65 protein-coding genes are annotated in these 57,202 nt (G+C 35.1%); 34 read left to right on the top strand and 31 right to left on the bottom strand.

Annotation, left to right across the window (positions count from 1 at the left end):
- Positions 1 to 192: 192 nt before the first annotated feature.
- Positions 193 to 471, bottom strand: a complete 279-nt coding sequence (locus tag BM308_RS00330; RefSeq protein WP_074942315.1) for an HU family DNA-binding protein — start codon at positions 469 to 471, stop codon at positions 193 to 195.
- 1,000 nt (positions 472 to 1,471) lie between these two features.
- Between BM308_RS00330 and BM308_RS00325 the strand changes: the two genes are divergently transcribed.
- The 7 genes from BM308_RS00325 to BM308_RS00290 all read left to right on the top strand — a co-directional run bounded on the left by BM308_RS00325 (position 1,472) and on the right by BM308_RS00290 (position 6,379).
- The gene (locus BM308_RS00325) at positions 1,472 to 2,470 is read left to right on the top strand and encodes a lambda-exonuclease family protein (protein ID WP_074942314.1); all 999 of its coding nucleotides are present in this window, start codon (positions 1,472 to 1,474) and stop codon (positions 2,468 to 2,470) included.
- 626 nt (positions 2,471 to 3,096) lie between these two features.
- The gene (locus BM308_RS00315) at positions 3,097 to 3,615 is read left to right on the top strand and encodes a hypothetical protein (RefSeq protein ID WP_143098538.1); all 519 of its coding nucleotides are present in this window, start codon (positions 3,097 to 3,099) and stop codon (positions 3,613 to 3,615) included.
- Between the two features lie 281 nt (positions 3,616 to 3,896).
- The gene (locus BM308_RS00310) at positions 3,897 to 4,319 is read left to right on the top strand and encodes a hypothetical protein (RefSeq protein WP_074942311.1); all 423 of its coding nucleotides are present in this window, start codon (positions 3,897 to 3,899) and stop codon (positions 4,317 to 4,319) included.
- A 16-nt stretch (positions 4,320 to 4,335) separates the two neighbouring features.
- Positions 4,336 to 4,713, top strand: a complete 378-nt coding sequence (locus BM308_RS00305; protein ID WP_074942310.1) for a hypothetical protein — start codon at positions 4,336 to 4,338, stop codon at positions 4,711 to 4,713.
- On the top strand, positions 4,706 to 4,906 hold the full coding sequence (locus BM308_RS00300) for a hypothetical protein (RefSeq protein ID WP_074942309.1): 201 nt from the start codon (positions 4,706 to 4,708) through the stop codon (positions 4,904 to 4,906). The genes BM308_RS00305 and BM308_RS00300 overlap by 8 nt, the downstream gene beginning before the upstream one ends.
- Positions 4,903 to 5,613, top strand: coding sequence for a hypothetical protein (locus BM308_RS00295; RefSeq protein WP_074942308.1), 711 nt, complete (start codon positions 4,903 to 4,905; stop codon positions 5,611 to 5,613). Before BM308_RS00300 ends, BM308_RS00295 begins: the two co-directional genes overlap by 4 nt.
- 19 nt (positions 5,614 to 5,632) lie before the next feature.
- Positions 5,633 to 6,379 (top strand): hypothetical protein, encoded by a 747-nt coding sequence (locus BM308_RS00290; RefSeq protein ID WP_074942307.1) that lies wholly within the window; start codon positions 5,633 to 5,635, stop codon positions 6,377 to 6,379.
- Positions 6,380 to 6,446: 67 nt separating this feature from the next.
- Here the strand turns inward: BM308_RS00290 and BM308_RS00285 are convergent, their stop codons facing one another.
- From BM308_RS00285 to BM308_RS00270, 4 genes are all read right to left on the bottom strand, one after another.
- Entirely contained in the window at positions 6,447 to 7,268 is an 822-nt protein-coding gene (locus BM308_RS00285; RefSeq protein ID WP_074942306.1) for a cold-shock protein, read from the bottom strand.
- Positions 7,269 to 7,385: 117 nt separating this feature from the next.
- Complete coding sequence (locus tag BM308_RS00280) at positions 7,386 to 8,399, bottom strand: helix-turn-helix transcriptional regulator (protein ID WP_074942305.1); 1,014 nt, start codon at positions 8,397 to 8,399, stop codon at positions 7,386 to 7,388.
- A gap of 145 nt (positions 8,400 to 8,544) precedes the next feature.
- Positions 8,545 to 8,967 carry a hypothetical protein gene (locus BM308_RS00275; protein WP_074942304.1) on the bottom strand — a complete coding sequence of 141 codons (423 nt, stop codon included), beginning with the start codon at positions 8,965 to 8,967 and terminating at the stop codon, positions 8,545 to 8,547.
- A 92-nt stretch (positions 8,968 to 9,059) separates the two neighbouring features.
- Positions 9,060 to 9,452, bottom strand: a complete 393-nt coding sequence (locus BM308_RS00270; protein ID WP_074942303.1) for a hypothetical protein — start codon at positions 9,450 to 9,452, stop codon at positions 9,060 to 9,062.
- 251 nt (positions 9,453 to 9,703) lie between these two features.
- On the opposite strand from BM308_RS00270, the gene BM308_RS00265 reads away from it, so the two are divergent.
- Genes BM308_RS00265 through BM308_RS00255 form a run of 3 tightly spaced genes read left to right on the top strand, consistent with a single transcriptional unit; the run spans position 9,704 to position 13,196 of the window.
- Entirely contained in the window at positions 9,704 to 10,696 is a 993-nt protein-coding gene (locus tag BM308_RS00265) for a hypothetical protein (protein ID WP_074942302.1), read from the top strand.
- A gap of 40 nt (positions 10,697 to 10,736) precedes the next feature.
- Entirely contained in the window at positions 10,737 to 11,723 is a 987-nt protein-coding gene (locus BM308_RS00260; protein ID WP_074942301.1) for a hypothetical protein, read from the top strand.
- A gap of 27 nt (positions 11,724 to 11,750) precedes the next feature.
- Positions 11,751 to 13,196, top strand: a complete 1,446-nt coding sequence (locus tag BM308_RS00255) for a cyclic-phosphate processing receiver domain-containing protein (RefSeq protein ID WP_074942300.1) — start codon at positions 11,751 to 11,753, stop codon at positions 13,194 to 13,196.
- Positions 13,197 to 13,214: 18 nt separating this feature from the next.
- On the opposite strand, the gene BM308_RS00250 is transcribed toward BM308_RS00255, so the two are convergent.
- The 6 genes from BM308_RS00250 to BM308_RS00225 form a co-directional block, all read right to left on the bottom strand.
- A complete protein-coding gene (locus tag BM308_RS00250) occupies positions 13,215 to 14,219 on the bottom strand; it encodes a helix-turn-helix transcriptional regulator (protein ID WP_074942299.1) in 1,005 nt (334 codons plus the stop codon).
- Positions 14,220 to 14,283: 64 nt separating this feature from the next.
- Positions 14,284 to 14,799, bottom strand: coding sequence for a DNA-processing protein DprA (locus BM308_RS00245; protein ID WP_074942298.1), 516 nt, complete (start codon positions 14,797 to 14,799; stop codon positions 14,284 to 14,286).
- A gap of 12 nt (positions 14,800 to 14,811) precedes the next feature.
- Positions 14,812 to 15,315, bottom strand: a complete 504-nt coding sequence (locus tag BM308_RS00240) for a hypothetical protein (protein ID WP_074942297.1) — start codon at positions 15,313 to 15,315, stop codon at positions 14,812 to 14,814.
- Positions 15,316 to 15,506: 191 nt separating this feature from the next.
- Complete coding sequence (locus BM308_RS00235) at positions 15,507 to 15,965, bottom strand: DIP1984 family protein (protein ID WP_074942296.1); 459 nt, start codon at positions 15,963 to 15,965, stop codon at positions 15,507 to 15,509.
- A gap of 123 nt (positions 15,966 to 16,088) precedes the next feature.
- Positions 16,089 to 17,060, bottom strand: a complete 972-nt coding sequence (locus BM308_RS00230; RefSeq protein WP_074942295.1) for a hypothetical protein — start codon at positions 17,058 to 17,060, stop codon at positions 16,089 to 16,091.
- Positions 17,061 to 17,113: 53 nt separating this feature from the next.
- On the bottom strand, positions 17,114 to 17,530 hold the full coding sequence (locus BM308_RS00225; RefSeq protein ID WP_074942294.1) for a hypothetical protein: 417 nt from the start codon (positions 17,528 to 17,530) through the stop codon (positions 17,114 to 17,116).
- 308 nt (positions 17,531 to 17,838) lie between these two features.
- On the opposite strand from BM308_RS00225, the gene BM308_RS00220 reads away from it, so the two are divergent.
- Positions 17,839 to 20,013, top strand: coding sequence for an RNA ligase (locus BM308_RS00220; protein WP_074942293.1), 2,175 nt, complete (start codon positions 17,839 to 17,841; stop codon positions 20,011 to 20,013).
- Positions 20,014 to 20,105: 92 nt separating this feature from the next.
- Here the strand turns inward: BM308_RS00220 and BM308_RS00215 are convergent, their stop codons facing one another.
- The 4 genes from BM308_RS00215 to BM308_RS00200 all read right to left on the bottom strand — a co-directional run bounded on the left by BM308_RS00215 (position 20,106) and on the right by BM308_RS00200 (position 23,896).
- On the bottom strand, positions 20,106 to 20,711 hold the full coding sequence (locus BM308_RS00215) for a YqiA/YcfP family alpha/beta fold hydrolase (protein WP_074942292.1): 606 nt from the start codon (positions 20,709 to 20,711) through the stop codon (positions 20,106 to 20,108).
- Between the two features lie 131 nt (positions 20,712 to 20,842).
- A complete protein-coding gene (locus BM308_RS00210) occupies positions 20,843 to 21,631 on the bottom strand; it encodes a hypothetical protein (RefSeq protein WP_074942291.1) in 789 nt (262 codons plus the stop codon).
- A 36-nt stretch (positions 21,632 to 21,667) separates the two neighbouring features.
- Entirely contained in the window at positions 21,668 to 23,158 is a 1,491-nt protein-coding gene (locus tag BM308_RS00205; RefSeq protein ID WP_074942290.1) for a hypothetical protein, read from the bottom strand.
- Between the two features lie 330 nt (positions 23,159 to 23,488).
- Positions 23,489 to 23,896 carry a hypothetical protein gene (locus BM308_RS00200; RefSeq protein WP_074942289.1) on the bottom strand — a complete coding sequence of 136 codons (408 nt, stop codon included), beginning with the start codon at positions 23,894 to 23,896 and terminating at the stop codon, positions 23,489 to 23,491.
- Positions 23,897 to 24,157: 261 nt separating this feature from the next.
- On the opposite strand from BM308_RS00200, the gene BM308_RS00195 reads away from it, so the two are divergent.
- The 3 genes from BM308_RS00195 (at position 24,158) to BM308_RS00185 (ending at position 27,338) form a co-directional block, all read left to right on the top strand.
- Entirely contained in the window at positions 24,158 to 25,192 is a 1,035-nt protein-coding gene (locus BM308_RS00195; protein ID WP_074942288.1) for a BspA family leucine-rich repeat surface protein, read from the top strand.
- Positions 25,193 to 25,340: 148 nt separating this feature from the next.
- Complete coding sequence (locus tag BM308_RS00190) at positions 25,341 to 27,068, top strand: BspA family leucine-rich repeat surface protein (protein WP_074942287.1); 1,728 nt, start codon at positions 25,341 to 25,343, stop codon at positions 27,066 to 27,068.
- 48 nt (positions 27,069 to 27,116) lie between these two features.
- Entirely contained in the window at positions 27,117 to 27,338 is a 222-nt protein-coding gene (locus tag BM308_RS00185) for a helix-turn-helix domain-containing protein (RefSeq protein ID WP_074942286.1), read from the top strand.
- Positions 27,339 to 27,464: 126 nt separating this feature from the next.
- Here BM308_RS00185 and BM308_RS13275 read toward each other — a convergent pair whose 3' ends face one another.
- Positions 27,465 to 28,823: a BspA family leucine-rich repeat surface protein gene (locus tag BM308_RS13275; protein WP_074942285.1), complete on the bottom strand. Its 1,359-nt coding sequence runs from the start codon at positions 28,821 to 28,823 to the stop codon at positions 27,465 to 27,467.
- Between the two features lie 189 nt (positions 28,824 to 29,012).
- Here BM308_RS13275 and BM308_RS00175 point away from each other — a divergent pair, with 189 nt between their 5' ends.
- On the top strand, positions 29,013 to 29,333 hold the full coding sequence (locus tag BM308_RS00175; RefSeq protein ID WP_074942284.1) for a hypothetical protein: 321 nt from the start codon (positions 29,013 to 29,015) through the stop codon (positions 29,331 to 29,333).
- Between the two features lie 330 nt (positions 29,334 to 29,663).
- The gene (locus BM308_RS13470; protein WP_074942283.1) at positions 29,664 to 30,035 is read left to right on the top strand and encodes an HNH endonuclease; all 372 of its coding nucleotides are present in this window, start codon (positions 29,664 to 29,666) and stop codon (positions 30,033 to 30,035) included.
- Positions 30,036 to 30,382: 347 nt separating this feature from the next.
- On the opposite strand, the gene BM308_RS00165 is transcribed toward BM308_RS13470, so the two are convergent.
- Positions 30,383 to 32,140: a DUF262 domain-containing protein gene (locus BM308_RS00165; protein ID WP_074942282.1), complete on the bottom strand. Its 1,758-nt coding sequence runs from the start codon at positions 32,138 to 32,140 to the stop codon at positions 30,383 to 30,385.
- Between the two features lie 385 nt (positions 32,141 to 32,525).
- On the opposite strand from BM308_RS00165, the gene BM308_RS00160 reads away from it, so the two are divergent.
- Positions 32,526 to 32,933 carry a hypothetical protein gene (locus BM308_RS00160; protein WP_074942281.1) on the top strand — a complete coding sequence of 136 codons (408 nt, stop codon included), beginning with the start codon at positions 32,526 to 32,528 and terminating at the stop codon, positions 32,931 to 32,933.
- 215 nt (positions 32,934 to 33,148) lie between these two features.
- A complete protein-coding gene (locus BM308_RS00155; protein ID WP_074942280.1) occupies positions 33,149 to 33,805 on the top strand; it encodes a HEPN domain-containing protein in 657 nt (218 codons plus the stop codon).
- A gap of 188 nt (positions 33,806 to 33,993) precedes the next feature.
- Here BM308_RS00155 and BM308_RS00150 read toward each other — a convergent pair whose 3' ends face one another.
- Positions 33,994 to 34,962: a hypothetical protein gene (locus BM308_RS00150; RefSeq protein ID WP_074942279.1), complete on the bottom strand. Its 969-nt coding sequence runs from the start codon at positions 34,960 to 34,962 to the stop codon at positions 33,994 to 33,996.
- 98 nt (positions 34,963 to 35,060) lie between these two features.
- Positions 35,061 to 35,819, bottom strand: a complete 759-nt coding sequence (locus BM308_RS00145; RefSeq protein ID WP_074942278.1) for an exonuclease domain-containing protein — start codon at positions 35,817 to 35,819, stop codon at positions 35,061 to 35,063.
- Positions 35,820 to 36,229: 410 nt separating this feature from the next.
- Between BM308_RS00145 and BM308_RS00140 the strand changes: the two genes are divergently transcribed.
- The 7 genes from BM308_RS00140 (at position 36,230) to BM308_RS00110 (ending at position 40,593) form a co-directional block, all read left to right on the top strand.
- Positions 36,230 to 37,234: a hypothetical protein gene (locus BM308_RS00140; RefSeq protein ID WP_074942277.1), complete on the top strand. Its 1,005-nt coding sequence runs from the start codon at positions 36,230 to 36,232 to the stop codon at positions 37,232 to 37,234.
- 524 nt (positions 37,235 to 37,758) lie between these two features.
- On the top strand, positions 37,759 to 38,370 hold the full coding sequence (locus BM308_RS00135; RefSeq protein WP_074942276.1) for a hypothetical protein: 612 nt from the start codon (positions 37,759 to 37,761) through the stop codon (positions 38,368 to 38,370).
- 30 nt (positions 38,371 to 38,400) lie between these two features.
- Positions 38,401 to 38,922: a hypothetical protein gene (locus tag BM308_RS00130; RefSeq protein ID WP_074942275.1), complete on the top strand. Its 522-nt coding sequence runs from the start codon at positions 38,401 to 38,403 to the stop codon at positions 38,920 to 38,922.
- Between the two features lie 23 nt (positions 38,923 to 38,945).
- Positions 38,946 to 39,218, top strand: a complete 273-nt coding sequence (locus BM308_RS00125; protein WP_074942274.1) for a hypothetical protein — start codon at positions 38,946 to 38,948, stop codon at positions 39,216 to 39,218.
- On the top strand, positions 39,218 to 39,601 hold the full coding sequence (locus BM308_RS00120) for a hypothetical protein (RefSeq protein WP_074942273.1): 384 nt from the start codon (positions 39,218 to 39,220) through the stop codon (positions 39,599 to 39,601). Before BM308_RS00125 ends, BM308_RS00120 begins: the two co-directional genes overlap by 1 nt.
- Before the next feature lie 429 nt (positions 39,602 to 40,030).
- Positions 40,031 to 40,255: a hypothetical protein gene (locus tag BM308_RS00115; RefSeq protein WP_074942272.1), complete on the top strand. Its 225-nt coding sequence runs from the start codon at positions 40,031 to 40,033 to the stop codon at positions 40,253 to 40,255.
- Positions 40,256 to 40,272: 17 nt separating this feature from the next.
- A complete protein-coding gene (locus tag BM308_RS00110) occupies positions 40,273 to 40,593 on the top strand; it encodes a helix-turn-helix domain-containing protein (protein ID WP_074942271.1) in 321 nt (106 codons plus the stop codon).
- Positions 40,594 to 40,773: 180 nt separating this feature from the next.
- Here the strand turns inward: BM308_RS00110 and BM308_RS00105 are convergent, their stop codons facing one another.
- The gene (locus BM308_RS00105) at positions 40,774 to 41,535 is read right to left on the bottom strand and encodes a hypothetical protein (protein ID WP_074942270.1); all 762 of its coding nucleotides are present in this window, start codon (positions 41,533 to 41,535) and stop codon (positions 40,774 to 40,776) included.
- Positions 41,536 to 42,005: 470 nt separating this feature from the next.
- Between BM308_RS00105 and BM308_RS00100 the strand changes: the two genes are divergently transcribed.
- Positions 42,006 to 42,437, top strand: coding sequence for a type II toxin-antitoxin system HicB family antitoxin (locus tag BM308_RS00100; protein ID WP_074942269.1), 432 nt, complete (start codon positions 42,006 to 42,008; stop codon positions 42,435 to 42,437).
- An 84-nt stretch (positions 42,438 to 42,521) separates the two neighbouring features.
- Here BM308_RS00100 and BM308_RS00095 read toward each other — a convergent pair whose 3' ends face one another.
- The 3 genes from BM308_RS00095 to BM308_RS00085 form a co-directional block, all read right to left on the bottom strand.
- Entirely contained in the window at positions 42,522 to 42,734 is a 213-nt protein-coding gene (locus BM308_RS00095) for a hypothetical protein (protein WP_074942268.1), read from the bottom strand.
- A gap of 249 nt (positions 42,735 to 42,983) precedes the next feature.
- A complete protein-coding gene (locus BM308_RS00090; protein WP_074942267.1) occupies positions 42,984 to 44,090 on the bottom strand; it encodes a PD-(D/E)XK nuclease family protein in 1,107 nt (368 codons plus the stop codon).
- A 663-nt stretch (positions 44,091 to 44,753) separates the two neighbouring features.
- Positions 44,754 to 45,350, bottom strand: coding sequence for a hypothetical protein (locus BM308_RS00085; protein WP_143098537.1), 597 nt, complete (start codon positions 45,348 to 45,350; stop codon positions 44,754 to 44,756).
- Between the two features lie 306 nt (positions 45,351 to 45,656).
- Here BM308_RS00085 and BM308_RS00080 point away from each other — a divergent pair, with 306 nt between their 5' ends.
- The gene (locus tag BM308_RS00080; protein ID WP_074942265.1) at positions 45,657 to 46,997 is read left to right on the top strand and encodes an FAD-binding oxidoreductase; all 1,341 of its coding nucleotides are present in this window, start codon (positions 45,657 to 45,659) and stop codon (positions 46,995 to 46,997) included.
- Between the two features lie 48 nt (positions 46,998 to 47,045).
- On the opposite strand, the gene BM308_RS00075 is transcribed toward BM308_RS00080, so the two are convergent.
- Both BM308_RS00075 and BM308_RS00070 read right to left on the bottom strand, forming a co-directional pair.
- The gene (locus BM308_RS00075; RefSeq protein WP_074942264.1) at positions 47,046 to 47,471 is read right to left on the bottom strand and encodes a cold-shock protein; all 426 of its coding nucleotides are present in this window, start codon (positions 47,469 to 47,471) and stop codon (positions 47,046 to 47,048) included.
- A 74-nt stretch (positions 47,472 to 47,545) separates the two neighbouring features.
- The gene (locus BM308_RS00070; protein ID WP_074942263.1) at positions 47,546 to 47,845 is read right to left on the bottom strand and encodes a hypothetical protein; all 300 of its coding nucleotides are present in this window, start codon (positions 47,843 to 47,845) and stop codon (positions 47,546 to 47,548) included.
- A 178-nt stretch (positions 47,846 to 48,023) separates the two neighbouring features.
- Here BM308_RS00070 and BM308_RS00065 point away from each other — a divergent pair, with 178 nt between their 5' ends.
- The 5 genes from BM308_RS00065 (at position 48,024) to BM308_RS00045 (ending at position 50,026) form a co-directional block, all read left to right on the top strand.
- Positions 48,024 to 48,761 carry an SDR family NAD(P)-dependent oxidoreductase gene (locus BM308_RS00065; RefSeq protein WP_074942262.1) on the top strand — a complete coding sequence of 246 codons (738 nt, stop codon included), beginning with the start codon at positions 48,024 to 48,026 and terminating at the stop codon, positions 48,759 to 48,761.
- Between the two features lie 72 nt (positions 48,762 to 48,833).
- The gene (locus BM308_RS00060; protein WP_074942261.1) at positions 48,834 to 49,109 is read left to right on the top strand and encodes a type II toxin-antitoxin system RelB/DinJ family antitoxin; all 276 of its coding nucleotides are present in this window, start codon (positions 48,834 to 48,836) and stop codon (positions 49,107 to 49,109) included.
- A 106-nt stretch (positions 49,110 to 49,215) separates the two neighbouring features.
- Positions 49,216 to 49,386, top strand: a complete 171-nt coding sequence (locus BM308_RS13705; protein WP_306704562.1) for a type II toxin-antitoxin system YafQ family toxin — start codon at positions 49,216 to 49,218, stop codon at positions 49,384 to 49,386.
- 112 nt (positions 49,387 to 49,498) lie between these two features.
- Positions 49,499 to 49,759 (top strand): hypothetical protein, encoded by a 261-nt coding sequence (locus BM308_RS00050; protein WP_143098536.1) that lies wholly within the window; start codon positions 49,499 to 49,501, stop codon positions 49,757 to 49,759.
- A 9-nt stretch (positions 49,760 to 49,768) separates the two neighbouring features.
- Positions 49,769 to 50,026, top strand: coding sequence for a hypothetical protein (locus BM308_RS00045; protein WP_074942259.1), 258 nt, complete (start codon positions 49,769 to 49,771; stop codon positions 50,024 to 50,026).
- 39 nt (positions 50,027 to 50,065) lie between these two features.
- Here BM308_RS00045 and BM308_RS00040 read toward each other — a convergent pair whose 3' ends face one another.
- Positions 50,066 to 51,094, bottom strand: coding sequence for a hypothetical protein (locus BM308_RS00040; RefSeq protein WP_074942258.1), 1,029 nt, complete (start codon positions 51,092 to 51,094; stop codon positions 50,066 to 50,068).
- 200 nt (positions 51,095 to 51,294) lie between these two features.
- Between BM308_RS00040 and BM308_RS00035 the strand changes: the two genes are divergently transcribed.
- The gene (locus tag BM308_RS00035; protein ID WP_074942257.1) at positions 51,295 to 51,696 is read left to right on the top strand and encodes a hypothetical protein; all 402 of its coding nucleotides are present in this window, start codon (positions 51,295 to 51,297) and stop codon (positions 51,694 to 51,696) included.
- A gap of 26 nt (positions 51,697 to 51,722) precedes the next feature.
- Here BM308_RS00035 and BM308_RS00030 read toward each other — a convergent pair whose 3' ends face one another.
- Positions 51,723 to 53,108, bottom strand: coding sequence for a hypothetical protein (locus BM308_RS00030; protein WP_074942256.1), 1,386 nt, complete (start codon positions 53,106 to 53,108; stop codon positions 51,723 to 51,725).
- Positions 53,109 to 53,252: 144 nt separating this feature from the next.
- On the opposite strand from BM308_RS00030, the gene BM308_RS00025 reads away from it, so the two are divergent.
- Positions 53,253 to 54,194 (top strand): competence protein CoiA, encoded by a 942-nt coding sequence (locus BM308_RS00025; RefSeq protein WP_143098535.1) that lies wholly within the window; start codon positions 53,253 to 53,255, stop codon positions 54,192 to 54,194.
- A gap of 31 nt (positions 54,195 to 54,225) precedes the next feature.
- On the opposite strand, the gene BM308_RS00020 is transcribed toward BM308_RS00025, so the two are convergent.
- The 4 genes from BM308_RS00020 to BM308_RS13270 form a co-directional block, all read right to left on the bottom strand.
- Positions 54,226 to 55,320 (bottom strand): HipA domain-containing protein, encoded by a 1,095-nt coding sequence (locus BM308_RS00020; RefSeq protein ID WP_143098534.1) that lies wholly within the window; start codon positions 55,318 to 55,320, stop codon positions 54,226 to 54,228.
- A gap of 251 nt (positions 55,321 to 55,571) precedes the next feature.
- Complete coding sequence (locus tag BM308_RS00015; RefSeq protein WP_074942427.1) at positions 55,572 to 56,444, bottom strand: TatD family hydrolase; 873 nt, start codon at positions 56,442 to 56,444, stop codon at positions 55,572 to 55,574.
- 20 nt (positions 56,445 to 56,464) lie between these two features.
- Positions 56,465 to 56,776 (bottom strand): hypothetical protein, encoded by a 312-nt coding sequence (locus BM308_RS00010; protein WP_074942253.1) that lies wholly within the window; start codon positions 56,774 to 56,776, stop codon positions 56,465 to 56,467.
- Between the two features lie 187 nt (positions 56,777 to 56,963).
- Positions 56,964 to 57,202, bottom strand: a 239-nt coding sequence (locus BM308_RS13270) for a hypothetical protein (RefSeq protein ID WP_177214389.1), incomplete at its 5' end; no start/stop codon positions are given.

Raw genomic sequence — 57,202 nt, 5'->3', positions numbered from 1 at the left:
ACAGATACAAATTTTTTTATCAAAGGAAGAGGGGAAGGCTCTTCTTTGAAACACAATTCCATTTTTTTACTCCATAGCCTCGGTCTTGCCGGGGCGTTTTTTTAGTCAGACCTTGTATAGGATTGATCGCCAAAAAAAAGCCTTCGCTAGAACGAAGGCTAAAACTTAACAATAAGCTATTTCTATACAAAATTATTTCTTGTTTACAGCGTCCTTTAAAGCCTGACCTGCTGAGAATGCAGGAACTTTGCAGGCTGCAATCTTAATGGTTGCGCCTGTCTGTGGATTTCTGCCTTCACGTGCTTTACGCTGAGATACCTTGAAAGAGCCAAAACCGATTAGCTGAACAGGATCGCCTTTCTTTAGTGACTTGGTGATCTGCTCAAAGACTGCATCAATGGTTTTCTTTGTATCTGTCTTGGTTAGACCGGTTGATTTTGCAACTGCATCAACTAATTCTGTCTTATTCATTCTTGATTTCTCCTAAACGAGGAACAGCCCTCATTTACTAAGTTATACGATATACATGCGGTTTACAGCGATTTTTAATAAATTTATGAGATAAATCATAGAAAATCGTCTTGAAGCCTAGAGTAGCAAGCAATTATGAGCGTTTTCTTAGCTAAAGACGGATACGAGCAATAAGGAGTGACTATTTTAGTTGGTTCTAAAGAAGGCAAAGCAAATTATAGAATTCGATTTAACGTTTGCATTATTTCATGTTCTAAGAACATTGTTTTCTGTTCTAAAAAATAGATTAACTAATTGAGATTAAATAAAAAATCCACTTTAAAGTGGATAATCAGAACGAGCTCTGTGATATAATAGATATGCGGTTTAGCCGTAGGGTGGCTCTATTAACTTAGGGTCACTGGCATGACCCTAAGCAGTAGAGCTTTTTGTTAAACAATAAGAAAAGGATCTCAATATGAGAATCATTTATATCTTATTTTTAACCATGGTTTTACTGACATGGTCCCAGCCTGTATGGTAAAACCGTAGGTGAAGGGTGGAGAGCAATCTCTGCCCTTTGTCTTTATTATAGATCAGAAAATTCTATTTTTTTCATTGTATTTTATAGATCGCCTCCCTGTGCATTTTCCATTAGAAATGTTCAGCTACTTTTCCCCTAATCTATGACTTTTCCACGGTGGTTGAACGCTATACTTTCCACATAATCAGCTTTTCTAAGCAATCCATTTACTGCATTTCCACAATGTGGAATTGATGTTTTTTTTTGGGGGCTTTTGCCAACGTATATCTCACGATACGAGAATCGAAAGTTCATCAATAACATAAGGCTTACGAGAAACTCAGCCTTTGTTTTTGGTCGGAATCTAGTCGTTCTTTTCTGTAAGTACTATTTAAGTGATTACAGTTGAGGATCTTTTTTACAACAACTCCCAATGGGGACAATTATCTCCATTGGGGGATTGTTGTCCTTGTTGGCTTTACATATTAGGAGTCAACAATGGCTAATTTTAAAGAGCTGCATTTAGAGCAGAGTACTCAGGAATGGTTAGATGTGCGTAAACAGCATATAACAGCTACTGAAGTTGCACACATCATGTCCGGGTATGACAGTATCTTTTCTGTCGTGCAGAGTAAAAGAGGTGTCGGTATTCAGAAAGACATTTCTAATTACCCACCGGTCAAGGAAGGTAAATTGAAGGAGCCGAAAATCAGAGGTCTGATTGAACAGAAATTCCCTCAACTGCTTTCCGATGATGAGTTGTTCCTACCTCAACCTTGCTGCGAGTCTCTGGATGAGCCATATTTCATGGCAAGTCTTGATGGTTACAGTAATAAGGCTGATTTGATAGTTGAAATCAAGAATGTATTCTCCCGATACGACAAGAATTGGGATGAATTACTGCAGAAAGGTCTTAATGCGCCAATACCTAAAAAGTATGGCTATTACTATCAGGTGCAGTGGCAGCTGATGGTGACTAAGGCGAAAGCTGCAATGATTGTGTTTCACCATAGCAATGATGCAGAGGAAGTTAGTGCTGACAACATCAGGATTTTTCCTATAAAACCAAATGTCGAAGTGCAGAAAAAACTCAAGCAGATCGCTTTTAGGGTTAAGGAGATTATGCAGAATAATCTTCCCGTTGAACCAGAGCAAGGCGATAAGGTTATCGTTTCTGAACATACTTTACCTTCAGAAGTGTCGCAGCTTATTGAGGAATACAGAAACTCTGAAAACACCTATAAGGAGTTGTCAGCAAATCTGGATGTACTCAAGAAAGCTAGACAGAAAGTGGTTAACAGACTAGGTCAACTGCTGTTAACTGACAATCAGACTAGTGTTTGTACTAATGATTGGATGATTACAAGATCGATGAGAAAAGGCACTGTCAATTGGGACGGCATGCTCAGAGATGGAGTTATCACTGAGGAAATCCTGGAGAAGTATCGCAGCAGCGGAAATGCTTCTACAAGATTAACTTTAAAGGATGTTCAATAACACTTAATTCCTGGAGATCATCAGATCACCTTGTTTTAGACCCATGGGGCTATATGAAGCTCCGTGGGGACTCATATAGCCTTTAAGGAGACTATATGAAGAAAAATAGACCTCATAGCTTTAATTCTAGGTTCAAACAGCCTAAAATTAACCTAAGAGATTTAGATCAGAAGAGCCAATTAAGAGACGAGAATAGTAATAAAGAAAGTATATTCCGACCTTTTATCCTGCAGTGTTTTGCAGGTGTATTCGGATATTTCTTTGTTACCTGTATATCTCCGGCGTTAACGAAAGAGCAAATCTCGTATATTTGCGCTTTTGCTATGTTAAGTCTGTTAATTTGGTTCAAGATAGGAGATTAGACAATGGATTATTATTTTATCGGAGCTTTCATCCTAACAATGCTTGTTGTTAACCTGTTGGGATATTTAGCCACAAGACACAAATAGTTTCTCTGTTAAAACTCCTATTTGTACATCGGTAAAAACCGTTCAAAAGAAGACCTCGATCTGCAGAAATGCAAGTCGAGGCTTTTTTTTCATTGTCATCTGGTTTGTTTATTGTAATTTCAGATGATATACTGTAATAAAGAGTTATATTACAGCCATTAAATGAAGGTTGATTCTATGGTCAAAGATACTAAGCAGCTTGAAGACGAAATCAATAAACTTAAAGCAGAAGTAAGACAGTTAAAGCAGTCCCAGGAGCATAGAAAGAAATCTTCTAAAAAGCCAACCAAGGAAGAAAATCTTGTAGCATTGCAGAATAACAAGATTGAGCCGAAGGTTCTCTCTACCTTCCTTGCTCTGTTCAATATTACCGCCCAGGATTTCTGGCATGATAATGGTGATAACAACAGCAATTACATTCTTCGTATTCTTAACGGTACTCTGACTTTATCTGAATCCTATAAAGATGTCATTACCAGAAGTTTCAGAAATCTTGTAAACGAGATGGGTGATCCAGCCAACTGCAATAAGAGCACCTACACCACAATTGATGATAAGAAAGCCAAAGCGGATATTAAGACCGCATTTAAGGTAATCGGCTTACTTATGGAGGCTCAGAAGGAATATGCCTCTGCTGAGGAACGTAAAGCTATCGAGACATATTTACACTTTCTACAGAAGAATCTTAAAGAGTAAATTCCAAAACTTAAAGATTAAGGGGGCATGAGCCCCCTTTTTCGTTTCTATACATAATGAAACATTAACTGACTTTCCTAGAACATCATTTCCTGCTTTTCTGGTTCAAATTCCAATCTATTGCTACATATCTCCTTTATTCATAATAATTCTTCATAAATACAATATGTTAATTCGTATTTATATGTATACTATAATATAACGTTACATTATGTATTGTAATATTACATTACAAGTGCTAGAGTAAATTTACAGATAATCTCTAACACAAGGATATGTATATGGAGCAGTCAAATTTAGTCTATGTAATGGTCAGAGCAGAAGATTACAGAAAATACGAGAAATGGGAGCCTTTTGATTTCTATCAGGCCTTTGGTAAAGCTCTGTGGCAAAAGAAAGCCAGAACTTACTCCCTGAATGGAATCATTCATAACGACAGTAGGGAAACAGAGCTTATCTGCATTGTCTTTAAGGATTATCCATGGACGACAGCTAAATATGAAGTTAAGGTCGCTAATGATTTTCTGAAGAGGCTGTCCTATTGGGAACTTGCTGTCATTAACCATGAAACTGCAGAATTCGACTGCGACAGCTTGACACTTTCCTCTGGTATTTCTCATCTCTCTATAGCTTTTAAGCTCTTTAAAGCGGAACAGGGAGCTCCCGCTAATCAGGATTATCTGGAACGTTCACTTGTGGTCTAATCAAGGAGATTTACAAATGGCTATTTTAAAGAAAGATAAAAAGACCTTATTAAAAGAAGTCAAAGACATTCTCACCCACTACGGATCTGACTATAACCTCCATATCTCTCTGCGAGGAAACTGTTACGGTTTCAGTGGCAAGCAGATTGAACTCTTATACCGCTATGCCCGCAAGCTTGAAGTGTTACGTGTTCTGGACTTCTATACCGGAGAATTTGAGTCAACTGATCCCGCAGAGGAAGAGAGACTAATCGGTGAATGCACAGATTGGTTATATCACTTCGAACAGAGCGATAACAACTGCTCAAAACCGGTTCGCAAAGGCTCTCCTTACTATTGGAAAGATCTCACCGGAATTCCCGTATATAAAGCGGAGGAGGCTGCAAATGGTTAGTCAGGAACAATTAAAAAGACAGCAGGAACTTGTGAAACAGCGTCTGATGCAGCTAGGCAACAACGTAGCTTTAGAAAGGTGCGATTTTAGCCCCCTAACAGAGGATATCTGCGTTGCTCTTAACTATACAATCAACAACATTGAAATAAAGCTAAGACAGGCTAAAAGAAACAGTTTTAGAGGTTTTTTATGAATAAACGATTAGGCATGGCTCTATCCGCCATAGCTGTAACTCTGACTATAACCGGTTGTGCTCACCCGAATGCGGACCGTGAAGGGCATCTGCTTGGAGATATAAATGCTCTAAAGTCAGTTGCTGCAAATGGTACAAATATCAGTGAAGTACGTAAGGTTCTGGGAACACCTTCATATGTATCGAAGACTGCTGATGGTGACGTATACGTATATAGCTATAAGGTTAACTTTCCCTTTGAAGGTTACAACCCAGCCTTGGCCTTTGTAAATGAAATGCGACATAACAAGGCAAACGTCCTAAACGATGACATTCAGGCCGTAGCTATGACCAACAAGAATATCGCTTTAAAGACTGATAACAGCGGCATTATCAAAGAAACCTACGTATTTGGCTATAAGTACCTATATAGCAGAAGTGCCAAAGGAACTGCTGCCAACGCCTACTGTGTTACCGAACTAACTGATGACGATCTTCAAAGCGACGTAAACTTCTCCCGATATGTCATCGAAGCCGATACCGATAAGCAGCAAAAGACTTCTGCAGACTTCGATTTAATGCTTAACGACAAGCTTAATAAACTCTTAGGAGAAAAGCTTGCCCTAAACAAAAACGTAACCATCAATAAGGAGGACGGTGAAAAGATAGCAGCTCACCCAAAACTACTAATAAACACCTACTGTAATGAAATTACCTGTAACAAATAACTATTAAGGAAATGAAAATATGTTGAAGAAAATTACTCTAACTCTTGGTTTAGCTTCTGTTATTGCTCTAACCGGCTGTGCAACTAACCACCATACCACCCGCAATGAGAAACTATTAGATGTGACCAGAGTAGAGAAGTTCATTACTAAAGATCAGTCTACCTTATCTGATGTACGTGAGCTGATTGGTACTCCTGCTTACGCAGCAAAGACTGTTCAGGGTAATGATATTGTCGGTTACTCTTTTGTCGGTGAACGCTCTGGTGCTTCTGCTGCAGGTCACGCCATTGCAGATATTCTGACTTTAGGTATTGCAGCAGATGACGAGCATAAAACCGTACAGAAGAACATTTATTTCCTGCTAGACGACAATAAAGTTGTTAAAGACATTAAATACGGTGGATACATGGGTATCTATCACTTCGGTTCTCTAGGTGCTTCTCAATACATGAAGGCTTTAAGAAAGATGACCGATGAGGAGTTAAGACAGACCGTAAACTATTCAGATGACTACATCATTAACTCATGGAAACAGTACATTATTGAGAAGAAACCAGAGGATGTAGCTAAAGTCGCTGCAGACAAGAAAAAGACCATCGAGGAGCTTGATGAGGATGATGTAATCTATCCTTATAACTCAATCCCAGGTATTCTTTACTTAAGTGCCAAGGACTGCTTTGGTGATGTAACCAACTATGAGAATAATGCCTTTGGCGGAAAGCTGCCTAATGACGGTGTGAAGTCAGCTCTGCTGCTTGGTGAATAGGATGAATAGATAACTACTCTTATTCAGACTAATAAAGGATAAGCCCTAAAAAAAGCTTATCCTTTTTTTATCTTCTAGCATTACGCACAATCTCTAATAAATCTTCATACGGATTATCTTTACGTAAAAAACAAGTTGCTATAACAGCAAATAGGAAGGTTAAGAATAAAGAACTCAACAGACTTGAGTAAATAGAAAAATCAGAGTCAATTAAGTAATAACCAAAACTTAATAAAAAGAAAATAGGCGAACTAATAGCTAATTTTTTTGCAATTCTGATTCTTTGATTCTTAGAAAATTGAATACGGTTTATGCGTTTTTTAGCAACAATAGTCTTAAGATTTATATCTGAATATTTCTGTCCATTAGAACTTATTTTGCCTACTATTGCTACTTTTCCTATAAATTTATGGATTGTGAAGTAATGGATACCCCTTCTGTAATTAAAACTAAAACTTGAGCCTCTAGCTCTTTCCTCACCAGTGTATTTCTCATCTCTTATGTTAATTACCGCATTAGCACCAAATTCAGTTAAATAATGATTAAAATAACTTTCCATATCATGAGGATTTCGAACCTCGACAAATATTTCAAAATTTGAATCCTCTAAAACGATGTTGCCATCTGGTAATTTATCGTTTCCGAATGAAAATATAGGAGTGGTAGGAATGACAAACCTTAGCTCGTCTTTATCAGCAATTGATACAGCAGTGGCTTTATTTCCTTTGGGAGTTGGAATGACATCAAATTTGACAGCCTGACCGATTTTTATCTTATCTTTATCTTCATTTAATACATCGTTAAGATGAAAGAATACTGTTTCTTGTTCTGTTTGGATAAAACCATATCCTTTATCTGCAACAAAACTTTTGACGATACCAAATTCCATTTCACATGCCCAATAGAAAGCTTATATAACGTTCTTTTTCTGCTAACTATTATCGCATATAAAGATATTCTTGCCTAATCTTGTAAAATTCCAATATTTGGATAACCTCTTTTTTTTCTAATCTTGATAGTTATCCAAGATACCTCTAGCTGCATCAATTACTTTCTCCCGAATATCTTTAGGCTCTAAAACAGTTGCTGTATCCTTAAAGCTCAATACCCACGATATTAGCTCGCTGGAGCTGCGGGCATTCATTGTCAGCACAAAATCACCATTATCAAGGTATTCAACAGACTGCTTATTACTCCATGTCCTTGAAGTCACATAACCGGCGACTTCTTTCTTAAACAAGATCTTGGTTTCAAAGACGTCACCGGAGTTAAACCAGCCGAATGCACCTTCACTCTGGTCAGCAACCATGGGAGCAAGATCGGTGTTTCTATGGGTGATTTCCGCTTGCTTAAAACGATGTAGCAAGAACGTATTATTATGATCGTTGAGTGGTTCAGCGACACCGTCTGCTGTTACCAGACGCCCCACCACATAAAGGTTGTCATGAAAGGCGGTAACTCTGTGCGGAGCTAGAAAATACTCCTTATCTACATTATTTGCTGTTGGAGAATAAGTGATCTTACAGACTTTATGTTTACGAATTGCCTCAATTAAAGTATCTAGAATAGGTTGATATGGGGTATGGTCAACGCTGCCCTTAGTATAAACATCTCCAACTGACAGAAAATCCTCAGTAATAGGCTCATCAGATAGATATGCAGAGGTTTCCTGAATTACCGCATCGATGTTCAGTTTCATCTTTTGAGGGAGCATTTTAACAAGGAAGTTCTTACATAGGGCAAGCTGATAAAGACCTTCTGAATTTATGCTTATCTTTGGAAGATTACGTGGTTTGGAGAGGATATAGACCGTTTCTCTGCCTTTCTTCTGTCTGGTAATTCGTCCATAACCGGATGACTCAATTCTTTCAATAAGCCTTAATACAGACTGTTTGGAGCACTGCAGCTGTTCTGATATATAGGTAAGGCTTAAAGGGTATCTTGCAAATAGCAGTAGAGAATATAGAGCAATTAACTTTTCAGAGGGAGAAGCAATGTTTTGTTTGACGTTTGCTGCCATTAATATGATCCTAAACAAAAAAATTCCGAAATGCTATTTCTAATTTTAAGATTCATATACAAAAACTGATTAAACAGATATCTCGTTTTATGTAAAAAACAGAGTATTTTCTATTGATAGATATCAGAATTTGGAATACAACCAATCAATCTTTAGCGATTAACTTTTGCAGAGTATCCTTTCTCTCTTTTATTTCAATCGTTATATTAAGATTGATTTCCGTTGGTTCCTTATATCTAGAATAGTCTATGGTGCTGGTGTCATTTATTTCTGCTATATCCAATCCCATATAAAGGACAAAAATCCAGAAAAGAATGTCTAGGACAATAATAATCATGTCCTCATTCCATAGATAGATAATTGAATAGCAGAATAAGAAAAACCATAAGATTGACAAGATAGTTGCAATAGGGTGTTTTCTAAAAGGCTCTGAAGCTTCTTTTAGATCTTTTAATGCCTTTCTTAACTCTTCTTCTTGCTTTCTCTTTTTTTCTTCTTTTATCTGATTCTTGTTAAGAGAAAAAAGATTTGAGTTTAGATCCTTGTTCTGGGGTTTATCCATATCCATTTTCTCCCGTTTTCATTTAGCATTTTATAAAGTATAGCTTCGAATTTGCTCTATCCACTGCCAGAAAAATCGATAGAAAAAAATATTTTTTCTTATCTGCTAAACTTTTGAGCGGTTTTATCCTTATCAAGAGGAATTACGTCCACAATTAGGAATACATTTATTTCTGTCATATTCTTATGTAGATACGTTTCATCCCGGCCATAAAAAGTCTCGCAATAGCCAATTCCCATAAACAGAATCATCAGCCAGAATCCAGCAACAAAGGCAATAATAATCCATTCTTCATTCCAGACACTAGAAACAGCATAACAGAACACACACAGCCATAAAATACCCATGGCTGTTGCAATCGGATGCTTACAAAAAGGCTCTGCTGCTACCTTAAAATCTTGCATTGCCTTTTGTCTTTTTTCTTCAGCTAGAAGACGATTTCTCTGTGAAAATAGCTCAGATATGAAAACTAATTCTTTTGCCTTGTTCATACCTAATCTCCTTATAAGGAATATGTTTGATTGCATTAAATATAGCTAATTATCATTCCGGATTTTGATATGAGATTTGATTTAACATTTGAGTGGTTTTGAATCAGTTTTTTTTCTGTCTGCAATTGAAAACCACACAAATGCAGATTTTGATATTTTCTGCTAATTTCACTCTTAACTGAAATTTTTTATGTACCTATCAAGATCTGGAATGTTCCTATTTTATTCTTCAAGAAAAATGGAGGGGAAAGATGGACTTTATAAGGTACATAGCGTCAAAAGATGTTAGACAGTATCTTTACGATATTGATTATAAACTTAGTGCCGATCAGGTAATTTTTGTTGTCTTATCCTGCTCATTTATTAGCGTTAATGAGAAGATAAAGGCTCTAGATGATTATCTTCAAACCTCAGATGGCGTCACTTTAACTTCCATTACCGATGAAAGTTTCTCTGAAACAATAGGTCTTACCTCTCATGAATTTATCAGAAGATATAAAAGAGATGTAGAGACCATGACTGAATTCATGAAGGCTAATACTAGTGGATACTTCTATCAGGCAAGAATTATGTATGAAGGTAATTCAGATCCTGATCTCATAGGCTGCTTTAAAACTTATAAGTCTTGCTTTGAGGCTTTAAGCGAATACTCTAAAGAAAATGTGATGAAGCCGGGGGAACGTTTACGTGTTGATAAAATCCCATTTGACGATGATGATTCAGGAAATGGCGAGAACTATCTGTCAGACTCTAATTATTGTCTCTTTTCGAATAATCTTGAGCTTATGGATATCTATGTTTATGACAATAACTGTAAAACCTACGGCGTTGGTATTGATGGAATGTATGTCGGTATTCCCATGCCTTTTAAAAAAGGGGATATCGTATCTTTAGGCCGAGATATAAATGTAGTGTATCTTGGATACCATCCTGAAAAGCCTGAAGACTACAAACCAGGACGCTCTTATGGAGATATTCTCTTATACGGTATTTATGCAGAGGAATATGGTTTTGATGGAGGCTATGGAATTGTATTTAACTATGACGTTGAATATAAAGACCCAGCTCTGCTATCTGGAGATGATCTTAAGCTAATTCCTCTTAGTAAATATCTAAAAGGGGAAATAGATTCAGATGAGCTTTATAGAAATGTAAGAATCATAGAACTTAAAAAAGAAAAAGAGAAAGAGGATGAATATCTCTCTGTATTCTGCAGTTCTTTAGCTGAATTAGGAATTAAATAAACTGAAACGGTATTCACCAGAGGGGAAGGCGGGTATATCAATGGACTGCATAAAATATGTAAATTCTAAAGATATCAGAAAGTATCTTTATGATATCGACTACAAGCTTAATGTTGAGCAGCAGTTTTTCTTAATTGTAATGTGCGATTTCATAACATTAAATGAAAGACTTGCAGCTCTCGTTGAATTATTGAATTCTACTGAAGATGCAGCAATGACATCAATTTCTAATCATGTTTTTGCTGAGTCTTTAGGCCTTACTGTTCACGAATTTATAAGACGATATATATCAGATAATCAAGCCATGCTTTGTTTTGTAAAAGACGACTCTCCTGATTATATTTACGAAGCGGAGCATTTAGAACGGCATTTAACTGATTTTCATCATATAGGTTATTATCGCAGTTACGATAACGCTCTTGAAGCTATCAGAGAATATGCTGAGGATGAGGATATAGGTGAGGTTCAGGATTACTATCGAATCAGAAAGTTCATATTCTCAGAATGTGTTAAAGAGACTGATACTGTTGATTGTGACGTGGCAGAATGTATTCTTTCAAAAAAATTAGACGTTCTGTCTGTTGACTGCTATTCTGGCTGCGGTCTGAATTTATATGGTGTAGATGAGTCTGCGATGCATATAAGTATACCTATGCCTTTTAAACGCGGAGATATCGTGAAAAGAGCTGGAATTCCATGTGGAGCAATGGATAGAAAGTATCATCCTGAATATGCGGTATTTCTTTCATATACTCCTGCAGGGAAAGAGGATTTAAAAGAAAATCATGATGGAACAGATATTTTGTACTGGGGGCTGTTTCCTGTAGAAAACGGTTTTTACAAAGAGCATTCATGGCTTAACTATGATCTTGAATATGCAGATAAAGATGAGCTTCAAGGTATAAATAGCAAGCTTATTCCGTTAAGTGAAATGGTAAAAGGTAATCTTTCCCCTGATTTGTTTTACAGTGCAGTGCGCTCTATAGAGTTAAAGAATCAGATGCAATCTCTGGAGCAGTATACATAGGTAAACTGAATGGAGTAAGGTGTTCAGATGGACTATATAAGATTTGTAAACTCTCGAGACATCCGAGAATATCTTTATGAGAAAAAGTATTGTCTCAGTGGCGAACAGAAGCTGTTTCTTATAGACAAATGCTATCGTATCCCGCTGGAGGAAAGACTTATCGCATTAGAATCTCTCCTTGCCGCCCCAGATGAAACGGTAACCATAAGACATCCTGACTTTTTCAAAAAACAGCCTAAGGATGGGGATAAGAATGAGTTGGAGAGTCTTCATGGGCTAACAATAGGAATTCTTGAGAATTACAGAACGTTAATAAAGATTCTGAAGACTGAGGAGCCAGAGAGCTATTATGAATTAAGTATTCTAGAAAAAGGCAGTTCTGAGTTTTATTCTTCTGCTCGATTTCCTTCCTTTGATGCTGCTATAAAAGGTTATCAGCAGGAATATCAGGATGACAATGGTAACTCTGTTGCTGTGGTGCAGTTATCTAAATACTACTTTTCAGGTACTAAAGACCTGCGAGGCAATATTGCAGATAAATATGTGAAAGCATTTTTTGACTCTAATTTAAAGCTTATGCATATCTATGATAACGAGTGTCTGCCTCAGGAAAGATTTTTCTACACAACAGACAAACTGTTAATTTACCTTCCAATGCCATTTAGACGCGGTGATATTCTGGTTAATTCCAAAGATTCTGTATATGCGGGACATACTAAGGGCTTTAACTACGATTATGAACCTGGAGAGCCTTTTGTGGCGGATTACTTCATTCCAGATGAGAAAGTATCCAGAGGCATAGATGCTTCAGATATCAACTGTTGCTGCTTTTATTTTGACCGTTTCTGTCAGTACCATCTTACCTCTGAAGTAAATATTCATAATTACGACCTTGAATATTATCGAAAACCACTAAGCGGCAAAGAAAGGTTTCTAAGAATTTATGGAATGAAACTTAGAAACGAATCATCTGTTTCTGATGAGGCATTACTTATTGCCTCTGAATACTGCAGAACTCTAGAAATCCAGAAAGAGCTTAAGCAACAAATGAGTTGGCTGTATTCAGGTGTTGAGTATTATTTCCATGATGATAATGGCAAGGACAATATGGTATATGAGAGACTCTTTGAGCCTGAGGATGACTTACAGTTAATGTACCTGAATGACAGCATTAAAATCTGGCTAGATGATGAAAGAGATGCCCCAGATGGATATATTCAATGTCATAGTGTTAATGAGACCATCAATACAATTCAGTTTTATGAGAAATACTCAGTAGCCATTGTGGAACTGAATCTTGATCATGATCTCGGTGTTTACGCAAAGGATGGAGGCGATGCCATAAAGCTTATAGACTGGCTATGTATGAGAGAAACATTCTACAAGATAGTGCTGCATACAGCCAATCCGGTGGGAAGAGCAAATATGCAGCGAACCATAGACAGATACTGGCCTTCTGATGAAGAAGACTAACCCAACAAGATTTAAGTCCTAGTATTTATCCAGTGTCTTTAAAAGCCTTTCCTTTATTTCAGCTGCAAGATCCAAAGGTTCAAGCAGTTTTGCCTTAAAGTCAAAACTTAGGACAAAGGATATAAGTTCACTTCGGCTAAGTGCAGTCATCTCAAGAATAATACCACCGTCATCCTGAGGTGTGATCTTCTGATCATCACTCCAGATACGATCGCTTATGTAAGTCATAACTTCTTTAGAGAACCAGATCTTAGCCTTAAAAGGTTCATCTCTAAGAAAGCCGAAATCAGAATTTTCTTCCAGATCTTTTACAGGTAAGTCTGCTGATGATCGGTTCTGCATTGTTACTTCAGTGATTCTGTGAACCGAAAATTTTGCAGGTCGCTCTTTTATTATTCTGACCGGTCCTATTTCAGGAACTATCCATCCTATTACATACAGGGAATCATGAAAGGTAAGCAGCATCTGAGGTGCGTAGGCATATTTTTTTACCTCGCCATCAAGTTCCTTTTGGTAGGAAAGCATGCAGCATTTTTTGTTTAAAATGCATTTTTCAATCTCTGCAAGCTGTCGCTGTTTGGATTGATAGTCAATATGCCCTCTGGTAAGACGAGTTCCAACATTCGCGTCCTGATAACTGCTGTAGTCTGCTCGAGGAAGATTTGTCTTTGCCTGCTGCAGGGACATGTTGACCAGCTCCCAGTCTTCTTTTGGCAGCAGTCCCTTTACCAGATCTCGGCACAGGGCAAGCTGTCGCAAACCTGCAGGATCAATGGCTGTTTTAAAAGACATAGATGGACGTTGCAGATGGTAGAACTTCTGGCGACTGGATTTTCTTTCTAACAGATGGCATGGATAGTTCTCGTCAATGCGTCTTAAAAGCCTTGCTACCGTCTGTTTGGAGCAGTTTATGGTTTCGGCAAGATAGGTGAGAGAAAATTCTTTGTCGTTGAATAAAAGCAGCATGAAAAGCTTTAGTAGTTTCTCATCAGGTCTTGCATCCTGATCGTATTTTTCCGGCATATAGTAACCCCTAAGAAATCATTGCCTATCCCATCATTAGAATGGCTGTTTCTGAGAAGCTTCATCAATCAGCCTTAGGCACTGAACTGAAGTCTCCTTCCAAAACTTTACTCTTATCAATTATAGTAATGTTTGAAACGGGGAGGGCACGTTTATATTTAGCAGATGAGATATAGTCTCCAATTACGAATACTTTAAGTCCTCTTACAATAGCCTTTTCCATGGAGTCGATGGTTCCATTTCCATAGTCAGAGCTTACCACCAGATCAGAATTTTCTATAACCATGGTATTTCGCTCAAGATATCCAACTTCGGTCTGAATGATATCGCATAAAGGATTGTTCTTTAGGTCATCACATAATCTCTGGTTATGGTATTTGTTAGGCCTGAAGACTTTGAGTCTGAGTTTGCGCATTAGGGCATACTTCATCGCTTCTGTATCCATGCCAAAGGCTCCTCCGGTTACAATTGTAACGGGAGTATCTCTGTTCATGTCTAAGTATTTATCAAGCCAGATCTTTACGGCTTTGACGGAGGTTTGAGTTGGATTTCTGCTTCCTATTACCGCGATATTTGTCATATATGTAACCTCCTACTTTGATTCTTTATACAGTCTGTTTTTTAGTTTCAGATAATCTGGTATGGGTAGATCATAGGGGAGGGCTATTTCATTTCTGCTTTGATATTCAGAATATTTAATCTTTAGAGTCTCCACAGGATCAACATAATATTTCTCAATATTCATTCTTAGAATTGCATATTCAAATACAGTACATTCTGAAGGTAGTCCTGTAAATCCACAGACGGTTCTTTTACGAATAAAACTGTTGAAATAGTCAACCTCATCATCTGATAGGAACCATTCGGGATTAACAAAATTACTGTTTTTCTCTGCATAGCAAGGACAGTCCATTCTGATTCTGGCAATCGGAGTATCTACGTTAAATTTGATGGATTTAATCATCCATATAACGTTAAGATCACGACTCTCTGAAGGACAGACCATGAATCGTATATTCCGTTTCTTATCAAAAGCGACGGTTGCTGATTCATTTAATAGTTCACACAGTCTCTGTTTTTTATTGATTTTAGTCATATAGAAATTCCTCACCCCACCCTCACGTTTTTTACTGCTAATGTCTGGTAGTAAAAGTTAAATGTACTTTGTACCACTGTAATTTGTTGACCAAAACACTAAACCAAAAGTCGTCGGTCACACGCACTACGGTGCTTAATACCTTTATAGGCTGACATTCACCCAATAGAAAACGCTACACCTATAACTAATTATTCCTCGATAAGATCAGTATTCCAATTTGCCTTTTGAATCTTCACTTCGAGTTCTCTCAGTTCCTTAGATAGAGAATCAAGTTTTTTCTGCAGCTCTTTAACTTCAATGCATGGCCTGATTTTTATTTCCGAACCGCGAGCTCTGTCTGTTGACTGTCTTGAGGTATCTGTAAAGTCTTTATAAGCTTTGATTTCAAGCAGTAGACAGTCACGTCTTGCAATCATGTCGGTAAGACTTTCTTTTTCAATTACAGTTCTGCAGTTAGTCTTGTTGATCTGGCTTATAAGAACTCTGAGTCTCTGTATAGTAGATGATAGTTCCGGTAAAAGTTCCTTTGGATCCTCTCCAGGAGCTTCCTGTTCCTGAACCAGAATGTTGTCATCAATGCGCTCAGAAATTGCTGAGATTTTTGCCTTGAGCTCAGCTCTTTCCATTAATGCTTCTGCAAGAGTCATATCTGTCTCCTATATTTAAGTTCAAAATAAGTGTAATGAATGATTGTTCCAGAATCTGAAAACTGTCATTCAATATTTTTGTGGGAATCAGATAGGAATTGACATACTCAAAACTCCTTTTTTTTATTGAATCATCTCTTCTATTTCAACATTTAAACTGAATTTAAATTCTGTTGCATAGATGATCTCATGAATCGAGTAGTTCAGATGGTCGGTCATATTATGCAAGATATATCCGACATTGTTGATTTTCTCAATTTCCGGCAGCAGATAATGACAGCCGCATTCTCCTGAAAGCAGGTGACTCCAGTCATCCTCATAGTCGCAAAGATACAGAAAATGGTTTAATGAAGGAAATTTCTCTCTGAAAACGTACAGTTTATGAGCCGATTCCTGCAGAGTTGAATTGAATTCCGGATTGCACATATATTCCCAGAGTTTTTTCATCCTTTCACTCTGATCCGGATATTCCTTTGGAAGATTCTTATTAAGATCAATTGATGCCTCAATATTAAACAGGTTGTCTTTTATAAAAGGCTTTACTCTTGTATATATTTCAAGGGCTTTCTGATAAAGCTCTTTCAGTTTGTTCATAATCAGACTGTTGAACCTCTCGAAAAGAGGAAGGTTGAATTTATGAACAAGAGGATGATTTTCTAAATTAACTAGGTACTTTCTTAATTCAAAAAGATGATTTAGAACTCTTAATAACTGGTCTTCGGAAGAATCTATTAAATGTTTTTTATAAAGATTCTCATAAGTACTTTTGTATGGAAAAATATAATCGTCCCATTTATCTAAATCGTAAGAGTAGGCACCTGCTATCATTAGGATTACATTTTCAACTGTTTTCAATGAGTACTCAGAAACTGGAGGTAAAAATTCAGTAAGCGCCTCCTTTTCGATTTGTTCTTTAAATCGCAGAATAACTCTTTCTTTCCAAAGAGAGATATAGGCTTTTTTTAATTCCTCAGAGTTACTTTTATAAATGTTATCTCGAAGATTATCTATACAATAGTCAATCTTCTCAAAGTCAGCTGATGCGATAGCTTTATCGATATCTTTTTCAGTAATCTTTATATCAGAACCTGCCATATACTTTCCTCTCGTATTCATCCCTTTAATCTGGAGTAGATGTATTTTTACAATCAGTCAATCCAGCAAGAGCCTCTTAAAAACATCCAGGCGATTTTCTGTCCTTCGTTTTTACCCTTGATTTCCGATGAATCTTCATCTGTATAATGCAAAAATTTGCTGCAGTTTCTGGCAAGATCGTAGTTGTTGATTTTAAGATTAGAGAATTCAGACTGTTCTTTAAACCAGGCATATAGCTCTTCTTTCAGCTTATTGCTTAATTTCCCCTTAAAGACTATATCCTCAAGTTTTTCTGGAAAAACATTTTTCAACTCAACAAAACCTAGGAGTTTAAACTCAGGATCATAAACAAAAAGGTATTCGGCATATTCATTTGGAAGATGATGCTGTTTTCTCTTTGATCCTTTAATTACACAGACAAAAGGCAAGTTAGCGTCTTTGAGGCTTACAACAACATTTAAGTTCAGCATAGAAATGCTCCTTTATTGAATCTTGTTTATGGTGGGAAATGGTATTTATCTACATTTTTCTTTCCTCTAAAGTAAAGCTGCTGTGTTTGCGTATCGTTTTGTGATTTTTTTCTTTATTTCTGACATAAGGATAAAGGGTGAACATTCCATATTCTGATATGTATTTTTTTTTATATTTTTTGAGTAAAGAAATAATTTAATAGACCTCATAATCTGGAATAGTAAGAGCTTAAACTATGGATAAAACTGTTTGTAGAACTTAAGTCATTCTTTGTAAGACGGATAACAATAAGCAAAAAGAGGTAATCATGCGGGTATTGTGTTTATTAAGAGGTATTCCTGCATCAGGGAAATCCTTCTGGATTCATGAGAATAATCTTGAAGAATATACACTCTGTGCAGACAATTTTCGATTAGCCTACAGTTCTCCTGTGCTTCTGCCTAATGGTGATAGCTGTATCAGCCAGAATAACGATAAAGAGATATGGAATCTACTCTTTGACTGCCTTGAGAAAAGAATGATGCAGGGTCAATTTACAGTGGTAGATGCTACTCATACCTCTAATCATAATTTACCTGAATACAAAGAACTTGCTGAGAAATACAAATATAGAATCTACTGTGTGGATTTCTCCGATGTACCTCTAGAAGAATGTATTTCAAGAAATGAGGGACGTACATATAGAAAGGTTCCAGAAAATGTTATCAGAAGAATGTATCAGAGAATGAAGGAGCAGAAACTTCCAGGATGGCTTAAGCTTGTCAAAAAGGAAGAATTCTGTTCTACAATTTTGTATCGTGAGCATGATTTTGACCGTTATGACAATGTCTATGTAATCGGAGATATTCATGGTTGCAATACTGTTCTACAGAATTTTTTACAGGATAACGGAAATCTTTCTGATAAGAACCTTTATGTGTTCTTAGGAGATTACCTTGATAGAGGCAAGGAAAACCTTGAGGTTTTAAATTTTCTGATATCAATAATGAATAAAGAGAATGTTATTCTTTTAGAAGGTAATCATGAGAACTCTATTAAGTGTTTTCTGAATAATGAGGCAATACGTTCTCATTACTTTAAATACATAACTCTACCAGAAATTGAGAACAAGATTGACAAAAATCAGCTTAGAGTTTTTTACAGAAAACTTGCCCAATGCTACTGTGGCAGGATGAGTGTAGGAGGGAAGATACTACATCTAACCATGTCCCATGGTGGCATTCCTTATACTGGCAGAAATCCTGTTTATATCAATGCCTCAGAATACATCAAGGGAGTTGGCAGATACGAGGATTATATGAATGTTGCAAGACATTGGTATGAGCATGCGCCTTCTGACTGCATTCAGTTTTTCGGACATCGTAATACCGAAGAATCTCCTGTCAAACTCTTTGATAATGTTTATGACCTTGAGGGACAGGTTGAACAGGGAGGATGCCTTAGATCTGTAAAAATAAATTCCGAGGGAATTTTCCCTCTGGAATATAGGAATTCGGTATTCAAGGTAAAAGAGTCTGCTAAAAAGGACGACAGCAGAGCGCTTGTAGGAAAAACTATAGATGAACTTAGAGGTTCTAAATTTATTGATGAGAAAATCTTTGGCAATCTCTCATCCTTTAATTTTACCAGAGAAGCTTTCAACAACAGTCGCTGGAACAGTCTGACGGTTCTTGCTAGAGGGCTTTATATTGATACTAGTGAACTTAAGGTTGTTGCAAGGGGGTATGACAAATTCTTCAACATTGATGAGAACCGTATTACCTATTTAGGCAATCACAAGGATAAACTTAAATATCCTCTTACAGTCTATAAGAAGGAAAACGGCTTTTTAATTCTAATCTCAGTTTATAAGGGAGAACTATTCATAACAACCAAGGCAAATCCAGAAGGAAAGATGGCAGAACTAGCTAGAGAGCTTGTAGGAAAAATGCTCAAAACAGAGTTTTCTACTGTGCTTAAGAATTATCTAAGTCAGAACAACTGTACTCTTCTGTGTGAAGGTATAAGTCCATCTAAAGACCCTCATATCGTCAGCTATAAAGAAGATGATCTTATTATGCTGGATCTTCTGAAAAATGAACTTGTGTATGAAAAATTGCCTTACTCTGAACTTAAGAGTCTCTCCGAGAAGATTAATCTTAAATGTAAGGTACTTGAACCAATAAGTATTAACAGCTATGAAGAGTTCTGTGCCTTTTACAAGAAGTATTCTGAGGATATCAATGCTTCCAAAGATGAGGGGTTTGTTATTGAGGATGCAAATGGATTCCAGGTTAAGCTGAAAACTTGCTATTACCGCTATTGGAAGCAGATGAGAACAGTAGTCGGTCGTTTCAGAAAAGGGGAGTCCATCAAAAACAGTCTGCCTAAAGGAGGTGTCGTTTTTGGGCATTGGCTTCAGACAAAAAATGCAGAGAAACTGCCTATAGACATTATTACCATTCGAGATATTTATGCCAAGGAAACAGGTAATAATCTTTAGAATGATTAGTTAATTATCAACAACAGAGAGTTCCTGCTACAGCCTTGCAGGGGCTTTTGTCTGGAAGTTGTATGACCTCTTAAAATGAGAACCTATTTTTGACTGAGTAATTCATCTGGATCTATATAGCAAATAGCATATTTCATAGATGATATTTCATTTGTATAGGGCTTATAGTCCTTTATCTGATGCTCCTCATCTGTAATCACGGTATAACTGCAGCCTCTGTAGAATTCTTCTGCTTCTCTATAATTCAGGACAGTATCCCTTCTGCCTAAGACTATATATCTTGGTATACCATGTTCGTTTAACTTTCCAGAAAAACTGTAGCTGTTAATCAGCTCATCAGTTAATTCATAGGTCTGACCGGTAGCAAAGTTACGATTGAGCCCTTTAAACTGTAACAGTGTCTTCTTTGGATTGATTACAGGATTGAAGAGTACACAATGATAGCATTTTAGTACAGAGATAACCGCAGCATAGTAACCTCCCATGGAACTTCCGATGATAACCATATTCTCAAGATCTTCTATCTGGTTATCAAGCTCTTCAATCTCATGCAGAAGATAGGCGATATTCTCATCAAATGGACGATCACACTGCCATTCCAGTCTTACCACCTTTTCCCCCAGGCAGTTTTCTAAAAGAGAAGCGGATCTTTTACCATCTGAGTTTAAGCCATGTATATAAACGTACATATCACATATCTTAAAGTAAAGGGGGCTATTTAAGTTGAATTCCCCCTTATTCCACACAAAAAATGACTGAAATCTATAGCCGAATTACAGACATAAATAACAAGAACGGCCTTATGTTTTAGCGCTAGAAATTATTTATCATACATGTCATCAATGGCAGCGCATATCTCCTGGTTTCTTGCAAGAATTTCTCCCAAATCATTTCTGTATTTATCTGAGTCATAATACTCACAAATACAGGTTTCAAGGAGAGATGAGCATTTTAGTTCTTCTTCATATGAACTAGGCCTGATGTCATACATTTCAAGTAACTTTAGGAAATACTCTTTTTTTGCAGTTAGATATTCAATGCTATCTTTTGAATAATAAGATGGAGCTGTCAGTTTTTCATTGGTAATCATACTAATGCATTTACTCAAATGCTTAATGATAAAATCACAAGATGGCAAATATAATTCTTTGCGCACTGAAAATATTAGGCCGGATACGTTCACATCAAACTGCTGCTTTTCGAATAACGACCTTAGATGATTCAGCTTTTCATCGTCAGGAGTTTTATAGAAATTTGCCAAAGCTAAAAGCAGGTCTTTGTCTTTTAAAAACTCTCTCCTGTAGAAATCGCATTGAAATCCATATGCTCTAAAGAAACCTCCCCAAAATACCTCAATATAGTCATTCCAGATCTGATTATCTGAACTATATGAAACTATATTCTCAGAAGATCTCTGCATTCTGATAAAAGCTTCTGTTTTAGAAGTCTCTTCATCAGAGAATTCATCTGAAATAATGATACTTTCTTTGTTTCTATTATTTGCAGCTAATTTATTTTTAAGATTTTCGAAAATAGAATCTGCAGCATCCTTGGTATCAACACTGAAATACCTTGGATCATATTCTCCGTCATATAGCTCTCTAAACATTCTTCACCTCTGAAATCAAAGAAAGATATGATCTATTCATAGTTCGTTACTCTCGTTTAAACTGTCGAAATCGTCCCAATCCCTGATCATCTTTTGGACCTGATTTACTTCTTTGCCTGTAAAACCACACAAATTGCCGACTCTATAAAAGTTCATTGGTAATAAAGAGGTTCCATAACCTGCAGTCTGAACCACAAATACATTGAGTTTTGGGTTAATTCTGCGATAGCTTTTTATGACCTCCTCGCAGGAATAATAGGAACTGTCCTGAGAATCTGTATAAATGAAGACATTGTCATACACAACCTCGGAATCATAAAGGGCTATATACAGAGATCTCTCAATCTCAGTTCTGCGGAACATGGAAGGATCTTTTCTTATAATACTATCAAGTTCAATAAATTGAGAAAGAACATCTTTAGTTTTAGATACTTCATATCCAAATGTATCAACGGAAAAAGGATAGATTTTGGCATAATCTGATTTCACTCCTGTAATCACTGCCGACAAATTATTCACCTCACGACAGGTGATTTCAGAATTTTTAGATACGCACTCTGTATTTGTTGATCTGGAGTTGTCAGATAAAATAAGAGTATTACCCTTGAGTTTTTCCAAATTGTTTATAGAACCTTCCAAAAGAGAAGAAATGCAGCTTAAAATCTTGTCTTTGCATAAGGAATCTTCATCTTTTATAGCCTCATAGGCGATAAGATAACGATATGGCTGAAGATTTACACCAGATGACTTAAGCGACGATATGACCTTATCTACAAGTACAGGATCATTTACTGACCTGATAATTCCTCTAAGGTTTCTTAGAAGGGCTAAATAAGGAACCTCTATTGTTTTAAGGATCTCATTCCAACTTTTGCCTGAGGAATGAAGTTCTTCCCAGGTTACCTCACTTTCACTGAGTTTTAGACATCCGTTTTTAAGCAACTCGTCAATATCTGAATTATGGGCATGGCAGATCTTGATGATATCAAACAGATTTGCCTTGTTCTTGTATTTCTGAAGCTGATATCTAGATAAGCCTTCAATTCTTTTCTTCCATAATCTTTTAAGAAAAGACGGAAGTTTGTTCTTGTTTTTGTAAAAAAACAGATAGAGGTCAAACTGTTTTTTTATGTCCATAGGACTTTTTGTTATCCTTTTAAATCCTTCTCTGATTTCGTCTCTCCATCCTCTATAGGGATGAAGCATATACATCAGAAGAAAGATAGGATTGAGCCTCATTTCATAGTCTTCGTAGAGTTCAACAGCAACCTTAACAACTGCAGCAGGATCAGTCTCTAAAGCATCTTGAATAATTTTTTCCGAGTACTTTCTTGAGTCCTCATCATATCTAAGATAGAACTTTGTCTCGTTATAAATTCCTGATGCAAAATGCTGTTTTAGCGCTGTTACTGGATAAAGCCTGCAGTTCCATCCACCCTCATAGGAAGGAATATAGTTAGGCTTACGCAGTCTACTTATATTTTTTCTATATTCAAATGTTTCGTATAGGTTAGGAAATATAGACATATCAACACCTCTTTTAAGGCGGTCTTAGTATTTGTTTGGTTGGAGCTGAAAGGCGAGGGTAAAGCACTCTGAGAAATTAAGGACCGCAAGCATAAGATAAATGAAAGTAAACGATCCCACGAATACAACGCCCGCCGGCACCGGCACAAAGAATATGGCGCTGCATCGTTTTTACGCTTCAGAGTGCTTTACTCTTAGCTCTCATTTATAGAATAACTGCATATCATTCCAGATCTTGATTGGTATAAAAATGAAAAATTCTAATTCTCGAAAAAATTAAATAATACCTTTATATATAAAGTTTTTTTTCGTTATTTGTTGATAACAGCCTTACTTTATTTTTATATAAAGCTCTCTGCACTTCGTTAGCACTGACTCGTAAGCTTCAAGGTTATGTTTTACTTTATCAAGGTTAAAGGACTCTTCACTGTATTTTATAGATCTGATTATCTCAGGATAGCTGAACTGTATATGATCCAGCAGATCATCGCATGTAATCATGTCGCTAACGTCATAGCATTTAATCTTTCTAATGTATCTTGTATCAAGCTGAATTGCTCTAAGTATTCTCTCAAATAACTCCATATATAAATCACGGTTAGTTTTGTTCAGAACCTGATCTTCGGCGCTATCATTATCAAGACAAAATGAAGTCAACTCCATTGCCATCAACATGGCATATTTCACAAGAGTATTTCTTCGCCTGAGAGCAATTTGGCGTAAGAACTTTCTTCTCATCATGTACTCCTAAATTTAATTGCTGTTGTTATCAAAAAAGGGATTATCCACAGAGAAAAATATTTCTGGCATCTAGCTTTCTGATTGCATAAAGCATAAGTCACGAATATTCCAGATTCCGAATGGTTATGATTTCTTTATTGGGCTTTCGTTAAAGAATATTTTCGATAGTTTTCAGGTTCTGGAATGATGATTCTTTATTCTAAAGAAAAAAAATTCTGTAATTGATTGCGTTAATCTGTCTTGGAGAATTTACAGATTATGTCTTCAGCATTAAAGAAAAAGGTTGTTATAAACAATAAGTCAGCGTTGGAAGATCTTGTTTATACCTTGATTATTCTGCATGGGCCTAATTGCTCTTTAAATCATATCGATGTCTCAGGCATTACTGATTTTAGCGGACTGTTTAGCAACACTGACTTTAATGGAGATATAAGCCAGTGGAATGTTTCTAATGCCAGAAACATGGACTCTATGTTTTTCAATTCTAAATTCAATGGAGATATCAGTAACTGGAATGTATCCCATGTACGAAGCATGAAGCAAATGTTCTTTTCTTCCAAATTTAATGGTGACATTTCAACGTGGAATGTGTGTAGAGTAAGAAACATGTCATATATGTTTAGTTCATCAATTTTCAATGGTGATATTTCCAAATGGAATGTCTGCAAAGTAACCGATATGTCCCATATGTTTTATGTGTCTAATTTCAATCAAGACGTATCAAAATGGAATGTTTCTCGTGTAAAAAATATGGAGAAGATGTTTTATGCCTCAGCTTTTAATAAAGATCTATCAGGATGGAGAGTTCCTCTAGTATTAAAACCCAAGCATTTTCTCTCCAAAAATGTTTGCAAAGATTTTGAACCTAAATGGGTTCGTTTTCCTCAAAAAGAAGCGGATTTAAATGATAATTTAAGCAAAGAGCTCGTGTTTGATTATTTTCATGCAGATGAATTAAAAATAGCTGATTTCGAGGTTGAAATTACAGGACTTGATTTTTCATATTCCCCTGAGCACAACTTCTTGAGGTACGTAAAAATTAGCTGGGTGGCAATAGGTAAGGATGAGTATGACGATTTTGAATTGTTTCAAACTGCTAACGGTCAATGGTTTTTTGAAGCTTACCCATACGATCAGACAGATGAGCGACCTTTGTGTGCAGCAATTTTAAGGGGGCTTCACAAGAGCAACCTGTCAAATCGTATTTATCTCAAATTAAATATCAATAACAGTCTTGAACGTATTTTTAAGACTATGAGGCTTGCTGAGGAGTACTACGATGACTGGGATTGATGGATTAATTTTTCAATGAAGCAAATTCAATTATAGAGAAAAGACTTAACGACAAGTTTATTCTTTTTTGTCATTTTTCGTTCTGTTTATACGACTTATAACGTATTGGTAATGTTTGAATAAAACTAAACTAGCTATGGTGATAATTATGAAAAACATTGAATTCTGTGATAAATGCGAAAATGGAATTTCAACGGATAGTAGAGTTTCAGATAGTGAATATTCTGATAAAAATTCGGAAAGTGAAAAAGTAACTGTTAAATCAAAAGAAGAACTACTCAATCTAATTGAAGAAACTATGTTGATAGAGGGAGATGAATGTAATCTGAACTTTATTGATGTTTCCAATGTTACAGATATGTCTCAATTGTTTTGCAATTCAAGTTTTAATGGCGATATCAGCAAGTGGGATGTTTCTAATGTTACAGATATGTCTTATATGTTCAGTGACTCTGAATTCAACGGTGATATTTCTAAATGGGAAGTATCCTCTGTTAAAAGAATGAATAGTATGTTCGCCAGATCTTTATTTAATGGAGATATCAGCCAGTGGAATGTTTCTAATGTTAATGATATGTCGAAAATGTTTGTCGCATCTAAATATAACGGTGATATTTCTAAATGGGATGTATCATCTGTTAATAGAATGGAGAGCATGTTTGGCGGATCTTTATTTAATAGAGATATCAGCAATTGGAATGTTTCCAATGTTATAGATATGTCTGGATTGTTTAGATGCTCTAAGTTTAACGGTGATATCAGCATATGGAATGTTTCTAATGTTAAAGACATGTCTGATATGTTCATGGGCTCTGAATTTTACGGTGATATTTCTAAATGGGATGTATCCTCTGTTAAAAGAATGGATAGCATGTTTGCCAGATCTTTATTTAATGGAGATATCAGCCAGTGGAATGTTTCCAATGTAAAAGATATGTCCTGGATGTTTTATGAGGCTGTCTTCAACGGGGATATTTCTGAGTGGAATGTTTCCAATGTAAAAGATATGTCCGGGATGTTTTATGAATCTCAATTTAATAAAGATATAAGCTCATGGAACGTATCTAACGTTAAGAACATGAGTTTTATGTTTACGGCGTCTGAATTTAACAGTGCTATCCACGAATGGAATGTTTCACATGTTACCGATATGAATTGTATGTTTAATCGCTCAAAATTTAATCAGGATATTTCTGAATGGGATGTGTCTAAGGTTAAAGATATGTCCTGTATGTTTTGCCGTTCTCTATTCAATAAAGATATAAGTTCTTGGAATGTGTCGAATGTAAAGAATATGAAAGGAATGTTTTCATATTCAATTTTCAATGGGGATATCAGTCAATGGGATGTTTCTAAAGTCAGAAATATGAGTTATATGTTCGAGTTCTCTGCTTTTAACGAAGATATAAGTAATTGGAATGTTTCTAAAGTTAAAAAAATGTCATTTATGTTTTATGGCTCCAAATTCAATCGAGATATTAGTAAATGGGATGTATGCAGGGTTACCTCAATGAGGTATATGTTCAGTAATTCAGTATTTAACGGTGATATCAGTAAATGGAATGTAGTAAACGTAAAGAATATGTCTGGAATGTTCTATAACTCAGTATTTACCGGAGAAATAAGCAAATGGGATTTATCTCTCAATAGAGATATGTCCTATATGTTTAGAAAATCAAAATTCAATGGAGACATCAGCAGATGGCGTGTAGGAGCTTGTGGGAATATGATAGGAATGTTCAGCGAGTCAGATTTTAATGGAGATATCAGTCGATGGAATGTTAATTTGTACGTGTTAGCTACAGATATGTTTGAAAATTCAAAAGTACAGGATATTCATAAACCAAGATTTAAAGAATCTCTAGATATGCAGTAAATCTATGTTCAAATGAGAACGATGCAACCTTGGTTAAAGGAGAAAATTATGACAGGTGATTTATATAAATCCTTAAGAGTAGCGCTGAAAGTATCTATAAAGGAGCTGTCTGATAAGCTTGGAATTAGTGAAAAGTACATTTCAATGCTTGAGGCTGAAAAACGTCCTGTATCGGAATTACAGAGCAGAAAAATGATAAAGCTTTTTGAAAATACGACTGAAGAAATTCTTTCTAAAGATGAGCTTTATAAGAAGGCCATGAATATTTAATGACGTTCCGTTAAAAAAAAGGAAAAAACGAGGCCTGATTGGAAAATTATGTATTTAACATTTCCTATCAGGCCTTATAGATAAACTAATAGTCTCTCTATAATGAATTGTTATACCTAATAAAAATCAGCTCAAATCAGATGTTCTCTTCGAATTTTTGTCCTTATGCATCAGATCCCATAGATGCTCTTCAACCCATGCGTGTTCATTAAAATGCCAGCGACTTAAGTCTCCATCAAAAGGGCAGTTATCAAACATAGAAAAACATTCAGTTACTTTCGAAACATCCCAATTACTTATATCCTGATTGAATTGCGAATCCTCGAACATCCAGCCCATTTCATCAACATTTGATACATCCCATTTTGAAATATCCTGATTGAACTTTGAACCTTTGAACATGCCACTCATAAAATTCACCTGAGATACATTCCAGCGACTTATATCTCCATTAAATTCTGATTCACAGAACATTTCGGTCATATCCTTAGCTGCGCTGACTACCCATTTTGAAATATCACCGGTAAATTTAGACTTTTCAAAACAATGACTGAAATCCTTGCAGCATCCAACCATCCATTTACTGATATCCTGATTAAAGATTGATTCTTTAAATGTACCTTCAAGAGAGCTTACTGAAAGAAGATTCCATTCAGAAATATCTCCGTTAAATACAGAGTCACAGAACATATAGCTCATATCTTCAACATTTGTTGTTTTCCATTTACTGATGTCTCCGGTAAATTCAGATGACTCAAACATTGAAGACATGTTTCTGCAGTTAAGTACATTCCATTTTGAGATATCGCCGTTAAAAGAGCTGCCTTTAAACATACTCTTCATGCTATATACTTTAAAAACATTCCACCTTGAGATATCCGAATGGAAATCTGCATTCATGAACATTCCTTCAAAATTGGTTCCTGAATGATGGAACACCCATGAGTTAATATCTCCATCAAACTTAAGATTAGATAGGGCATAGGAAAAATCAGTCAGCAGGGAAACATCAAGAACATTAAGATTTGTACTGTTTCCGTTTTCTCTTATAAGACGCCTGATTATCAGTCTTAGCTCATCATTGGTTCTGACTTTGATTTTGTAACCTTTTATCAGAATATCCTCATGCCATTTATCCATTTTAAAGAAATCGAATAATTTAAAAGGATTATCCTCAAATGGCGTATTTTTAAATGCGGTCTCAATGGTTTTCCATGCTCTAATGATGTTCCAGGAAGATATGTCTTTAGAAAACTTTGAACCGCTGAACATGTTCGACATATCTTCGACATTGAACACATCCCACTCTGAAATATCACCGTTAAAATCTGAGTTAAAAAAGAGTTTACTCATGTCGGTTATATTTGAAACATCCAGATCATTTAAAGAACATTCCGGACCAATTTCTTTGATTCTTTGCTCTATAATCTGCTGAAGTTCCTGACGGGATGTAACAACGATCTTACGATCTAACAATGAATTCATAACAACTTCTCCAAGAACTTTTGATTCTTTTTTTTACAGTTTAAGAATTCATCATTCCAGAATCTGAAGTGTTTTTTTTAAATAGATTATCTAAGAAAATTTCTGATAACTAATGGAATCTAGAACAATAATGTTCTATAAAAAGATAAGTTGATATTGAATAAGAACAAACTAACTTTGGAAGATAGAATGAAACACATTGATTCCAATCTAACTGAATTAACAGAACTAAGGAATGAATTTGTAACTGACTTCAATAGACATTCCATTGAAAAAATGACAATTGAAGATTATGCAATGGGTGATGGGGGCAAAGAAAACTTTTGCTACCGTATTGAAAGACAGTTAAAGGACTTAGGAAATATTGCAGGCTCTCAGATCCAAAAATTTGGGGTTTGGTTTAGTAAGGAAGAAAATCAATACAAATATACACAAAAATGGGGAAATTCTGTTGATGAGGCATTTAAGAATATACGAAAGTCTCTATGTGACCTCTTTGATGCAGGATGAAAGGATGACTGGGTAGCAATAAGAAATAATGAAATTGCTCCAACAGTACGCTCAAAAATCTTAGCTGTTTCTTATCCAGACAGATATCTTACTATTCATTCCATTGAACATTTAAGATATTTCTGTGACAAACTCAAAATAACATACAGTTCAACCGATGATGAACTTATCCTCCAAAGGCTTTTAATTAGTTGTAAGGAAAAAGATAAAAATACATGCAATCTATCACTAATAGAATTTGCAATATATCTTTATGACACCTATGGACATCCTCCTAAGGATGGGGAAACAAGAACACCTCCAACTCCCCCAGAACAAGAGCCTTCTATATTGGAAAAATTGAAAAAAAGCTATGAAACGTTAAAGAAATCTACAAGAGAGAAAAAAGTTATTACCACTACTACACAAAACAAAGAACGAAAAAAACTTATTGGAGATATTGTTAAAGAAATCGCTAACGGTGTTTGCCAACTATGCAACCAACCAGCTCCATTCGTTAATAAAGATCAAAGACCCTATCTTGAATGTCATCATGTTCAATGGCTAGAAAGAGGTGGAGCTGATGATGTATATAATGCAGTTGCTATATGCCCAAACTGTCATAAAAAGATGCACATCTTAGACTTGGAACAAGACGTAAAGAAACTTGAAAAGGTTGCTAATAAGAATATGACCTCATTTAATGAGTATAAAAAAAGCTAACTAATTTTACCCAAATTTCAACAATAAAATAATAACCCTAGCCTCTCGCTAGGGCTACAAAATATGTTTAAGGTATGACGGTCTGAGTGAGCGCAGGAAAGAGAGGATTTTAATCCACCTCTCCGAAAGTCTTGCAGGAGCTTTGATTAATAGTGGAATTATCTAAATTTATTTAAATGTTCTCCCTTAAATCGACATCTCTCCCCAAAAAAAGATTTTTGAAGATTATTACTTCCATAAACATAAACAACTTAATATGCATCTATATTTTGTATACTTCGCAACCGCAACTACCTCAATTACCCTATCTAGACAAAATAAAGCTGATTAACATTAGTGTATTAAATCTAGATGTTATTTATCTCATTTTTCAGAAAAGTTTTAATATTATTTCTTCTGTCTTCAATGAATTTTTTGAAGTCTTTTATATCTAAACTCGTGTCATCAGATAAATATAGTTTAGACATCTCTATTTTTTGTTCTTTAACCCACCTATCTAATGATTTTTTATTTTTTGATTTGTTCTTATCTCCGTTTAGTAACTGTAAATTTGAAACGCTGTTCCAATTTTTTTTATTTTTTGCAAATTCTTGATCTTCCAACGGAATAGAATTAACAAATTTAGTTTCGTCTTCAAAAATCGTTGCAGGATGTAAATGGTCCTGATGAAAATCCTGATTATAATAGTCAAGGTCAGGGTAAAGAAGGTGAAGAACATAGAACGCATCATTGCTGTCTTTTTGTGTTTCTAAAAGCCCATCAAGAAAATCTTCATCAAAACTATAATTTCTAGCAGGGTTGTTTTTAAAAGCATCCATCAACTCTTGTGCAGGGAATTTTGCTTTATCTGTTTCTTTTAAAACTTTCCTCATCGTAACAAGCACAGAGTCAGTCTGACCACCAAATATCGATTTGATAAATGTAAGAGAAAGCCACCTAGTTATTTCTTTTTTGTCATTTTCATCATAAGTTGCTTTTACAATTGAATCCTCTAAATTGTGATAGTAAATGTAATATATAATTGGAATAGCCGCATTCTTTGCTCGAAATGTAATGTTATTAAAACCAATTTTTTCAAAAAGAGTAAATGCCGCAAGAATACATTTTTTTGCTTTTTCCCAATTTGCTTCGAATATCTGTACATTATCGAAAGTGAAATTCTTGAGTTGAAATTTGATATTGTCTATAAAAAGAACTAGACAAGTTTTTAAAACAAAATCTTTATCGATAAAAAAGCTCGGCCTTCCGATTTTAGATACAGCCGTAACAATGTTATTAATTTCTTGTCGAGCATCTATTTTTTTCCAATTTGCGGATGCAATAGACATCAACAAATCCGAAAAAGATAAAGGAGTTCCGCCACTGTTTGTGCGAATAAATATTTCTAGTACCTTGTCTGGGTCTTGTTCTTCTTGTAAATAATAGTTAATTGTTTTCTTCACATGAACGCATTCATAAAGTTTTTCAAGTGTTTCGCAAGCATAACTATTATTTTCTAACTTATTCTCTCGAATGTATTTATTAAGCTCTGCAATGCTTGATAAATTAAGAATTGTCCCAACTTCAAACCACACGTCTTCTGTTTGATTTTTTTCAAATGTAAGTAGGTCATCCTTACTCAGAAAACGAAAATCATAGATTTTCTGATTGTCATATTGCTGTTTAACTGGGGCACTAAGATTCAAATATAATCTTCTTGTTGGAAGATTTTTTTCATCTTCATACCACCATTTTCTTGGCATTTTATATGCGTATGAACCTCTAAGGCCAATATAAAGACTCGACAACCTCTGTTGTCCATCAATTACTGCTTCGAAATCTGAACACCCATTTGTAGCAACTTCCTCATTATCTTCAGAAAAGCGCTCCTTGAACTTAGTAAGGAAGCCATAGAACTTATAATTGTTTTTTATTTTAGAATCCGAAATTTTCCACATCATGAAGGAGTTAATAGGGTAGCCTTGTAAAATACTGTCAAAAAGCATTTCAATTTGGCTACTGCTCCATGTGAATTTTCTTTGAATAGCAGGCAATAAGTAATATCTATTGTGAATTCTATCAATAGCATCTTTAATTGTTATAGGTGTTTGAAAATCACTTCCCATAAATAGAATCCTCTTGGATGCAATACAATTCTGTAATTAAAAAACGGTTATGTTTACAGAGTATAGATATTAAATAATTTGGTATTTTTTTCTGTAAAGAAATTACTATCGAAATATTTGAATATGTTCCTTTATCAGCGATAAGCGCGAATAAAGTAATAATCAATAAGAAAATTAGTTTATAAAGTCTCAATTAGCTAATACTCGTTTAATATAATTTGACCAGTGAATCAATTTATAAGTTCTTTTTTTAATAATCAAATTCTGGAACGATCCTTACTTATCCTTAATACGAAAAAAAACGTTCTATTGAGAATATTCTCTCTTTTTTCACATTAAAAATGCTAATTGAATCATTTCAATTCAAAATTTCAGGAGAAGTTTTATGAAATTCGATGATATCTATACTGAAATTACGAAAGACAAAACAGAAGTATTCTTCAAACTTTACGTTGATCAATTTGGCTCAGGTGTTCTTATCAGTATTCCTGATAACTTCGACGATTTCTTTTTTTGTGCCCTAAGTCAGCATCTGACAATCTCCAAAGTTAAGTACCGTAAATTCAATAACCTTTATGTTCAGGGGGATTTGGAAATAATAAAAAGACTGCAAAGAATCTTTAATTTTGAAATCTATGAAGTCTTTAAAAAGAACCGTATCGATTTTACAGAGTCAGAGCTGATCTGTGACAATGTGTATAAACATGCTCCTGTCAGCATGTTTGGAATGTTGTGTCAAAACAGATATTACATGTATTTTGATCATAACAATGAGCCTATAGCTGCAGTTTAAGTAAATGGGGAAATACTTTATACCCTTAAGCGCATTTGTACTTTCGCAAAACGGTTATGCCGATACTCTGTAGTTCCAAATCTTGAAGATTATCGTATTAATTTTTGTCTTTAGATAAACTTCACGACAGATTTAGTAAATCCGAACTAATCTGTAAAGATAATAACGAAAGAATTTACTGTTTCTCCTTACGAACCCAATAAGAGAATAAAACTATGCTTCAGGATGTTGTTGATTATTATTCAGAAAATAAAATGTCATTTGATGAACCTTTTAGAATTAGAATTCATCGAGCTTTAAGCTGGTTTAAAAAAGCAAAGGATTTAAATCTAAAAGGAGAGCTTGATTTAAGCTTTATTACAATGTGGATAGGATTTAACTCTGCCTACGGAAGGGAATTATCTGCCGCATTTAAATCAGAGCACGTTCTCATTAGTGAATTTTTTGAAAAGATTTTGGAACAAGATACTAAGAAAGAAATCAGCGATATTCTATGGCAGCAATCAAAAAACGCCGTGCTTTCACTAATTCAGAATAAATTCACTTTTGAAAAATACTGGCACTTTGTTAATGGAAATATGGATGACAGTAATTGGGAAGATAGCTTAAGTAAAAGCATTATTAAAGCAAAAAGACTAGTTGCAGAAAAGGATACTAGTGTGATGCTTTCCATGGTACTAGGAAGGCTCTATACCTTACGTAATCAGCTACTGCATGGTGGTGCCACATTTGAGAGTATGCTTAATCGACCTCAAATTGAGGATGCTTTGCAGCTGATGTTTGAGATTTTCCCTGTAATAGTTCAGTTGATGATGGAAGCACCTGATAAGGAAATATGGGGCAAACCATACTATATGCCGATTAAAGAATAAAAAGGGAAACAATAAGAGTATATTTATTCAGTATTTATCAATTATTTTTTAGAAACATAACAGAGGTGCCCCAGGTGTGGCACCTTTTCTTTTCTATGGGGAGGGGATAATTTGAATGAAACAAAGTATTTCAGTAAACTCCTATGTAAGACTATTCAAAATCTTCGAATAATAAATACTCTTAATTATTAGTAATAAACTTCGCGTAAAACAGGATCTATATTTTTTTTCGAGTCTAATCGATTCTTATCATCCAGATAGCGACTCTCTGAATATAGTTTGCCTAGGTCAATTTGTCCTTTTACATATTGACTAACAAGCGAAAGTTTCCTATCTTCATGCACGGAAAGATCTGGTGTCATGTATTCAAGAATAAAACTACTTGGTTTTCCTTCCATTAAAAAGAAAGCATCATCGAAAAAGTGTCCAAACAGAGGAATATCGTTTTCTCTTGAGTCTTGTCCAATTTTATATACATCATCTGTTTTATAGCCGAAAAAAACAAATTTAAAAGAACTTAAAAGGGAATAATTCATACTTGGATATGGATAGAAATTAATTTTTACAAGATCACCTTTTTTAAATGGAATTGGCAGCGATATTTGTTGTGCATTTTCATCAAAAGGGCAAGGTGTACCATATGATTCTATAGCCATAATCCGAAAATCGTTAGATAAAATACACTCAGCAACAGTAGCCTCAGAAAACTTGATTTTACTAATCTTAAAGCAGTGACTTTTTTCCAGAAGACGAGTGTTTTTTTGAATAGTTTCAAGACACTGCTGATATGTCTTATAGTATTTATAAGGAAGATAAGTCATGTCGTCATTCAACAAGAACTCAATCTGATAAAAGCAATCCTCATTTGTCTCTTTTAACGCTTGTATTTGGGACTTTAGATAATTAACAGTACCATCAATAAATTCGTATGCACTGATCCCTAATAATTCAGCGTAGTACAAGTCATTTCTAACAGAGGAAAGAATTTTGTTCTCATTATGTTCTTTTAGGAAAAGAAGTTCCACAATTTTTTTATCAACACTGATAAAACGGCAGTTTCTGATAAGGAAAATCATTTGATCGAGAGACAGATGATAATCAATATTGTAAAGATATTGACGTATGTCTTTGGAATTAACATATTGAATACAGTCCATCTCTTATCCCTCGCATATTTAGTTGTTTCTTAATAATAAGAAAGTATCGTTCCAGAATAAGATGAGTATTCTTTTATTATTTCGTTAAATTTTGAAAGTTAAATACAAGAGATAAGCTCATTAACTTCGTTTTGAAGCAAATCAGATATTGTGGATGTATCCTGATCCAAACAGGAAAAATCCTTTAAAACATTCGAGTAACGTTTCATCACTTCGATATTTTTATCTATATCTTCTTTTCTCATCAGAGGTTTACCCTCTGAATCAGTTCTGCCTACAGATAAATCAAGCTGCCGGCTCTGCAGATATTCATAACAGTACAGAGTTGCCTCTGCATCACCAAGAGAGTTATGTAACGGTATCTTGTTCTTTTCTGGAGAAAAGCCACAGTATTGAGCACACTTTGCCAGAGAATAAAGCTTATTCCAATCTGTCTGTTTTTTCTGTAAATAGCTATACACCTTAATAACTCGTTGAACATCAATGATGGTCTTATTATTGGCGATATGAATACCGTTCTTATTGAGCCACCTTATATCGTTATGAATTGAAAAGCCTACAATAACGTCTGCGTTGTTAAGATACTTCTGAATAGATTCCTTATAAAAGAAAAGAGGTTTGCGTCCGGCAATCTTTTCATAGGTTATATGATTTACCATGCAACTTTTCTTCAAAAGCCTTTTTAAATAGGCAATAGGAAAACTCATGGGACAGGTATAAACGTTGAATAGCTGTTTTCTATTTTCGTTGATCATAGAAAACTGAATCACGTCAGAATTATAGTGATTTCCGGTAGCTTCAATATCTAAAGCTACAATTCGGTTTCGGTAGTCTATTTTCTTCTTGGTAAATCTCACGGAATGACCTCTTAAGACTTAAAAAGCAGAACAAAAAATAAGGGATATTTACTGTCTGCTTTTATCTTAAATATAACTAATCATCATTCCGAATTCTGATATGTGATTTGATTTAGTTTAACGATCCGCTTTCTATAAGACTTATACATACTACAATTAAAATACCTTATGAAAAGGCATATACATGAGGAACAAGATATGGCTAAAAATAGAAAATACAGTAGAACAGAAGTGCTTCTTATCATCATGATTACACTGCTTATTATCCATATCATAGAAGATGGAATAGAGCTTATCCACAAGTTTGGATTGAGTTAGATTGCAGACAGTAAATCAAAAGTCTACTGAATTTATTTAGTTACTCACATATACACAAGTTATCTGTTAAGGTTAAAAATCTGGAAGGTAATATGAATAAATTAAATCTATCCATTCGATATTTCATACTTGCAATGCAAAGTGTTTTATTGAGTTCTTGCAGTTTAATTATGGGGGAAGAGCCAAAGATAGAGACTATTGTTCGCACTCCAGAAAAGATTGTCGAAATTTATCCGAGCTCTTATCCGGAATTTACATATAAGAAAAAAAATAATAAAGGTATATCCGTATATATAAACTCAAAAGAAAAAACAGATCACTTAGATAGAGAAACTGTACTACGATTAGGCTCTCTAGATAACTATGCTTTTATCATGACCTCATCAGAGCCTTCACTTGATAATCTATATGCCGCATATGTAAAGAAGGCTTTCGATGAGGCTGGTTTTAATGTTGTAGATAAACCAAGAAAGACGTCCATTATCGTTGATGTTATTCCAGGGAAACTGAATATAGGTTATTCAAATTACTCAAAGACAGGAATGAAAATTAGAAATGAACTATATCTAAAACTAGAACAAGAAAGCGCAAATTATTCGTACCACTTAGATTGCAGATTTGGAGGAAGTGAAATTGGCATATCCTTATCGGAAAAAAGGTTTCTTCATCGAGATAAAGCCAAAGAGGATGCAGAATACTATTACCCATTTAGCGTTGAAAATATAGGACAGAATAATCTACCGTATTCCGAAATTCTTAGGAATAGTGTTGAAGAGGTCTTAAAACAACATATTCACAAGCGCTATACAGATCTGGTTGGTAAGCTTAAGTATTTAAAAAATGAACTTAATAAAGCTAATAAAATTCAGTTCAATCATCTGTTAGATAAATTTTATGGCGGATATGATAAAGATGGTTGTAGGTTTGTTGGAACAGGATACACAGTTATTGATCCAGCGGAAAATAGAGAGCTTGAGAAGTGGAGACGCTATGAGAAAAAATATGTAAAGGAATATGATGTTAGAGACGAGCAAGGACGATTTATAGAACACTGTAGATATGATTCATATAGGGAAGAGTTAACATGCAGAAAATGACCTAATCAAATAATCGAGGATTCGCTATTGAATAGGCATGATTTAATATAGAAATTTGGGACAACAGAGAGACTAGAGCTATATCTTATCTCTGTTGTTTTCCCCAACCAGACACTAACGACCTTTCCAAAAACATTAGAATATGTATCCATTCATGGATTTCTAAATGGAGGGTCAAATGCTTGGTGTCATTAAAATGATTGTTACAGTATTCACTTTAGGGAGTGTGCTAATGATTGGAACTATGGTTCTCGCAGAGAGTCTAGCGCTTTCGATGTAACCCACATAGCCAACCATGGATTTCGATACACAGTAATCCATGGTTACACCACCTCATTTCCGATCTTATCATCCACATAAAACGTCTTCCCTAACCACCTCGATACTGCACCTCCGGTTGCATTAAAAACCGTTCTTAAACCGCTATTTAATGCGCTTTATAGCTATTATTTTTTTTGATATTGACTGTACTGCATTATGTAGTACACTAAAATCATAAATTATGATACGAACAGAGGTGCTATATGAATACAAATGAACTTGCTGAACTTAAAGGACAGATAATTGACTCTATCGAGGACTACCTTGACCTGCACAGCCTTAATCTCATTGATAACGAGGAACGCCAATCAGCTATTGAAGATGGAGAAGACGAGGAATCATGCGCCAAAATCTACGGCTCAAACTATGACTATATAGGTGAACTGATAGAAGACAGAGCAACACAATCCATTCAGGAACACACCTATATGAGAGAAGTTGAAGCCTTTGACCTCGTGCTTGCCATAAGAAACCGTGTCTGCGAACTGCTTGTCTCTGAAGACATAACTTTATTCAAAGAGCATTTCTCAACGCTATCAGACACGTTAATAGACACTCTTTTTAATTGGGGACTTCTAAAGGATAAAGCTCCACAGACAAAACCTTACGGCTATATGCTGGTAGAAGTAAGAGAACGAGACATATCTACCCGTCAGTGCAAGACCAAGCTAGAAGCCTATGAACTGTTAAAAAACAGATATGAAAAGATAGTCCATGAGAATGACGACACCGATGAAGGTGAAATAGGGGATTTCTGGTCTTGGGTAAACGGCAATTATGAGAATTATGACTCTCAGATAGTAGAAATAGCTTAACTTCAAATCACCTTTCTTGTAGGGAATAAGATGGCAAATATCTCAAATGCATTCGGTGATTGCATTGTCACCGCAAAAGACTCAGAGACAGCTCAGAGAGTTGCAGAGTTACTTCATAGTCTTACAGACTGTTTCGGCTATTACACGCACCTAAATCTTGAAGATGGAGTGCAGTGCAAAGAGATGAACAGTTTTGAATGTTCCTTTTACGCAGACGGTCGATGGTCATTTAAGAACAACATGGAAATGATGGGGACATGGATTAGGAATAACGAGGAGATAAACAAAAGCACTGAGACTATCAAAGAGCTTGAAAAAGAGGATTTCAAAGTTTCCTTTGATTATGTGGACGAAGAACAGGGCTGTGCTTTTATTGAGGATGGAGTTGCATCCTTACACCATAAAGCAAACACACCTATTGAGTACATGGAATATGTACCGGAGTCATGCGAATGCTACGACTATACAGTAAAAAATCTTATCGAGATCTGCGGATACGATAGGGAATACGCTGAAGAGCTCTTTGATGATGACAGTGAAGAAAATGCTTAAAGAAAAACAAGAAGGAGATTGAAATGATTATCTGGTTGAAAAATAAAATGTCAAAACAGGAACTGATGGAGAAACTGAATATCAAAGACGCCGAAATCATGATTGAAGATGAGGATTTAGTCAGCATCTTTGCCGAGTCTGACGACTATGATGCATGTTTTGAAGGGATGAACCTATCTCCAAAGGAAAAACTGAAGGTAATAGAAGACGCTATGAATAACGATGATGTAAATTCACTAATCCTCGACAGAGTTAATGAGCTTGCAGAGGAATACTATGGTAAAGGAGCAGAATAATGCTCAAGAAATCCATGAATCTGAGAAAAAACGAGATACATCTGTATCTGGTGATCTCATATAAAACCTATAAAGAGTGCCTGATGCAGTGTCCGGCACTGTCATACTTTATGACTGATGCAAGCGCACCGGTAACAACTAAAGGAGTATTGGAGGTATGTCATGAGAAGATCATAAGTTTCTTCTTCAGAAAACTGAGTACAACAAAATGGGGAGAGTCTTTAGACAAACTAAGAAATGCACTTGAAGGCAAGGAATATGAACTTGCCATAATCCATGCAGACGGTTCAACCGAACACACCGCAACTTTCAAAGACGAGCCTAACTTCCTAAATCTTCAGATGAGTTTTGAATCCAGATATAAATTCCAGAAGGTCGCCTAACATTATCTGAATGTCTAAGAATTGCTTTTGATGCTGCAGGAAAACAGGTGGTATGGAAAGCAGTTAATGCAAGAAAAATGGAGCAGGTAAGGACATTAACTTCAGGAAAAAAAATCCTGCTCCAATGTAAATTAAAGGAATTGCATTTCAATTGAGATTGAAAACGCCGTTAGTATATGCGGTTAATGAAGCAAAAGTGTTATACAACTATTTGCTTTGTGTACGTTTTAGACAGATATCACTTAATTGCTTAATAAAAAAAATATGACGCTAGACCTCAAAAACACTTAAAAGAATAAAGAAACTTGGACTTTATGTATAAAATAATAATTAGATTTATTCTTATATCAATTATTTGTATTGCAAATAATGAGTAATAAAGTTATACTTATTATATCCATTTATTAAACAATAAAAAGGAGTTGTTAAATGTGGAGCGATGCAGAAATAAAAGATATTCAGACTGTAGTTGAGCATTTAAGCGAAGTTCTGAAGATAACATCTGGTATTTCATTAAGATTTAATTTAGAAAAAGAAACTGTTACATTACTTAATGGAACTAATCAGTTCTTAGACGAAGTCAACATTGCGGACGACAGTTCTTACGGTGTTCTAGAAGATATTATGGCTCATGTCCTAAGAAACCAAGAATAATTGGTAGAAAATAACTTATGAGAAAAGTAAGCCCTGAAGATAAAGAAACAAATCTTAGAGTTCTTAAAGAAAGCATTGATGTTGATTTTATCGCCAGATTCTTTGCTCTATATAACTATAAAATCGAGGACTTCTATAAAGAGGTAGGGCATAGTCGTCAGTATCTGTCTGGACTATTCAATGGGCTTACACCATTAAATGACGAGTTAGCAAAAAAGATTAACGAAACGTTTGATAGGGTATCTGCTGATTTGATAAGAAACAGATCAAGAGCAGATACTGCAACAGCTAAACGTGTTGTGGATTATGTTTCTGCGAAGGGAAGATCGTTGAGATAGTTTATTTAGCATTTGGTCTTCTCAACAGAAATAAAAAGATATTACGGTTCTTATTAACAGATTTCCCCAAAAATTTCCTTTAGACAATCTCTTTCTGCTAGAGTATTCATATCAACAGCCATAATGGCAAAAACTTTTCCCGAAAATCATTCTATTAATATGGCTGTTGATCCCGCGAAACTACTCTTGATACTTAATAGTTAAAGCCTTATCCAAAACATATTTATTAGCCTTAACCACAATGTTTTGTGCATTGTGATCAACGGCTTTCTTTTCTATGTTACGTGGAGTCCCATAGTCCCATGAATCCAGGCATTCATCCAGATAATCAATAAGGTTAAAGCCTAGATCAAGGTAATCATATGTAATAGAAGGATTATTGGCTTTAATCTGAGCTTTCTTCTGCTGATAATCCATGGTTTCATCAATATCTACGATATAAATACCGTCAAAACCACGGAACACGCCAGCAGATAGATTATCAAGCTCCGGACAGTAGATAATCAAATAACTTAATACCTTCTCATTTGGTCTGCGGATATGGAAAGTGTAGGTATAGATTTTTCTGCCCTTAAGATCGAACATCTCCATATGGTTCTGTTCAAGGAAATCCTTTACTGTAGAGTAATCACTAATTTCCTTTTTAAGAAGGTAATCAAACAGTATAGGCTCTTCAATAAAATAGGAAGTTGAGAAGTGTCCTAACTCAAGAGAGAATGCGGTCTGACGGTAAATCTGAGCAACATCTTGATTAAACCCAGCAGAGAATAATTTGGATGAATCCTCTCTGGCAATATCAAGCAGCTCCTTAACGACTGTAGTAGATGTTTCCTGTATAAATTCAGAGGTTGAAACATCAATACCTTCCTGAACTGCTGCTAGTTTATGAGCTCTAAATAACTGCTTTTCTTCTTCAAATGGAATTGGATATCTTTTAGGCATAATGGCTAATCTTTATCTGTAGGAGTTATATAACTGACAAATATCATATCACCCCAAGGCTTATCCTTACTTAGAAGGATTCTTTTTTTCGTTATTAAATAAATTTACTATATATTCTTTTTACCGTCACTATAAAATATAGTAATAATCATCATTATTATTTACAGTCACGGTAAATTAAATATCACTTGATTATACAAATATTTATTCTATTAAGAATTGTTACTATTATCTAATTCTTAATAGCAGTTATTACTGTTTACAGTCTCAAGGTAACATAATAGGTGTTAAGTTACCTTGAGAAATTACGAAACAAAATTTAAGGTGCAGTTATGCTCGTTGAGCCGTAAAAACTAAATAACTTAGTTATGTTACTTTTATAACACTTTTATGTTATATTTATATATAACAAAAAACTGTACTAAAAACTAACTAGAAAAGAGCATTTCTTTTCAATTTAAGGGAAAACGATGGATATCAGCAAATATAAATTCTATCCGGTAAAAATCATGGAAAATCCAGACAAGACCTTTACAATTCAGACTCGCAATTGGAAAGGTGCAATCAGTGAAGCCAAAACACTTGAAGAAGCAAAGAAAATGGCAATAGATTTAGTAACTGATGTTATCAATTCTCTGTTTGATGAAAATAAACTGATACCTGAAGCAGTAACTGCTCAAAAGGATGATTTTGTTGTAGAACTGAATTTAGATGCAGCTTTAAAAATCGGCTTAAAGAATATTATGATAGAGGAAAGATACAGAAAAGCAGATCTGGCAAAAGGACTAGGTATAGCGCCTCAGAGAATAACTACCTTTTTAAACTTAAAGAAATCCACTAATCTGAGTTTCATAGAAAAGGCATTTGCCTATATGAAAAGACCATTATCAATTTCTGCATAAATAAAAGAGCCATTAAAAATGACTCATGTATATATTTAGAAAGAAATGAAAACTATAAAATCATGCTATTGTTAATAGTTAATATTAGTCACAATCGGAAAAATCTGTTTCATATCTTATATACTTAAGACTTACTTTTTCGCTGGATAAAGACAAACTTGGTTTTGCTTCTTCTTTAGCCATTTTTGTAGCATCGCTTTTGTTGCATGCTCTTACACGAATATTTCTTTTTCTTTTCTTTCCATTATCATCGTAAGTTGCTTCGAAATAGTAATATCTATATGTCTCATTTTTCATCATAATCACCGTTTAACAGTTTTTCTAAGAACCTTTTTTGATTATAGTTAAACCGAATGATTAGACATTAGATAATAATCAAAAACAAAATATGGATAACACTTAATTCGGCTATTTAAGGATAAAAAAAAGAGCCATTGATTAAATGACTCTTGGAAAGATTTAGAAATCAAATGAAAACTATTAAACTAATAGATTTCGGGCCGAAATTATACCACGTCAAATGCTCAACAATAATAAAATCTTAGATTACCCACAATAAGATTTTTTTATTTCTCTTAAATCTTCAAGAATGCTTATTGCGTCTTTAGAAACTTCATTTACAAAATCCTGTCCTGAATAATCTTTCCTTATAATTAAAAAATTCTTACTGTCTCTAGAATCAAGATTCTTGTATTTTTCTCTCAGTTTATCTTCAAAATAGCCCAAAATTGAGTTATTTACCGTCCAAAAACTATAGTTAATAGTGATACCTTTATCCATTATACTGTCAACATATCGAGGATAAATAACAAATCTGGTATCCTCGCCATTAATAAAAAGTTTTAGCTCAATTCGCTGCTTTATTGCTTCTGTAACCGGATACCCTCCCCAACCTTTTTTTTCTAAAAAAAATTCATTATTTTCCGGATCTTTAAATGAGTTATTAAGGTTATCTCTTATTTGCTCATTGATTCGATAATAGCTTGTAAATAACAAGGAAATTGCCTTTGAATTTTCAATTACATACTGTATTTCGGAATTATTCATATCGTTAGATCCACATAATAAATGCAAATGTGAGACAAAATCCTCTATATAAAAGTCTAATTTAGTTATAGGAGTTTTATTTGCTTCAAATGTTACCAGCTCTGAATATGTAATATTAATCCAACCTTGAGGAGGTAACACATTATGATTTTTAGTTAATAAATAATAATAAACTGATTTGTTTTTAAAATGCTTTTTACAATAAGCCATATAATCATCAAATGGATTATTTATTTCATGATTAATCTTTGCTTCAAATACAAAAACACAGTTTGTAGTTTCTAACAACAAATCAATACGATTTCTGTTCATCGTAGTAACTTGTGTACCAACAGATATGAATTCTTCCTTATCTATGAAGGGCTCTACGCTAGAATTAGATACTCCTGCTTTTGTTAAAAGATTTCTTGTTATGGTTTTAAGAAATTCTTTATCAGACGTATCCGCAGATCTTTCTATAAAATAAGCAAGTAAATCTGTAGTAGGGTTTTCATAATAATTAGTTAAACCGCAGTTAAAAATATTGAGATTTTTTTTGCTATGCTTTGCAATTTTATCGACAAGCCCGTCAGGAATATCCTCTTTTAACTTAACAAATTGAGACATATTTATTGATTTCCATTTATAAGACTCTATGCAAGTATCTATTTACTAATCAACGATGAGTATATATAACTCAATAAGGTGATTCTGAATGTGGAAATAATCCTAAAAAAAGAATTCATCTAATTTTTATTTACTTTAATTTAAGGATTTTATTAGGAAATTTCAGTAAAGAAGATCATATTTCTTGACTTTATATAAATGAAAAGCTGTTCCTTGAACAGAAGGAAAATAAATGTGGTTTATGTACCTGGGATTGGATGGTTAATTATGACAATAATTGGTCAGATTTGGGAGTAAAAATAAAATTTCGAAAAAATATTGCTATGCAATAGGGGAGGAGAAGGATAATATCTAGGAGATTAAACTCCTAGACATCAGAGCCTTCCATACTTAAAGCATATTATTGCTAATATACTCAAGTATGGATATGAAAGAGAATCCAAACTTAAATTTTACTTTAAACTTAGACCCCACTTTTACTTTCACAGTGATTTTCATTTTAAATTCCTCCTTTTGAGGAGGACATAACTAATATAACACATTATTAGCAGTTAATATACTGTTTTTTAAGTATTTTTAAAATCAACTTAGGAAGGTGATTTATAAGGCAACAATTACTACATTCCTAAAAAAACATCTCATAAGAAAGTAGAAATACAGCTTCTAGATATCAAAATACGAAGCATCACTTTTAGGTTTAGATGGTGACTTTGGATTTTTAAAATAAGATTCATTCTCGTTTACTGAAAACGACAAGGCTCTATTAAGAGCAGCAGAAAAACCGTTCAAATCAAAGCTGAAATAGAGGGTTGTCTCAGGATAATCAACTTTTATTCTTAAGGTTTTACCTTTCATACATTCTTCAAGAAATTCCTTATTTAGACCACTAGCCATAGTGATATGAAAAGTGGTGTTATCATCAGTTAGATTACAATTGAGCTTAAATAAACTTTTTTCATCTACTCTAGCCGCACAAGGCATATCAATGCCATCTGCAAAACGTACTGATCCTTTATTCTGCTCATCTTTTGAAACCATTACTTCCGTAATATAGTATGAGTCATAAAAATCAATAAATAAGCCTACAGTAGCATCTGTATTAACAACTTGAAGATTTACAATACGAGGAGTAAAAACATTGTTGTAATAAAATACCCCGGATCTCCAATTTTGATGCACTTTAATGTCTTTAAATGCACCTTGATCCGCGTTTACTTGAAAAATAAGCCCCAAAAGAAGAAAAGCTAAAAGTCTTCTCACAAACGCCCCCATTGTAAAATTCATAGAAATACTAATGAACTCATAATAAAAGTTTAGACTTTAAATCTTATTTTTACAGTTACTAAGAGCTTTTTAGAATTTACTACGTGAATAAATTCACATTAAAGGCAAATCATTTTTTACGAATAGTATTTTCTAACCATTTCTTATATCAATTTAAGATTGAAAATAAGCCAAAACTTTCCCTATACCACAATATACTTATCTTCTTAACTTGTTACTTTGTATCTGACAAACAAAGAACTATAGGCAATTCCACAATGTGGAAAAGATGAGAGATAATCCATGCACTTCGCTAATTGGGGAAACTTCCCGACAGTAGACACACTTTCTTACAATCAGCTTTCAATAGCTGAGCTTGCTTCATTTATAAGGGATAACCATGGTTTTATTGCAAGAGGAAACGGCCGATCATATGGCGACGCTTCACTAAACCAACACTCTATCCTCAACCTTTCCAAAGTTAAGTTCAATAAGCACGGCATGGTTTATAACTCTGCAGATCGAGAACTGATTATTAACTCCGGTTGTGCATTAACTGATGTTCTTAACAACTATTTTCCTGAACACGTAATCTTCCCAGTACTCCCTGGAACTAAGAAAATATCAATAGGCGGCGCCATTGCAGCAGATATTCATGGAAAAGATCATCACATAAACGGTACGTTATCAAAACACATTTCCTGCATTGATCTTATGACCGCATCAGGTGAAATGATCACGGTGACACCAGAGAAAAACAGAGATTTGTTCTGGGCTACCTGTGGTGGTCAGGGGCTTACAGGACTTATTATTTCAGCGACAATAAAAATGTTGAAAACAGAATCGTCTGTTCTAAGACAACGAGTTACTGTATGTGAAAGTTTAGACAAGTTAATTGCTGCTACCTTAGAACAGAATAATTCCCAGTACTGTGCCTCATGGATTGATCTGTCTGCTACCAGAACTCACGGTCGAGGAATTGTATTCTCGGGGCGTTTTGCATCTTCAGCGGAGGTAATGGAGCAGGGCAATCAGTTTCTTGAAAAGAAATACTGCAACTCCAGGTTATCAGTACCGTGTTACTGCACTTCTAAGCTGTTTAATCAGACAACAGTAAAGGCATTTAACTCCCTCTACTATTACCTAAACAAACGCAAGAACAATCCTTTTGCCAGCATTAACGGCTTTTTCTTCCCACTCGATGCAGTAAATAATTGGAATCGTCTGTATGGACATAAGGGTTTTGTGCAGTATCAATTTGTTGTGCCACAAAAAGAAGTGTTACAGAAGATTGTTAATGTCATAAAGAAAGAGAAGTTGTATTCAACTCTTGGGGTACTGAAGATCTTTGGTAAGCAGCCTAAGCACTACGGAAATATAAGCTTTCCCATGGAGGGATATAGCCTAGCCATGGACTTTAAGCTTAGCCATGGACTGTTTAAGAACTTGGATTACCTTGATGAGATAGTCGCTGATGCCGGTGGTCATGTGTATCTGGCAAAGGACAGCCGTATGAAGGCAAGTACATTTAGAAGGATGTATGGAAAAGCCGTTGATGAATTTCTTGAGGTAAAGGCTAAATATGATCCGAACGGTAAGTTTTGTTCATTGCTATCAAAGAGACTGAAATTAAACGTTGTTTAGTTGAAATTATCAGTCTCTGAAATGAACTCAAAACAAATGAATGGAAATTTAATGTCCAAATTTTACAATTAAAAATACTAGAAGCAGAATTACAAATACTCCCCACTGAACATAGCTCATAGGAAATGTCTTTACCTTAGCTCCACAGTATGGACAAAGACTCTTTTCTGCTTGGCCTTGATTTGTTACAAGGCGAGGAACAATCTTTCTACCGCAATTAGGACAGGTAATTCTGTCATCATGTCTGTTATTCTCTTCTGAGAAATCAGCCTTAGTGATTACAACATCAACTGCCTTATCTTTCTTGTTTTCAGAGGTTGATGCTTTTACATTAAACTCGGCCTGATCGCCCATTCTTGGAGGTCTTTCAAAAGACTTAATATCATGGACGTTGAAATAGTATTCTTCTCCTTTTTCACCCAGAATAAAGCCGTAACCTTCCTGTTCTTTAAAGAACTTTATTTTGCCTTTCATAAAGAAAACGATCCAATGTTGTTATGATAAAAATCAGATTTGGATTGTATCAGTTTATGTTTAATAAAAGAATATTAAACGATTATTTCTTTATTGATGAGTCTCTTATTACCAAACAATCTCTTTGCTTCTTCTTCAGAAAGGCTCATTTCAACCTCATCCATTTCTTCATCTTCGGAGAAACGGTTAGGATCATTTTTATATAGCTCAAAGGTAATCTGTCTTAGTTTCTCTTTAAAGTCCTCAAAAGTGATTTTTCCTTCAGCACAGTCATCATAGATTTGCTGTTCTTCAGCGGTCATAGGGCGTCGTAAATAATTGTCATAAATCGCTTTGTAGCCAGCTAATAACTTTAATCTCTCGGCTTTATCCATTTTATATTCCAACTTTTCTCGTGAATCCATGGAAAGTATTCTCTTGATTGAGCAAATAATAACTATAAATGAATAGCAAATCGTTAGACAAGAAAAATAGTCCCTAACCGCAATAATGAAGGCTCTAGCCCCTACCTATAATTCCCACATCTACAGTAATTAATAAGAGATCCAAAGAATGAAAGCTGACACTAAAACAATGCTTGTGGTGGGAGGTAGTTCCGAAATCATCCGCCCTACAATACTGTGTTTCCATAAAGAGGGTTACAAGATCTGCTTTACGTCCAGCAGTCAGGAAAGTCTTGATAAAACCCTACAAGGATTCAATGAAGATATACCGCAAATAAAGGGCTATAAACTTGATTTAATGCAGGACTCTGCAAGTTCGACTTTTGCCGGCATTCTACAGAAGGTGCAGCCAGATGTACTGATTGTTGCTGCTGGTTTTTTACCGTTAAATAATCAGCTTTTAGCATTAAAAAGAACGTTAACCGTTAACTTTACTGCAGTTGCTGAAATACTTGCTTGTGCAGCAGAGTACTTTGCAGAGAGAAAATCCGGAACGGTTATCGTACTAAGTTCTGTAGCTGGAGATAGGGGACGATTCTCTAACTTTGTATATGGAAGTGCAAAAGCCGGACTGACAGCTTTCCTATCGGGATTTCGTGCATACTTGTTTCATCATGGAGTACACGTGATGACGGTAAAACCTGGAATAGTTTCAACCAGAATGACACAACAAATGATGGGGTATAAAAAGTCGTTGCTGTGGTCAGATCCGGATAAAGTAGGGAGACAGATTTTTGCAGCATTTAAGAGGCGTAGAAATGTAGTTTATGCTCCTGGATTCTGGAGGTTAATTATGACGATATTTAGGCTTATTCCAGAATGGATTTTCAAGCGAATAAAAATATGAAAATATTTTTTGATAATTCTCTTATCTATCATTATGCTTTATGTATATTGCAATTAAAATAAGGTGCATATCATGGCAAATACAATAAATTATACTTGTAGAATAGATAGTGAAGTAAAGCAAAAAAGCGAGGTTCTGTTCAAGGAACTTGGAATGTCCCTTTCTACAGCAATCAATGTCTTTCTAAAAGAAGCAATAAGAACGGGTGGTTTCCCTTTTAATGTATGTTTGAAAAATCCGAACAAAGAAACCTTAACCGCGATGATGGAATCCAATCAATTATTGAATGATCCAAATACAAAGACTTATAGTGTAGAAGACGCGTTAAAAGAGCTGAAAAATGACTAGACAGGTTATCTGGACTAAACAGTTTAAAAAGGACTATAAGCTCGCTATAAAGAGAAATCAGAACATTGAATTGTTGGATGATATTATTTGAAAAATAGCGTAAAACATTCCATTAACTCAATCAAACAAAGATCATGCTTTAAATGGAAATTGGAAAGGATTCAGAGAATGCCATATTCAGCCTGATTGGCTTTTAATCTACCAAATCTCTGATGATTTATTGGTCCTATCCCTAACCAGAACAGGTACTCATAGCGATTTATTCAACCACGAATAAACATCATATCTGAAGCAGCAATGCTTCTGCCCTAAGTAAAACAAAAGACATCATTGGTATACTGTGAATATAGCAAGCAAACATTATGAAAGGAAAATCCATGTGTACCCTAATGGAAAAAGATGTTCTTATCGATATTTTAGCCGAAGCAATTGCATTTGTAGGATACAGAGAGCAAGAAGGGGAAATGTCTCCCGAAAGTATTCGCTTGATGAAAATAAGACGTTTCATATATTCATCTGCTCCAGAAAAAATAGACTTTGATGAAATCAAAAAAGAAATAAATGAACTTAAAAAACCATTTCTAAACAAGCCGAAAGTGCTACTTAAAGAATATTTTGAAAACCAGAAAAAAACTCAAGAACAGATATAAGGACATACCATGCTTGATCTAAAGCAACTTGAAAACGATATGGCTAAGATTACTGACAATCTTAGAAACGGACTTACAAACAATCTGCAGAACTACGACATTAACATCAAGTTAACTTACGATGAATTGTCCAAAAAGATTAATGTTCTCCAGAACGGCATGGTGATAAAGTCCGTTGATTACAGTAATGAAGCTAATTGTGCTGCAGCTGATAAGGAGCTGACCTCATATTTACAGTTGCTAAGTAATGAATTTCGTGGGATGTGATAGGGAGACAAAGTAGTCTCCCCATAATCTCGAGAGGTTTTATTCACATATGAGCTTAATGTCAATTGAGCTCTTTCTACATTTCTTTCCGTCAACTTCAATATTATCAGGAAGAGAATCAAATTCAGCCTTTTTACGATCATATTCTTCTATAGAACGCTGAGTCATGTATGCAGAAACAGCAGCTCTACTTCTTTCTTCTTCAGTTTCTAATCTAAGATGTTTTGCTGCAACAAAATCATCATAACGATAACATCCTCTTGTTGGGATATTTATGTTTGCAGCAGTCAAAATATTTTTAATTTTTTGTTTTAAATTCTGGTTAGTGTTTTTATCGTAATACATTGATATAAAATCACATTTTGAGATTACATCGACTTTTCCCTGGTTGATACTATTCTCAAATGGAATTCTGTTCATCTCAAAAGCTTTATTGTAATCTTTGGTCAAATATTTTCCTTCTCTATATGCCTTCTGTATTATGTGACAAACAGATTTAACTTCATTTGGAGATAAAAACTCACTCGAGGAGGTTTCATCATTCATATTTGCTCGACAAGCTTTTTCAGCATACGAGTCATCCGGAGTTATTCCTATAAGAGACAAATAAAGCAATGGAACATATACCAGCTCAGGGTCTTTCTCGCTTGATTTCTTATAAGCTTCTAAATAATCCTCAAACCGAATTTGGAAATTTTTAAATGCGGCTCCGGTAGTAACCCATTTGTATTTATGTGTTTTGTATCCATTACGAATTAAATTGGAATAGTATTCTTTTTCTTTATCGCCGCTTCTGCCTTTAAAATATTCATCAAGATCGTTAACATTCGGAAAACGAATGTAGTTTAAACGGATTAGGTTTCTGCACTCAGATATTGCACCTAATCTACAGCCTTGAACTAATAATGCTTCGGCCTCTGTTGACTCCCACTGAGGTATAGTAGGGTAATTTTCACGTAATGTTTCAATACATTTATCTTTATTCCTCTTGGAAAAACAAGAATATTCTGAGGCACACGAACTAATAAGCATTACAGACAATGCTAAAACAATAGCCAGAATTCTCATAAACACCCCCAAAACCAAAAGCATTTTCTATCAAGTATAGTTTTTTATAATTCCGATTTTTGATATGAATGAGAACGAGAAGAATACATATTTAAGAAAAATGATCATATGATAATGACTTAGGAGACGACATTTGTCCGTAACTATATAAGCGTTTTAACATCCTTAGATAAAGTCTTTTTATTCGAGTAACATTTAAAATGTCTAAAGGCTACAATCAAGTCCACCTTATAGGAAAAGTTCATCCAAATATAGGTATAAAGCCCTATAGGGGAGGTGTGCTTATACGCTTTTTTCTTCAGGTCGATGATCTTGATTATGATCCGGTCTATAGACAATATCGCCGACACTCCGAAAAATTCAGAATAGTTTTTGAAGGCAAGAACGGAGTTCCTTACGACACTGTTTTATGTGCACATCCGCTCATACAAGTTACGGGTAAACTCCATATAAGAAACTTCAAGGAAAAGATCATAGGCGACAAATCATTTTCTGCTGAAATCCGCACAACAAGAAAGGGCATAGTTTTCCTTGAAGAAATAAACGCTGGAGATGAATTGCTGTTCTACAACGATCCGAGAACAGAAATCATCATGTCTTAACCGTCACTTACTGAGTAAATAATAAGTTAGTTCTCATAAAATAAATCTGGAAACACAGTGCAAGATATGGCTCTTACACGTAACTTAGGACAGCTAGGACAGTTCTTACGTACTAAATAGACATTTCTCGGCATTGGAGAGGGTAAACTGCTAGGGATGAATGGTCTATAAACTGTATGCTCCAAATCATATAAATCATTCAGAGATTGAGCTCCTCCTATAACGGTTTTGCATTTGTATTTGTAATATTTAATACCGTCATACTCATCCATAGAAACCTGTGTACATCCCGAAGGGATTTTTTTGGCAACTCCGGTAGTAACCTTAACCTTAGAAGCAAATCCAGAAGCCTGAACAGTAAGTATTCCGTAATTATTTTCTAATTTAGATTTTCCTCGTCCGGATCCTGACCTTGTCTGTCTATTGACGGTGTATCGTCCTATAGCTGTCGTATTGGGATTAGGTTCTTCATAGGTACGTGAAAACTCAATATTTCCGCACTCAAGATAACCACAACAAGGTACTGTTTTCCCGTCCTGACTGAGAGCCGTAAGACGACCTTCACACTCTTTTAGTCTACAGTCGTCATAGCCACAGCACTGTTTATCTCCAACCGGTGATTTAGTGGTTACATACCCGTCGCATTCAATGTTATGGCAATTAACCGTACCGCAGCACAGCAGATTCTTTTTGTTGGGATCAACCTTACTGTCAACAGAAGTCTGTCCCTCACAGTATTTACTGTAACAGTCTTTCGTACCACAGCATTTAACGTTGCCTCCAGAAATAACCTCTGTTGAATGCTGGTAATCGCATTTAACGTCATTACAGTTATCAGCTCCACAGCATTCCATTTCCGTACCAAAGTCGTTGCTGATTACGGAAGTCTGTCCACCGCATGAACGTTCACGACAGTCTTTGTATCCGCAGCAGTCTCCACCGGTAGCAGTCTTAACGTACCCACCGCATTTCTTTTGCGAAACAGTGCTGGTTCTATAGTTGTCGCAGACGGTATCACAGTCCTGCTTGCCGCAGCAGCTCATACCACAGCGAGAAGTTGTATAAGGTGAAAGACAGGTGTTGCCATGTGCTAGGGTAGTATTACCTTTACAGATATTCTGACATTCGTCCTTTCCGCAGCAGGGAAGGCCGCATGAACTGATGTTGTAACCACCACATTTGCTGTCTGCAGTGTAGATAGATGATCCGTCACCGTGTTTAAGATTCTTTTTAAAGACTGTCGCCATTTCGTTGCGGATTTTTATTGCATCGACTGATCCGGCATATTGTTTGGTGCGTTCAACCACTGTCTGTCGTTGTCCGGTATCAGTAAGCACTTCAACAGCAAAAGCTTGGTTAAACAGATTGATTAGAATTAAAGTATATACTATAAAAGAACGTCTTCTATTCATTATTGGTCCTTAACTAAGGTGGAATAATGACAGGTGTTCTTTTAAGGTGGTGTGTTCTTATTATGGCTCGGTAGTATAGACTAATCACCGGTCATAGATTTAGGGATTAAGGGGATTGTTTAAGGCTAGGATTAGATCCAAATTTTGATTAGCACTCAAACAATCCCTCAAATATTTCATTTATTATTGTTAAAAACACCACATATAACTTCAAAACCAGAATGGGATATTTACAAAGATCACATGAGCATAAAACTGCATTTTGCACGAACTAAAGACGGCAAAAGAATTGAGCCACAAAAAGGGGTAGAAGCATTTTGCCCAGCCTGCGGTTCGCCTTTGATTGCAAAATTAGGGGAAAGAAGGGCTCATCATTGGGCGCATAAAACACTTTGTACTGATACGTGGCTGTCTCCGGAAACAGCATGGCATGTGAATTGGAAAAACAATTTTCCAAAAGAATGGCAGGAAGTACGTTGCGTTGATGAAGAAACCGGTGAAATCCATATTGCTGACGTCAAAACTGAATCCGGCATTGTTCTAGAGTTTCAGCATTCCCCTATAAAAGAATCTGAAATTCAAGCAAGAGAAGCATTCTATAAAGATATGTTCTGGATTGTTGATCTGCATAATATCAGCTATAGAAAGGTTCTGGAAAAGAATAAAATTCAAGGCAAAAAAGATGATATTGGTTGGAGGATCTTTAACCATAGAGAGCTTTTCCCTAATGTCTGGCTAAATCGTAGGGCGATAGTATGTTTTGACTATATGGGAGAAAAATTTGATAAGAAGTATGATGTTATTCTTTGTTTAATACCTTCTGGTTATGAAGACAAGGAATATATTGTTATTTTGGACAGAAATACCTTTATATCCGGATTAACCGATAATTCTCTTGTAACACAGCTTTTAAAGATAAAAGAAAAAGCTGAATTACCTTATAAACTCGAAAACACCTTAGAACATCTAAATAAACTTGGTCTTACCGTAAAGATACCAAAGACTCAACCTCAAACCAGAAAAGTAGTATATAAAGATATGAGTAAGGTTAATGCAATTAGAAGAGCTTATAAAAAAATGAAATAATTGCAATCAACTCCAAACAGAAAAACGGCCCTTATTGATATTTCCTTTCTAGTAGCTCAATCATATTCTGAGCATTTTTCTTAATATAATGAGTTACCGTTTTAAGATGTTTCTCATTGTATGGAGCTGGTGCATAATTGCAGAATTCGAAGTTCTGAAACTTATAGAGAAGATTTAGATAACTTTCATCACACAGAGACAGAAATCTTGAACAGACGTTGATTCCATTCCCCGTTATAAATGTTCCTTTCTTGGCACTTTCAACCATGTCTGCCATTTCCCTTTCATGTGTAAGGGCAAAAAGCGACAATCCGTTGTCGTAACACATTGATAGCTGACTATATTCCAACGTATTGTTATCTTTTAAAAGAGAATAGTTGTCCTTATGTCTGTCAGGATTAAGTAGCAGCATATCCAGAAAACTCTGATCAGAAAACTGTTTTCTCCCCAAAAAAGATAACGCTTTCTCATTTACTGCAGACTCACAGTCACACTGCTCTTGAATGGAAGATTTTAAATCAGGATTTATATAATCTAGCTCATCTATTACCTGATTCATTGTCACAAGGCTGACATCAATACTGTTTATTGAAGGACATTTGGAACATACAAGCTTTTTCCCATGATAGTTCAATACTTCAAGCTCGTACTTCACAGAGTTAATGCCGAGGAAAGATGCAATCTGATAGGCAAAATATTCTGCATATACCTGATTGTTGACATAGCTACAGTCAGGAGTACTCAGATTGGCCCATTCATCCGTCTTATAAAGCATTATGGTTCCGTTATCTTCGAACCAGACTTTATTCTGAGTCCCTGAAGCTGAAAGATCTATAGCAAAAAAAGGATAAGCAGAAGGGGTAGCTGAATTAAAACAATTAGGATTTCCTGTCAGCACAAGAGATGCTATATATGGATCTAAAGGATTACTGTATGGATTTATATCTGCATACTTAACTGATGAATTGTAGCTTTTTACCCACAACACGTCGTTTAAGCTAACAAAATACAGCCTGTCAAACATTGACTCAAAGTCATCAGTATCACGGACTTTTAGGTACTCCATGACCTTGCGTGAATATTCTCTCTGTAGGGAAATTACACGAAATTTTAGAAATCGTGCCATCGCCTCGGAAAAGATCTGCTGAACATTTATACCGTCTTTTTCACATATATCAAAGATTCTACGAAAACGAGTAGGGAGAAAATTGAAATACTTGATATTAAAATCGCACGATTTAAAAGAAAAGGATCTAGTCTCTGTATTGTAGCTAAAGACAAGCAATTCAGTTTCATTATGCATTAAAACTAATCTTTTTTGAGTCATTGAATACCTTTTTATTATGACTTTAGATATACAGTCTGGATTATTCAACTTTAGTTACTGAATTCTTTATCCATAATCTTATCAATCTTATAATCAGAAATTTCTCTACCCGTTGCTTTTGTATCTGATTCAGACAGATTAACGCCATAGAGTTTTTCGAAATTCTCGGAAGTAATTCCTGCAAGTTCCATCTCTGAAACGTTCTTTAAGTCTGCGATGCATCTTAGCGTATAGCGAACAAAAGCAGGTTCATTCTCTACACCTCTCACAGGAATAGGGGCAAGATAAGGACAGTCTGACTCCACCATCAGTCTGTCCAATGGAACATACTTTATGACTTCTCTTAGATTCTCACTTGATTTGAATGTTGCTATACCGGTAAAGGAAATATAAAAACCTAAATCAAGACACGCTCTTGCCATTTCAAGAGTATCTGTAAAACAGTGGATTACACCTCCAACATCACAGGCGTTCTCTGTTCTTAATACAGCTAGGGTATCGTCTTTAGCTTCTCTTGCATGAATAATCAGTGGCTTTTTAACATCTTTTGCAATACCAACATGTCTTACAAAAGAGGCAATCTGAAGGTCTTTAGTCTCTGGAGAATAATGATAATCAAGTCCGGTCTCCCCAACAGCAATAACCTTATCAGAAGATAAAAGATTGTTCTTTAAATCAGCATCCTTCCAATCAGGCTCATGCCTTACGTCTAAAGGATGAATACCACAGCCTAAATAAATGTTGTTATAGTCTTCAGCAATTAGACGGTTTTGTTCGAAATCCTTTGTTGTGCAGGCAATAGATAAGAAATGACTTACGCCACTGCGCATTGCTCTTTCAATAATTTCGTCAATATTTGCTGCAGCTTTACCTTTCAAAGAAAGTCTTGCAAGATGACAGTGTGAATCAACTAAGTAAGCCATTGCTCTCTCCATTTTTACTTCTAAATGGCTGTTATTCCTTCTTTTGGTTTAATGTTCTTGGGATCGAGCCATTTCAAATTATTATCTTCCATTAAAGTAGACAAAATATCTTCATAATTAAAATCATTAGGATCATCATTATCATCGCTATCTAATAAATACCAATAATGTAAATTCTCCATGAACCATCTTGTATTTATTAAGCGAGTTCGAATTACACCTAACATTGCTAAGTCATCAGGATGGTCATGACCTAAATATCTTCTTGCTTCGCCTTCCTCATATGCATCAAAGCCATATTTCTTGAAATATTTATCTAGAGAATAAATCATGTTTTTATAGGTTTTATCCTTTTCTTCTTTCTCAATACGGTCTTTATTCAGCTTAAATTCCTAACATAATTTCCTCTTGTATAAATAAAAATTAACTATTCCTTAACTCGAGTTTCCCAGATAAAAAATTTAAGTAAATCCAGATCCACTCTAGGATTGATGCTCTTTAAAAACTTGTATTGATTTATTATCTTGCTAGAGGCAATGGAATTACCTGCTTAAGGAAGTTACAGATCCCGTTAAACCATGAGCCTAACAGATCATTTATGATCTGCTCTGCTTTAACAAGACAACCTTTTTTTAGCAGGCTTGCTTCTTCTAAAATCTTTGGAATAGAAATGAAGCATCTCATTAGAGAATCTATTGCTGCCTGATAAGGTATATCCTGTATCTGTTCTTTTGTAAATCTGAATAGAGCTCCTAATG

The organism is Succinivibrio dextrinosolvens (genome assembly GCF_900116345.1).
Lineage (GTDB): Bacteria > Pseudomonadota > Gammaproteobacteria > Enterobacterales > Succinivibrionaceae > Succinivibrio > Succinivibrio dextrinosolvens_B.
The sequence above is the reverse complement of the archived record's forward strand: the minus strand, read 5'-3'. Positions and strand labels throughout refer to the sequence as shown.

Coding starts and splice junctions, on each gene's coding strand:
- BM308_RS00330 (WP_074942315.1), bottom strand. CDS start 471: ATGAATAAGACAGAATTAGTTGATGCAGTTGCAAAATCAACCGGTCTA.
- BM308_RS00325 (WP_074942314.1), top strand. CDS start 1,472: ATGGCTAATTTTAAAGAGCTGCATTTAGAGCAGAGTACTCAGGAATGG.
- BM308_RS00315 (WP_143098538.1), top strand. CDS start 3,097: ATGGTCAAAGATACTAAGCAGCTTGAAGACGAAATCAATAAACTTAAA.
- BM308_RS00310 (WP_074942311.1), top strand. CDS start 3,897: ATGGAGCAGTCAAATTTAGTCTATGTAATGGTCAGAGCAGAAGATTAC.
- BM308_RS00305 (WP_074942310.1), top strand. CDS start 4,336: ATGGCTATTTTAAAGAAAGATAAAAAGACCTTATTAAAAGAAGTCAAA.
- BM308_RS00300 (WP_074942309.1), top strand. CDS start 4,706: ATGGTTAGTCAGGAACAATTAAAAAGACAGCAGGAACTTGTGAAACAG.
- BM308_RS00295 (WP_074942308.1), top strand. CDS start 4,903: ATGAATAAACGATTAGGCATGGCTCTATCCGCCATAGCTGTAACTCTG.
- BM308_RS00290 (WP_074942307.1), top strand. CDS start 5,633: ATGTTGAAGAAAATTACTCTAACTCTTGGTTTAGCTTCTGTTATTGCT.
- BM308_RS00285 (WP_074942306.1), bottom strand. CDS start 7,268: ATGGAATTTGGTATCGTCAAAAGTTTTGTTGCAGATAAAGGATATGGT.
- BM308_RS00280 (WP_074942305.1), bottom strand. CDS start 8,399: ATGGCAGCAAACGTCAAACAAAACATTGCTTCTCCCTCTGAAAAGTTA.
- BM308_RS00275 (WP_074942304.1), bottom strand. CDS start 8,967: ATGGATATGGATAAACCCCAGAACAAGGATCTAAACTCAAATCTTTTT.
- BM308_RS00270 (WP_074942303.1), bottom strand. CDS start 9,452: ATGAACAAGGCAAAAGAATTAGTTTTCATATCTGAGCTATTTTCACAG.
- BM308_RS00265 (WP_074942302.1), top strand. CDS start 9,704: ATGGACTTTATAAGGTACATAGCGTCAAAAGATGTTAGACAGTATCTT.
- BM308_RS00260 (WP_074942301.1), top strand. CDS start 10,737: ATGGACTGCATAAAATATGTAAATTCTAAAGATATCAGAAAGTATCTT.
- BM308_RS00255 (WP_074942300.1), top strand. CDS start 11,751: ATGGACTATATAAGATTTGTAAACTCTCGAGACATCCGAGAATATCTT.
- BM308_RS00250 (WP_074942299.1), bottom strand. CDS start 14,219: ATGCCGGAAAAATACGATCAGGATGCAAGACCTGATGAGAAACTACTA.
- BM308_RS00245 (WP_074942298.1), bottom strand. CDS start 14,799: ATGACAAATATCGCGGTAATAGGAAGCAGAAATCCAACTCAAACCTCC.
- BM308_RS00240 (WP_074942297.1), bottom strand. CDS start 15,315: ATGACTAAAATCAATAAAAAACAGAGACTGTGTGAACTATTAAATGAA.
- BM308_RS00235 (WP_074942296.1), bottom strand. CDS start 15,965: ATGACTCTTGCAGAAGCATTAATGGAAAGAGCTGAGCTCAAGGCAAAA.
- BM308_RS00230 (WP_074942295.1), bottom strand. CDS start 17,060: ATGGCAGGTTCTGATATAAAGATTACTGAAAAAGATATCGATAAAGCT.
- BM308_RS00225 (WP_074942294.1), bottom strand. CDS start 17,530: ATGCTGAACTTAAATGTTGTTGTAAGCCTCAAAGACGCTAACTTGCCT.
- BM308_RS00220 (WP_074942293.1), top strand. CDS start 17,839: ATGCGGGTATTGTGTTTATTAAGAGGTATTCCTGCATCAGGGAAATCC.
- BM308_RS00215 (WP_074942292.1), bottom strand. CDS start 20,711: ATGTACGTTTATATACATGGCTTAAACTCAGATGGTAAAAGATCCGCT.
- BM308_RS00210 (WP_074942291.1), bottom strand. CDS start 21,631: ATGTTTAGAGAGCTATATGACGGAGAATATGATCCAAGGTATTTCAGT.
- BM308_RS00205 (WP_074942290.1), bottom strand. CDS start 23,158: ATGTCTATATTTCCTAACCTATACGAAACATTTGAATATAGAAAAAAT.
- BM308_RS00200 (WP_074942289.1), bottom strand. CDS start 23,896: ATGAGAAGAAAGTTCTTACGCCAAATTGCTCTCAGGCGAAGAAATACT.
- BM308_RS00195 (WP_074942288.1), top strand. CDS start 24,158: ATGTCTTCAGCATTAAAGAAAAAGGTTGTTATAAACAATAAGTCAGCG.
- BM308_RS00190 (WP_074942287.1), top strand. CDS start 25,341: ATGAAAAACATTGAATTCTGTGATAAATGCGAAAATGGAATTTCAACG.
- BM308_RS00185 (WP_074942286.1), top strand. CDS start 27,117: ATGACAGGTGATTTATATAAATCCTTAAGAGTAGCGCTGAAAGTATCT.
- BM308_RS13275 (WP_074942285.1), bottom strand. CDS start 28,823: ATGAATTCATTGTTAGATCGTAAGATCGTTGTTACATCCCGTCAGGAA.
- BM308_RS00175 (WP_074942284.1), top strand. CDS start 29,013: ATGAAACACATTGATTCCAATCTAACTGAATTAACAGAACTAAGGAAT.
- BM308_RS00165 (WP_074942282.1), bottom strand. CDS start 32,140: ATGGGAAGTGATTTTCAAACACCTATAACAATTAAAGATGCTATTGAT.
- BM308_RS00160 (WP_074942281.1), top strand. CDS start 32,526: ATGAAATTCGATGATATCTATACTGAAATTACGAAAGACAAAACAGAA.
- BM308_RS00155 (WP_074942280.1), top strand. CDS start 33,149: ATGCTTCAGGATGTTGTTGATTATTATTCAGAAAATAAAATGTCATTT.
- BM308_RS00150 (WP_074942279.1), bottom strand. CDS start 34,962: ATGGACTGTATTCAATATGTTAATTCCAAAGACATACGTCAATATCTT.
- BM308_RS00140 (WP_074942277.1), top strand. CDS start 36,230: ATGAATAAATTAAATCTATCCATTCGATATTTCATACTTGCAATGCAA.
- BM308_RS00135 (WP_074942276.1), top strand. CDS start 37,759: ATGAATACAAATGAACTTGCTGAACTTAAAGGACAGATAATTGACTCT.
- BM308_RS00130 (WP_074942275.1), top strand. CDS start 38,401: ATGGCAAATATCTCAAATGCATTCGGTGATTGCATTGTCACCGCAAAA.
- BM308_RS00125 (WP_074942274.1), top strand. CDS start 38,946: ATGATTATCTGGTTGAAAAATAAAATGTCAAAACAGGAACTGATGGAG.
- BM308_RS00120 (WP_074942273.1), top strand. CDS start 39,218: ATGCTCAAGAAATCCATGAATCTGAGAAAAAACGAGATACATCTGTAT.
- BM308_RS00115 (WP_074942272.1), top strand. CDS start 40,031: ATGTGGAGCGATGCAGAAATAAAAGATATTCAGACTGTAGTTGAGCAT.
- BM308_RS00110 (WP_074942271.1), top strand. CDS start 40,273: ATGAGAAAAGTAAGCCCTGAAGATAAAGAAACAAATCTTAGAGTTCTT.
- BM308_RS00105 (WP_074942270.1), bottom strand. CDS start 41,535: ATGCCTAAAAGATATCCAATTCCATTTGAAGAAGAAAAGCAGTTATTT.
- BM308_RS00100 (WP_074942269.1), top strand. CDS start 42,006: ATGGATATCAGCAAATATAAATTCTATCCGGTAAAAATCATGGAAAAT.
- BM308_RS00095 (WP_074942268.1), bottom strand. CDS start 42,734: ATGAAAAATGAGACATATAGATATTACTATTTCGAAGCAACTTACGAT.
- BM308_RS00090 (WP_074942267.1), bottom strand. CDS start 44,090: ATGTCTCAATTTGTTAAGTTAAAAGAGGATATTCCTGACGGGCTTGTC.
- BM308_RS00080 (WP_074942265.1), top strand. CDS start 45,657: ATGCACTTCGCTAATTGGGGAAACTTCCCGACAGTAGACACACTTTCT.
- BM308_RS00075 (WP_074942264.1), bottom strand. CDS start 47,471: ATGAAAGGCAAAATAAAGTTCTTTAAAGAACAGGAAGGTTACGGCTTT.
- BM308_RS00070 (WP_074942263.1), bottom strand. CDS start 47,845: ATGGATAAAGCCGAGAGATTAAAGTTATTAGCTGGCTACAAAGCGATT.
- BM308_RS00065 (WP_074942262.1), top strand. CDS start 48,024: ATGAAAGCTGACACTAAAACAATGCTTGTGGTGGGAGGTAGTTCCGAA.
- BM308_RS00060 (WP_074942261.1), top strand. CDS start 48,834: ATGGCAAATACAATAAATTATACTTGTAGAATAGATAGTGAAGTAAAG.
- BM308_RS00050 (WP_143098536.1), top strand. CDS start 49,499: ATGGAAAAAGATGTTCTTATCGATATTTTAGCCGAAGCAATTGCATTT.
- BM308_RS00045 (WP_074942259.1), top strand. CDS start 49,769: ATGCTTGATCTAAAGCAACTTGAAAACGATATGGCTAAGATTACTGAC.
- BM308_RS00040 (WP_074942258.1), bottom strand. CDS start 51,094: ATGAGAATTCTGGCTATTGTTTTAGCATTGTCTGTAATGCTTATTAGT.
- BM308_RS00035 (WP_074942257.1), top strand. CDS start 51,295: ATGTCTAAAGGCTACAATCAAGTCCACCTTATAGGAAAAGTTCATCCA.
- BM308_RS00030 (WP_074942256.1), bottom strand. CDS start 53,108: ATGAATAGAAGACGTTCTTTTATAGTATATACTTTAATTCTAATCAAT.
- BM308_RS00020 (WP_143098534.1), bottom strand. CDS start 55,320: ATGGCACGATTTCTAAAATTTCGTGTAATTTCCCTACAGAGAGAATAT.
- BM308_RS00015 (WP_074942427.1), bottom strand. CDS start 56,444: ATGGCTTACTTAGTTGATTCACACTGTCATCTTGCAAGACTTTCTTTG.
- BM308_RS00010 (WP_074942253.1), bottom strand. CDS start 56,776: ATGATTTATTCTCTAGATAAATATTTCAAGAAATATGGCTTTGATGCA.